Origin of the sequence: Priestia filamentosa, from assembly GCF_900177535.1 — a bacterium.
GTDB lineage: Bacteria > Bacillota > Bacilli > Bacillales > Bacillaceae_H > Bacillus_I > Bacillus_I filamentosa.
Genome location: NZ_FXAJ01000006.1, coordinates 171,735 through 229,405, shown reverse-complemented (window position 1 = coordinate 229,405; position 57,671 = coordinate 171,735). Strand labels below are relative to the sequence as shown.

The window sequence follows — 57,671 nt, the reverse complement described above, 5'->3', positions numbered from 1 at the left end:
CTGACTCATCAGATGAGAAACGTCCAGCAGTTCAAGTTGGCGATCCATTTATGGAAAAATTATTGCTTGAAGCTTGTATTGAGCTTGTTCAATGTGAAGCACTTGTTGGAATTCAAGATATGGGTGCTGCAGGTCTTACAAGTTCTTCAGCAGAAATGGCAAGTAAAGCAGGTATGGGACTTGAAATGAATCTTGACCTTGTACCACAACGTGAAACAGGAATGACAGCATATGAAATGATGCTTTCTGAATCTCAAGAACGCATGCTTGTTGTTGTGAAAAAAGGCCAAGAGCAAGAGATTATTGATCTTTTTACAAAGTATGGTCTTGAAGGTGTTGCAATTGGTAAAGTAACAGAAGACCAAAAGCTTCGTCTTCTTCATAAAGGGGAAATCGTGGCAGATGTACCTGTTGATGCACTTGCAGAAGATGCACCAGTATATCATAAGCCTTCTAAAAAACCAGAATATATTAAAGAGTTTGAAGAAATGGAAAATTACGTTCCACGTGTAACTGATTACAAAGCAACACTTCTTTCCCTTTTAAAGCAGCCGACAGTGGCAAGCAAAGAATGGGTTTATCGTCAATATGATTACATGGTACGTACAAACACAGTTGTTGCACCTGGGTCAGATGCTGCAGTTATACGTATTCGCGAAACAAACAAAGCCCTTGCAATGACAACGGACTGTAACTCTCGCTACCTTTATTTAAATCCTGAAGTCGGCGGACAAATTGCTGTAGCAGAGGCTGCACGTAATATCGTTTGCTCAGGTGGAGAGCCACTTGCAATTACAGATTGCTTAAACTTCGGTAACCCAGAGAAGCCTGAAATCTTCTGGCAAATCGAAAAAGCAGCAGACGGAATGAGTGAAGCATGTCGTACACTATCAACTCCTGTTATCGGCGGGAACGTTTCATTATATAACGAGACAAATGGTGAAGCAGTTTATCCAACACCAGTTGTTGGTATGGTTGGTTTGATTCATGAACTTGAACATATTACAACACAAAGTGCGAAAAAAGCAGGAGACTTTATCTATGTGCTTGGAGAAGCTGATGTAGAATTTGGTGGAAGTGAGCTTCAAAAACTTCTTGAAGGAAAAATCTTTGGAGCAGCACCTGCTTTAGATTTAGCGACAGAGAAAGAACGTCAAGCACAGCTTTTAAAAGCAATTCAAAGCGGTGTTGTAGAGTCTGCTCATGACATTGCTGAAGGTGGATTAGCAGTAGCTGTAGCAGAAAAATTAATGAACAGTGAGAAGCTTGGTGCTGAAATTACAGTTGGTGAAGGCGTGGTAGCTGAACTATTTAGTGAAACACAATCTCGCTTTGTTGTAACAGTAAGCCCTGAAAACCAAGAAGCATTCGAAAATATTGTGAATGCGAAGCAAATTGGTACTGTGACAGATAACCAACGTTTTGTTGTGAAGGATGAGCAAGGAAACGCAATTATTGATGAAACAACAGCACAATTACAAGAAGCTTGGAAAGGGGCTATCTCATGCTTGCTGAAATCAAAGGCTTAAACGAAGAATGCGGCGTGTTTGGGGTTTGGGGTCATGAAAAAGCAGCAGAGTTAACGTATTACGGGCTACACAGCTTACAGCATCGCGGTCAAGAAGGAGCGGGAATTGCAGTAAGCGACCAAGAAACAGTGAACATTCATAAAGACACAGGTCTTGTTGCTGAAGTATTTCAAAACGGTCAACTTAAGGATTTAAAAGGAACAGCTGCAATTGGGCATGTTCGCTATGCAACAGCAGGAGGTGGAGGCTACGAGAACGTTCAGCCTCTTCACTTCCGTTCTCAAACAGGCAGCATGGCACTTGCTCATAACGGAAACTTAGTAAATGCAACAGCGCTAAAACATCAGCTTGAAAACCAAGGAAGTATCTTTCAAACAACATCAGATACAGAAGTATTAGCACATCTTATTAAAAGAAGCGGTTTTTCAACATTAAAAGATCAGCTGAAAAATGCTCTTTCAATGGTAAAAGGAGCGTATGCTTTTCTTCTTTTAACAGAAGATTCTCTAATGGTTGCTCTTGATCCACACGGTCTTCGCCCGCTTTCTATTGGTCTTCTAGGTGATGCGTATGTGATTGCAAGTGAAACATGTGCTCTAGATATTGTTGGGGCAAAACATGAGCGAGATGTACAGCCTGGTGAACTTCTTGTAATCAACAATGATGGCATAACGTCAGAGCGCTTTGCTTATAACGCAAATCGTGCTATGTGCAGTATGGAATATATCTATTTCTCTCGTCCTGACAGCAACATTGATGGTATTAATGTTCACTCTGCACGTAAAAGCATGGGAAAACAGCTTGCATCAGAAGCTCCTATTGAAGCAGACGTTGTAACAGGTGTACCTGATTCAAGTATTTCAGCAGCTATCGGATATGCGGAACAGTCACAAATTCCATATGAGCTTGGTTTAATTAAGAACCGCTACGTTGGTAGAACATTTATCCAGCCTTCTCAAGAACTGCGTGAGCAAGGGGTTAAAATGAAACTTTCTGCTGTTCGAAAAATTGTAGAAGGTAAACGTGTTGTCATGGTTGATGACTCAATTGTTCGTGGAACAACAAGTCGTCGTATTGTAAACATGCTTCGGGAAGCAGGCGCGACAGAAGTTCATGTTCGTATTAGTGCGCCACCAATTAAAAATCCATGTTTCTATGGAATTGATACGTCAACAACAGAAGAGCTTATGGCATCTAAACATTCAATAGAAGAAATGCGTGAAATTATCGGTGCTGACTCACTTTACTTTATAAGTGAAGAAGGTCTTGTAAATGCAATTGGTAGACCTTTTGAAAACGGTGGGCAGTGTATGGCATGTTTCACAGGTAAATATCCAACAGAAATTTATCCAGATACAGCACATCCTCACGAAAAGGTGACGTGCTAAAGAAAGAGGAGGATTTATATGTCGAACACATATAAAGAAGCAGGGGTTGATATCCATGCTGGGTACGAAGCAGTTGAACGGATGAAAAAACATGTAAAACGTACTGAGCGTCGAGAAGTAATGGGTGGCATCGGATCATTTGGAGCGATGTTTGATTTATCTCAGCTCAATTTAAAAGAACCTGTTTTAGTATCTGGAACAGACGGAGTCGGAACAAAGCTAAAGCTTGCGTTTACAATGAATTATCATGAAACAATTGGTCAAGATGCTGTTGCAATGTGTGTAAATGACATTGTTACACAAGGAGCAGAACCTCTTTATTTCTTAGATTATATTGCGTGTGGAAAAAACGAGCCAGAAAAAATCGAAGCTATTGTAAAAGGAATTGCAGACGGCTGTGAGCAATCAGAGTGTGCCCTTATCGGAGGAGAAACAGCTGAAATGCCTGGTATGTATGATCCAGAAGAGTATGATCTCGCAGGATTTGCTGTTGGAGCTGTTGAAAAATCAAAGCTTATTACAGGTGAAAACATCAAAGCTGGCAATGTTTTAATTGGAATTTCATCAAGCGGAATTCATAGCAATGGTTATTCACTTGTTCGTCATATTGTAGATGAAGCTGGTCTTGATCTTCAAACAACATATGAGGAATTTGATAAGTCTCTTGGTATGGAACTTCTAACACCAACAAAGCTTTATGTAAAAGCAGTGAAAAAAGCAGCAGAGAATGTGAACATTCTTGGTATGGCCCATGTAACTGGCGGGGGATTTGTTGAGAATATTCCACGTATGCTTCCAGCAGGATGTGGAGCTGAAATCGACTATGGTTCATGGCCAATTCCGACTATTTTTGAGTTTTTAAAGGAAAAAGGTAACTTAGATCGTCGTGAAATGTTCGAAGTATTTAATATGGGAATTGGATTTGTATTAGTTGTTGCTGAAGAGGACCTTCATAAGACAATTGAAGCGGTTGAAGGCGAGAACGAGAAAGCATACATCATCGGACGTGTTACAAACAAAGAAGGCATTGAGTTCGGTGGAGGCGCTCTTTCATGATTAATATTGCTGTGTTTGCTTCTGGAAATGGCAGCAATTTTCAAGCGATTTATGAAGCTGTAAAACATCAGCGCTTGGATGCAAACATTTCTCTTGTTGTCTGTGATCGCCCTGGAGCACAAGTAATTGCTCGGGCAGAAAAAGTAGGAATTCCCGTTTTTTCATTTTCAGCAAAAGACTACGAATCAAAATCCGCATATGAAGAAGATCTTCTTATAAAGCTTCGTGAGCATCGCGTACAGCTTGTAGTCCTTGCAGGTTATATGCGAATTGTAGGAGAGACGCTTTTAGAAGCTTTTCCTGGTGGTATCGTGAACATTCATCCTTCACTTCTTCCTTCATTCCCTGGAAAAGATGCGGTTGAACAAGCTGTAGCAGCAGGGGTGAAAGTTACAGGAATTACTGTTCACTATGTTGATGAAGGTGTTGATACTGGGCCGATTATTGCTCAACAAAGCGTTTCAATTCGTGAGGGAGAAAGCATTGAAGCTGTTACAAAACGGATTCATGAAGTTGAGCATGCTATATACCCGAAAATCTTGCAAAAGGTTATTCATCGTCATCTGTCAATTTTGAATTAATAGAAAATTAGCGTATAATTCATTATAGAAACTTCATCAGGGGGAGAAACAATGGCAAAGAAACGTGCACTTATTAGTGTGTCAGATAAAAATAACGTTGTAGAACTAGCGCAAAATTTAGTAGGGCTTGATTTTGAAATTATCTCAACAGGTGGTACAAAACGTACGTTAGAAGAAAATGGCGTTAACGTTATGAGCGTATCGGATGTAACAGGGTTTCCAGAAATTTTAGATGGACGTGTAAAAACGTTAAATCCTTACGTTCATGGTGGTTTGCTTGCTCGTCGCAATGATGAAAATCACATTGCTCAATTAAAAGAGCATAACATTACTCCAATTGATCTTGTGGTTGTTAACTTATATCCTTTCCAAGAAACAATCGCAAAAGATAATGTAACTCTTCAAGATGCAATTGAAAATATTGATATCGGTGGACCAACAATGCTTCGTTCAGCAGCAAAAAACTATGAATCTATTTCTGTTCTTGTTGATCCTACTGACTATAGCAAAGTTGTAGAAGAGCTAAAAGAAAACGGCAACGTATCTCTTGAAACAAACGAATATCTTGCAGCAAAAGTGTTCCGTCATACAGCTTCATATGATGCTTTGATTGCTGAATACTTAACAAAGCGTACAGGTGAAGAAGCACCGGAGAAATTAACGGTAACATTTGAGAAAGTACAAGGGTTACGATACGGAGAAAACCCTCATCAAAAAGCAGCTTTCTATAAAAAACCACTAGCATCAAATGCTTCAATTGCAACAGCAACACAGCTTCATGGAAAAGAACTTTCTTATAACAATATCAATGATGCTAACGCTGCTTTTGAAATTGTTCAAGAATTCACAGAACCGGCTGTTGTAGCTGTTAAACATATGAACCCATGTGGTGTTGGCGTTGGCGAAAACATTGAAGTAGCATATGATCGTGCTTATGAAGCTGATTCAACATCAATCTTTGGCGGTATCATTGCAGCAAACCGCCCTGTTGACGTGCACACAGCACGTAAAATGAAAGAAATTTTCCTTGAAATCATTATTGCTCCTTCATTCGATGAGGACGCATTAGAAGTCTTAAAACAGAAGAAGAATCTTCGTTTACTAACAGTTGATTTCAATGCAAATGATGCAAAAGGCGTAAAGCTTACATCTGTAAAAGGTGGTTTACTTCTTCAAGATGAAGATTTACTTAGCCTTGATAATGTAGAAGTAAAAGTAGCTACTAAACGCGAGCCAACAGAAGATGAGTGGAAAAACTTGAAGCTTGCTTGGAAAGTTGTAAAACATGTTAAATCAAATGCTATCGTTCTAGCAAAAGATGAAATGACAGTTGGCGTTGGAGCAGGTCAAATGAATCGCGTTGGTTCTGCTAACATTGCGATTAACCAAGCTGGTGAGAAAGCAAAAGGTTCTGCACTTGGTTCAGATGCATTTTTCCCAATGGGAGATACGGTTGAAGCAGCAGCTAAAGCAGGAATTACGGCAATTATTCAACCAGGTGGCTCTGTACGTGATGAAGAGTCTATTCAAAAAGCAGATGAGTACGGAATTGCGATGGTCTTTACAGGCGTAAGACATTTCAAACATTAAAAAACGGAGAAACAACAGGGAGGAAAAGCTGTGAAGGTTTTAATCATTGGCCGTGGCGGTCGTGAACATGTTTTAGCATGGAAAGTTGCACAAAGTTCGAAGGTAGAAGAAGTATTTGTGGCACCAGGAAATGCTGGCATGAAAGATGTAGCAACGCTTATTTCAATTGAAGAGGGAAATCATGAGGAGCTTGCAGCATTCGCTAAGAGAGAAAATGTAGAGCTCACAATTGTAGGGCCTGAAGCACCTCTTACAGAAGGAATTGTCGATTACTTCAAAGCACAGGACCTCCTTGTTTTCGGTCCAAATCAGAAAGCGGCTCAAATTGAAGGAAGCAAACAGTTCGCAAAAGATTTAATGAAAAAGTACAGCATTCCAACAGCTGAGTATGAAGCATTTACAACACTTCAGGATGCAAAAGCATACGTAGAGAAGCAAGGAGCACCAATTGTTGTAAAAGCAGACGGATTAGCAGCTGGTAAAGGGGTTACTGTGGCGATGACGCTTCAAGAAGCAAATGAAGCCTTGGATTCATTATTCCAACAAGAAGGCGCAAGCGTTGTAATTGAAGAATATCTTGAGGGAGAAGAATTTTCACTATTAGCTTTTGTTAATGGGGAAAAAGTGTATCCGATGGTTATTGCTCAAGACCACAAACGTGCGTTTGACGGTGATAAAGGTCCAAACACAGGAGGAATGGGCGCCTATTCACCTGTTCCACAAATTCCAGCTGAAATTGTAGCTGAAACGGTAAAGACAGTTATGGAGCCAACTGCAAAAGCGATGGTTGAAGAAGGGTGCGCCTTTACTGGAGTATTGTACGGTGGCCTTATGACAACAGCTTCAGGGGTGAAAGTTATTGAGTTTAATGCTCGATTCGGTGATCCTGAAGCACAAGTTGTGTTACCACGCTTAAAGACAGATATTGTAGAAGTTATTATTGCTTTATTGAAAGACGAGCCAGTTGAACTTCAGTGGTCTGAAAAAGCAGCCGTTGGTGTTGTGATTGCTTCTGAAGGATATCCAGGTTCATATGAAAAAGGACATGCACTTCCTGGTTTTCATCATCTTGGAGACAACACTGTTTTTCATGCAGGAGTGACAGAAGAGGATGGGAAGTTTCTTTCAGATGGCGGACGTGTAAGTCTTGTGATGGCTCTTGGAGAAGATATAGAGGCAGCTCAGAAATCAGTCTATGAAAGTCTTGAAAAAGAAACGTTTAACGGACTTTTCTACCGTCGAGATATTGGTCACAAGGCGTTAAGTGCTAAAAAATAATAAAAAAGCGAGAACTCTTTATGAGCTCTCGCTTTTTTGTTAAAAAGTCTTACACCCTAGTAGAAAAAGAAGGAAAAGCAGGATAATGAAGATGAATGTTCCTTATTTAGAAATTTTTTCAGAAAATTTAAGCTTTTTCCTTCACATTCTCAATGTTTCGCGTTAAGATTGATTCAACCTTGTAAGCTCTTTCTTTTTATCTTCTGAACCTAAGTCATCATCTATATAGTTCCGCATAAGTAATGTAAGAGGACAAAAACGGGTAATACCTTGAGGGCACCCATCATTGTTATAAAGAGATAAGAGCTAGGATGTGGTCCATGAGAGTACAATTAGACCACATGCAATACGAATTAAAGTATTTACTAAACTAATATTAGGTTTCATATACTATTACCTTTCACGTTTTTGTACAAAATTCACAATTTCTTTACGTTTCTCGCACAGAAGGTATGATACGATGAAAGTAACGATGAATTGGAGGGATTTCCATGCTGGAACAGCGCTATCGATGGAAAAACAAGCAGTTGCGGGAACACGTTGCTGTTATTGATGGAGCAAAAGCACCGACTATGTTATTAAAAAATGCAACTTATTTAAATCAAACATTTCGCAAGTGGATGAAGGCTAATATATGGATTTATGGTGACCGCATTGTATATGTTGGTGAAGCCTTACCTTCCAATTTGAAAGAAACAGAAGTTGTGAACTGTGAAGACTACTTCCTTGTTCCAGGCTATATTGAGCCACATGTTCACCCTTTTCAGTTATATAATCCGCACAGCTTTGCAAAGTATGCGGGAGAACGTGGAACAACAACACTTGTAAATGACAATATGTTACTTGCTTTACAGCTTGATAAAAAGAAAGCGTTTTCTTTACTTCGAGAGATGCGAACGATTCCATCGACAATGTACTGGTGGTGTCGATTAGATCCACAAACAGAAATTATCAATGAAGAAGTTGCTTTTTCACATGGCAATGTAAAAGCATGGCTTGAACATGATGCAGTTTTACAAGCAGGAGAGCTCACAGGCTGGCCCAAGCTTCTTGATGGAGATGACTTAATGCTTCACTGGATTCAAGAAGCTAAACGAATGCGAAAACAAGTTGAAGGACATTTTCCTGGAGCTTCTCCAAAAACACTTGCAAAGCTTATGCTGCTTGGTGCAGATAGTGATCATGAATCAATGTCAGGGAGGGACGTATACGAACGTCTTCTTCATGGCTATACGGTGACGCTTCGCTATTCTTCAATAAGACCTGATTTGCCACGCATTGTTAGGGAATTAGCGGAAATGGACATTACTTGTTTTGATAAAATGATGATGACAACAGATGGTTCACCACCTGCCTTTTATGAAGATGGAGTAAGTGATAAATTAATTAAACTTGCGATTGAGAGCGGTGTCCCCCTTATTGATGCTTATAATATGGCGACTGTAAACGTTGCTCGCTTTTATAATATTGAATATCTTCACGGTAACATTATGACAGGTAGAGTAGCGAATATTAATTTCTTAAAAGCAAAAGATGAACCAACACCGGTTTCTGTTCTTGCTAAAGGAAAATGGATTTTAAGAGATGAAGAGCAAACATCAAACTTTAAAGATATTGAATGGTCAGACTATGGATTTCAGCCTCTCTCTCTTAATTGGAACCTTACAATGGATGATTTGCAATTTTCGATGCCGCTTGGTTTAAAACTTGAAAACGCCGTTATTATGAAGCCGTATTCTATTACGTTTGATGTATCACGTGATGAGATTTCAACAGAAAATGATGAAAGCTTTCTTATGCTTATGGATCATGAAGGAAAATGGCGAATCAATACAATTATAAAAGGATTCTCAACTCGTGTTTCCGGATTTGCAAGCTCATTTTCAAGTACTGGAGATATTGTACTTCTTGGTAAAAGTAAGCTTGATATGATTGCCGCATTTAACAGAATGAAAGAAATAGGTGGTGGAATTGTTCTTGCAGAAGATGGAGAGATTGTAACAGAAATTCCGCTTAAGCTGAATGGTCTTATGTCAGAGAAGCCTCTTAGTGCTTTACAAGAAGAGGAAAAAAAGATGAGAGAAGCTTTAGTAGAGCGCGGCTACGAACACTGTGATCCTATTTATACGCTTCTTTTCTTATCATCAACACATCTTCCATACATTCGTCTTACACCAAGAGGCCTTTATGATGTGATGAATAAAAATATTCTTTTTCCGACAGTTATGAGATAATATGAGCTGATAACGTTCTATAAGTTATCAGCTTCTTTTGTACAGATTTAGTATATGGGAATATTCTACTTTAACGCAGTAGGACATTGAAGCGTTTTGTGTGTATAATAATCAAAAGAGTAGCTTTACGATATATGGTAAAGAATTGATATTTAAGCTTAAAGGAGTGCTGTTGCAGTGCAAATTGATAAATTAAGAGGAAAAGAGCTTGATCAGCTTTGTGAAGCTGTTCTTTCACTACAAAATATTGAAGAATGTTATCAATTTTTTGATGACCTTTGCACAATTAATGAAATTCAATCATTAGCTCAACGTCTAGAGGTAGCTAGAATGCTTCGCAAAGGGTTTACCTATCATAAAATTGAAACTGAAACAGGAGCAAGTACAGCAACGATTTCACGTGTGAAGCGTTGTTTAAATTATGGAAGTGACGCTTATCAAATGGTGTTAGACAGAGTTGATAAAGAGGAAGAATAAAAAAGCTGGAGATGCAATGTCTCCAGCTTTTTTATATTAAAATTTAACTTTTTCAGCTAAGAATGATTTAAGTTCGCTAATTGGCATACGATGTTGCTCCATTGTATCACGGTCACGAACTGTTACTTGTTTGTCTTCTACAGAATCAAAGTCATATGTGATGCAGAATGGTGTACCAATTTCATCATGACGACGGTAACGTTTACCAATTGAACCTGCTTCATCATAGTCGACCATAAAGTCTTCAGCTAGATCTGCAAACACTTCTTGTGCTTCTTTAGAAAGCTTTTTAGAAAGTGGGAAAATTGCTGCTTTATATGGTGCAAGAGCAGGATGGAAACGCATCACTGTACGGCTTGATCCATCTTCAAGTTCTTCTTCTTGGTATGCATCAACTAAGAATGCAAGTGTTACACGATCAGCACCAAGAGATGGCTCAATGCAGTAAGGGATGTAGCGTTCATTTGTTTCTTGGTCAATATATTGGAAATCTTCACCAGAGTGCTCTGCATGTTGTTTTAAATCATAGTCTGTACGAGAAGCAACGCCCCATAGTTCGCCCCAGCCGAATGGGAATTTATATTCAAAGTCCGTTGTTGCATTACTATAGTGTGAAAGCTCATCGTCAGAGTGATCGCGAAGACGGATGTTTTCATCTGTTAAGTTTAGAGCTTTTAGCCATGTGTGACACTGTTCTTTCCAGTAGTCAAACCATTCTAATTCTTCACCAGGTTTGCAGAAGAATTCAAGTTCCATTTGTTCAAACTCACGCGTACGGAATGTGAAGTTTCCTGGTGTAATTTCATTACGGAAGCTTTTTCCGATTTGCGCAATTCCGAATGGAAGCTTTTTACGCATTGAACGTTGAACATTTTTAAAGTTTACGAAAATTCCTTGTGCTGTTTCAGGGCGAAGGTGAATTTCATTTGTTGATGATTCTGTCACACCTTGGTGTGTTTTGAACATTAAGTTGAACTGACGAATTTCTGTAAAGTTGCTTGAACCACAGTCAGGGCAAACGATGTTATGGTCTTTAATTAAACGTTCCATTTCAGAGAATGGAAGACCGTCTACAACCATTTCGTTTCCTTCTTCTTCAAGCTTTTGTTCGATAAGCTTATCAGCACGATGACGAGATTTACAATCTTTACAGTCAATCATAGGGTCGTTGAAGTTGCCAAGGTGGCCTGATGCTTCCCATGTTTTTGGGTTCATTAAGATAGCAGCATCAAGTCCAACATTGTACGGAGATTGTTGAACGAATTTTTTCCACCATGCACGTTTTACGTTGTTTTTAAGCTCAACACCTAATGGGCCATAATCCCAAGTGTTTGCAAGACCTCCGTAAATTTCAGATCCTTGAAAGATAAAGCCACGATGTTTACCGTGTGAAACGAGCTGATCCATAGTTACAGCCATGTTTGTTCCTCCTTATAATTAAGGTTCAATCCATAAAAAAACTCTCGTCCCTGAGCTTATATAAGCTCAGGGACGAGAGTTTGACTCCCGCGGTTCCACCCTGATTGATGCTAATGTTAGCATCCTCTTTGGAAAGATGTACTCCAGATTGCCGTTTCTCTTACTTCATTCACTAGGCTTTCACCATTCCTAGCTCGCTTGTGGAAGAGGAAGATAAGATACTATAAATCCTTCATCGTACTTTTATATGATTGAACATTTTTTAAAATATAGTAGTGTAAAACTGTTTTTATCTTAGCACATTCATACAGGCAAAACAAGATAAGGGCATGTTCCTTTTTTATATTTTTCCACTTTCGGTAGTTTGTATTCTCTATCAAAAATGAAGGCTTTTTCTGCTATAATGATTAGATGGAAAATAGACTGGAGGAACAGAAATATGTATGATATAAATGGGTGGAAACATGTGTTTAAACTTGACCCAAATAAAGACATTTCAGATGAACATTTAGAACAGGTTTGCGAATCTGGAACAGATGCGATTATTGTAGGCGGGACAGATGGCGTGACGCTTGATAATGTCCTTCAGCTTTTAGCTCGTATTCGCCGCTATACTGTTCCATGCGCACTGGAAGTTTCCTCAATTGATTCTGTAACGCCTGGGTTTGATTTTTATTTTATCCCAACGGTTTTGAACAGTTCCAATACAGATTTCATCACAGGACTTCATCATCAAGCAATGAAAGAGTTTGGCGAGATTATGGATTGGAATGAAATCTTTGTTGAAGGATATTGTATAGTAAACAGTGACTGTAAAGCGGCTCACGTAACAGAGGCGAAAACAGAATTAGACGAAGAGGATGTTATTGCGTATGCCCAAATGGCAGAACGCATGTTTCGTTTACCGATTTTTTATTTAGAATATAGCGGAGTTTATGGTGACGTTTCACTCGTTAAAAACGTAAAAAACGCACTGTCTACAACAAAGCTATTTTACGGTGGCGGCATTGCTTCCTCAGAGCAAGCAGTAGAGATGGCACATGCAGCTGATACAGTTGTGGTTGGCAACGTAATTTATGAAGACTTGAAAGCAGCTCTTCAAACGGTAGGTGCTGTAAAAGGTTAATTACAATAGGGCGGTGAAAGTGTGCAATACTTAAGTGAGAAATTACTAACAGGATTAAACCCGGAGCAAAAAAAAGCAGTCCAAACAACGGACGGAGCGCTTTTAATTATGGCAGGAGCGGGAAGTGGAAAGACGCGGGTTTTAACACACCGCATTGCGTATCTTATGGTTGAAAAAGAAGTAGCGCCATGGAACATTTTAGCGATTACGTTCACAAATAAAGCAGCGCGAGAGATGAAAGAGCGTATTATGAACATTTTAGGAGGATCTGGGGAAGATATCTGGATTTCAACCTTCCACTCCATGTGTGTGCGTATTTTGCGCCGTGATATTGATCGCATTGGCTATAACCGTAACTTTACGATTTTAGATTCAACAGATCAACTTTCAGTGATTAAGCAAATTTTAAAAGAGAAGAACTTAGATCCGAAAAAGTTTGATCCCCGTGGCTTGCTTGGCAAAATTAGCTCAGCGAAAAATGAGCTGTTAACACCAAAACAATATGCGGCAAAAGGCGGTTCTCTTCTAGAGGAAGTAGCGGCAGAAGTTTATACAGAATACCAAAAACGTTTGCGTAAAAACCAAGCACTTGATTTTGATGATCTAATCATGGTAACAATTCAGCTATTTCAGCAAGTGCCTGAAGTGCTTGAGTTTTATCAGCGAAAGTTTCAATACATCCACGTTGATGAGTACCAAGATACAAACCATGCGCAGTATATGCTCGTTAAACTACTTGGTGAACGTTTTAAAAATGTCTGTGTTGTAGGGGATTCTGATCAGTCGATTTATCGCTGGCGCGGAGCGGACATTACAAATATTCTTTCCTTTGAGCAAGATTATCCGAGTGCTAACGTTATTTTGCTTGAGCAAAACTATCGCTCAACAAAAAACATTTTAGAAGCGGCTAACAGAGTGATTCAGCATAATACAGGGCGCAAACCGAAAAATTTATGGACAGACAATAATGAAGGCCCGAAAGTCTCTCATTATCAAGCATCAAGTGAACATGAAGAAGCCCAGTTTGTTGCTGGTAAGATTCGTGAGCTTGTTAATGAAGGAAAGCGTAAGTATAGTGACTTTGCTATTCTTTATCGTACAAATGCTCAATCTCGTGTGATGGAGGAAGTGCTATTAAAGTCTAATATTAATTACAGTATCGTTGGCGGTATTAAGTTCTACGATCGCAAAGAAATTAAAGATTTGCTTGCTTATCTCCGTTTAATTGCGAATCCGGATGATGATATTAGTTTAACGCGTATTGTAAACGTACCAAAACGTGGCGTTGGAGCAACATCTGTTGATAAAATTGCAAACTATGCTGTTTCACAAGACATTTCTATGTTTAGAGCAATTGCTGAAGTAGAGCAAATTGGGGTAAGCGCCCGCGTGCAAAAAAGTTTGTTAGAATTCCGTGAGATGATCGATCATTTAACAAATATGCAAGACTATTTATCCATTACAGAACTTGTAGAAGAAATCTTAGATCGAAGCGGCTACCGTGATATGTTGAAAACAGAGAAAACGATTGAGTCCCAAAGCCGTCTTGAAAACATTGACGAGTTTTTATCTGTTACACAAGAATTCGAAAAAGGGAGCGAAGATAAAAGTCTTGTAGCCTTTTTAACTGACTTAGCTCTTGTAGCAGACATCGATCGTCTTGATGATGAAGAAGAAGATACAAACGATCAAGTTGTCCTTATGACGCTTCACTCAGCAAAAGGTCTTGAGTTTCCTGTTGTATTCTTAATTGGAATGGAAGAGGGCGTGTTCCCACATAGCCGTTCTCTTTTTGAAGATGATGAGATGGAAGAAGAGCGTCGTCTTGCATATGTTGGAATTACGAGAGCAGAAGAAGAGCTTTACCTACTGAATGCAATTATGCGTACGCTGTTTGGGAAAACAAATGTGAATCCTGCTTCACGATTCATTGGTGAAATTCCGAGTGAATTAATTGAAAGCATTGGGCAATCTAAAGAGAAAAGCCCATTCTCAAGACCAGGGCCACGCCGTCCATCTGTGAAACGAACAGTGCTTCAGAGTACAGGTGGAGGAGATATTGATTGGAACGTCGGAGATAAAGCTTCACATAAAAAATGGGGAGTTGGAACTGTTGTAAGCGTAAAAGGCGAAGGAGATAACAAAGAGCTTGATATTGCTTTCCCAAGCCCAATAGGAATTAAGCGATTGTTAGCCAAATTTGCGCCTGTAACGAAAGAATCATAAAAAGGAGCGAATGAGATGGAGTTTTCACAAGCGAAAGAACGCGTTAAAGAGCTTCATAATCTTTTACATCAATACAGCTATGAATATCATGTGTTAGACAAGCCGAGCGTTCCAGATAGCGAGTATGATCGTTTACTTCATGAACTCATTGGGCTTGAAGAAGAATATGAAGAGTTAAAAACACCGGATTCGCCAACTGTTCGCGTTGGCGGAGATCCGCTCTCTTCCTTTGAAAAAGTTGAGCACAAAACACCAATGTTAAGCTTAGGAAATGCTTTTAACGAAGAAGATTTGGCGGATTTCGACCGCCGTGTTCGCCAAGGTGTTGGAGATAATGTTTCATACGTTTGTGAATTAAAGATTGATGGACTTGCTGTTTCACTTCGTTATGAAGGCGGAGCATTTGCTCAAGGAGCAACGCGCGGGGACGGAACAATTGGAGAAGATATTAGCAATAACTTAAAAACGATTCGTTCCATCCCATTAAGAGCAAGTGAGCCTCTTTCAATGGAAGTACGTGGTGAGGCTTATATGCCGAAGAAGTCATTTGAGAAACTTAATGAAGAAAAGCTTGAGCGGGGTGAAGAGCCTTTTGCAAACCCAAGAAATGCAGCTGCAGGCTCTCTTCGTCAGCTTGATTCTAAATTAGCAGCGAAACGAAACCTCGATATATTCGTCTATTCTATAGCGGACGTTGGAAATACAGGTATAACGTCCCATAGTGAGGCGTTAGACAAGCTAGAACAATTGGGCTTTAAGACGAATCCAAATCGACAGAAATGTGATACGATAGAAGAAGTTTACAGCTATATTAAACATTGGACAGAACAACGGACAGAGCTTCCATATGATATCGATGGAATCGTCATAAAAGTGGACGAATTCTTTCAGCAAGAAGAGCTTGGCACAACAGCTAAAAGTCCACGCTGGGCTATTGCCTATAAGTTTCCGGCTGAGGAAGTTGTGACAAAGCTGCTCGATATCGAGCTAAATGTGGGGCGTACAGGAGTTATTACACCAACTGCGCTGTTAGAACCTGTTCAAGTAGCAGGGACAACGGTAAGCCGTGCTTCATTACATAACGAAGACTTAATTCGTGAGAAAGATATCCGAATTGGAGACAATGTTGTGGTGAAAAAAGCGGGAGATATTATCCCTGAAGTTGTAAACGTACTTGAAGAACGGCGTACAGGAGAGGAAAAAGAGTTTACAATGCCAACTCATTGTCCTGAATGTGAAAGTGAGCTTGTTCGTTTAGAAGGAGAAGTTGCGTTAAGATGCTTAAATCCGAAATGTCCTGCACAAATTCGTGAGGGGTTTATCCACTTTGTATCAAGAAATGCAATGAATATTGATGGTCTTGGAGAAAAAGTCGTAACACAGCTCTTTAAAGAGAAGCTTATTGAGGACGTAGCAGATTTATATCAGCTGCAAAAAGAACAGCTTCTAGAGCTTGAGCGTATGGGAGAGAGATCGGTCACAAAGCTTCTTCAAGCAATTGAAGCTTCAAAGGGAAATTCACTTGAGCGCCTCCTTTTTGGACTTGGTATTCGTCATGTTGGAGCCAAAGCTGCTAAAACATTAGCAAGCGTTTTTCATTCAATGGAAGGCTTACAAAAAGCAACAAAAGAGGAGCTACTGGCCATTGATGAAGTAGGAGAGAGAATGTCTGACGCCGTTATTACGTACTTTGAGCAGCCTGAAGTAGTCGAGCTTTTAGAAGAGCTGCGCTCGTACGGAGTGAATATGGAATACAAAGGACCAAAACTTGTACAAGCAGCTGATAGTGATTCAACTTTTGCAGCCAAAACGGTTGTGCTTACAGGAAAGCTTGAAATATTGTCACGCAATGAAGCAAAAGAAAAGCTTGAAGCACTTGGTGCAAAGGTAACAGGGAGCGTAAGTAAGAAAACGGACTTGCTTATAGCTGGAGAAGATGCAGGATCTAAGCTTACAAAAGCTGAAGATTTAGGCATCGAAGTATGGAGTGAACAACAGTTTATTGAAGAGCTCAAAAAGCAGTAAAGTTAGGAAAAAGAAAGAAGGATAGGCATTATGCTTATTCTTCTTTCCATGGATAAAAAGCGTACAGGATACGACTTGTGAGGTGTATAAGGTTTGAAGAAAATTGTTTTCCTTGCTCTTTCTGTCATGCTTGTGACAACAGCGTGTGCACCTGATTTTTCGAAAGAAGAAGAAGTGGTTCAGAAAACAGACGATAACAAACAAAAAGCGGTCATTTCGAAATATAGTATTTCAGATGACACATATCAAAGTGTTCTACCATTCAAAGAAAGTAAATCAAGAGGATTAACCGTATCGAACTTAAACACACGTCTTGATGTGAAAGAGTTCGAATCAGGTTTGACTCGTCTTTCTAAAGATGAGTTTTCAACAGATGATTACTATTATCAAGAAGGGCAGTATCTTGATGAAGATACAATCAGCTCTTGGCTTCGTCGTAAATGGACAGAAGAACAGTATAAAGATGTTCTGAAAGATTACGATAAAGAAGAGCGAGATAAAGTAAAAAATGTTGGTTTAAACCCAATTAATACGGGAGAAGGCAGCGCAGCGGAACAAAGTGAAAAAAGTCCAATCTACCTAGCTCATATTCTAGAGCAAGATTATCTAGTGAAAGATGGAGATGAATTAAAGCTTGGCGGCGTTTCAATTGGTCTTGCGATGAACTCTGTTTATTACTATACACAAGAGAAAGGCTATCCGCGCGAAAAGAAAATTAGCCGTGAGAAACTTCAGGAAGAAGGAGAAAAAATGGCGGCTGAGATTGTTCAGCGGATGAGAAAAATCAAAGGGTTAGAAAATGTTCCAATTACAGTTGGACTGTTTGAACAGGAAGAAAAATCCTCGCTTGTGCCTGGAAGCTACTTTGCGAAAGCAACAGCGAAAAAAGGCAGTAGTGAACTAGGCAGTTGGGATAAGATTGATGAAGGGTATTATCTTTTCCCATCAAATGCAGTAGCAGCAGATGAGCGAAGCGATAGCGACATGTTTGGAAACTTTAAAGCGGAAATCCAAGACTATTTCCCGAATTACACAAACATTATTGGAAGAGGATTCTACCAAAATGGCGAGCTTCAAGAAATGACAATTGATATTCCGATTCAATTTTTCGGTGAGCAAGAGATTACAGGTTTCACACAGTATATAGCAGGACTTGTTATGGAGCATTTCCCTTCATACTTGAAAGTAAATGTTAACATTAGTACTGTTCAAGGACCAGAAGCGCTTATTTCTCGCGAGCCAGATGAGAAGAAACCATTCGTGCATATTTACAAGTAATAGAGAAGCATCCACTGTGTGGATGCTTTTTTTGTATATTTAAAAGCTTTATATTTTGCCATCATGATGGAATAAAAGACGTTCTCTTAAAATAGAAAGAACTTGATGTTTTTTTACTCAAAACGAGAAATATCTCTTCCCTTTTGGTAAAATGGAAAATGGATTATAACGTTAGTTGCTTAAGAACAATAAAATCTGATATTATCAGTATATTGTTGCGGTTCGAATATGTGGAGGTGAAAGGTATGTCACGAATTTCAAAAGAACAAGTAGAGCACGTTGCACATCTTGCACGTTTAGCGATTACTGAAGAAGAAACAGAAATGTTTACAAAGCAATTGGATGCAATTATTACATATGCAGAACAGTTGAATGAGTTAGATACAACAGGTGTTAAACCAACAACACACGTTCTTGAAGTGAAGAATGTAATGCGTGAAGATAAACCAACAAAAGGGTTACCACGTGAAGAAGTGTTAAAAAATGCACCGGATCATCAAGATGGACAAGTTCGCGTTCCATCAATTTTAGAATAGGGAAGGAGGCTTTTTTATGTCATTGTTTGACCATAAAATGTCTGAATTACACGGCTTACTACATAAGAAAGAAGTTCGCGTTGAAGAGCTTGTTAATGAATCTTACAAGCGAATTGGCGAAGTAGATGAAAAAGTTGGGGCATTTCTAACATTAGATAAAGAAAAAGCACATGCATATGCAAAAGAATTAGATGAAGCAATTGGTACAAAAGACGAGTTTGGTCTTTTATTTGGTATGCCAATCGGAGTAAAAGATAATATCGTAACAAAAGGCTTACGTACAACTTGCGGAAGTAAAATGCTTGATAACTTTAATCCAATTTATGATGCAACAGTTGTGGAGCGTCTGCGCGCAGCTGAGTCTGTTACAATCGGTAAAATTAATATGGATGAGTTTGCAATGGGGTCTTCAAACGAAAACTCTGCATTAAAAGTTACGCGTAACCCTTGGGACTTAGATCGCGTACCTGGTGGATCAAGCGGTGGTTCAGCAGCAGCTGTTGCAGCTGGTGAAGTTCCATTTGCACTTGGTTCTGACACAGGTGGTTCTATCCGTCAACCAGCTGCATTTTGTGGTGTTGTAGGATTAAAACCAACATATGGTCGCGTTTCTCGTTATGGTCTTGTTGCGTTTGCATCATCTCTTGACCAAATTGGACCAATTACACGTAATGTAGAAGATAATGCCTTCCTTCTTCAAGCCATTTCTGGAGTTGATAAGATGGATGCAACATCTGCAAATGTTGAAGTACCAGATTTCCTTTCTTCTCTAACAGGAGATGTAAAAGGTCTTAAAATTGCGGTACCAAAAGAATACCTTGCAGAAGGTGTAAATGAAGAAGTACGTCAATCTGTACTTGATGCTCTAAAAGTATTAGAAGCACAAGGTGCAACATGGGAAGAAGTATCTCTTCCACATTCTAAATATGCTCTTGCAACATACTACCTGCTTTCGTCTTCTGAAGCGTCTGCAAACCTTGCACGCTTTGATGGGGTTCGTTATGGTCACCGTACAGACAATGCAGAGAACTTAATTGAAATGTACAAGCAAACGCGTAGCGAAGGCTTCGGAGATGAAGTGAAACGCCGTATTATGCTTGGAACGTTTGCCTTAAGCTCTGGTTACTATGATGCATATTACAAAAAAGCACAGCAAGTTCGTACATTAATTAAAAAAGACTTTGAAGATGTTTTTGAAAAGTACGATGTTATTGTTGGACCAACAACGCCAACACCAGCATTCAAAATTGGTGAAAACGTAAATGATCCATTAACAATGTACGCAAACGATATTTTAACAATTCCAGTGAACCTTGCAGGTGTACCAGGAATTTCTGTTCCATGCGGATTTTCTAATGGTCTTCCACTAGGATTACAAATTATCGGAAAACACTTTGATGAAAGCACTGTTTATCGTGTTGCTCATGCGTTTGAGCAAGCAACAGACCATCATAAACAAAAACCAACATTGTAAGGGGTGAAAAAGAGATGAATTTTGAAACGATTATCGGTCTTGAAGTACACGTTGAGTTAAAAACAGATTCTAAAATCTTTTCCGCAAGCCCGAATGCATTCGGCTCTGAGCCAAATGCAAATACGAGCGTAATTGATTTAGGATATCCAGGTGTTTTACCTGTTTTAAATAAAAGAGCGGTAGAATTTGCGATGAAAGCAGCAATGGCATTAAACTGTGAAATTGCTACTGACACAAAGTTTGATCGTAAAAACTACTTCTATCCAGATAACCCGAAAGCATACCAAATTTCACAATTTGATAAGCCAATCGGTGAGAACGGCTGGATTGATATTGAAGTAAAAGGTGAGAAGAAACGCATACGCATCAACCGTCTTCACCTTGAAGAAGATGCTGGTAAGTTAACTCACTCAGGCAACGGTTATTCTTTAGTTGACTTTAACCGTCAAGGTACACCACTTGTTGAAATCGTATCTGAAGCAGATATGCGTTCACCAGAAGAAGCATACGCATACCTTGAAAAGTTAAAATCAATCATCCAATATACAGGCGTTTCAGACTGTAAGATGGAAGAAGGTTCTCTTCGCTGTGATGCGAACATTTCACTTCGTCCATACGGTCAAGAGAAGTTCGGAACAAAGTCAGAGCTTAAAAACTTAAACTCTTTCACGTATGTTCAAAAAGGACTTGAACATGAAGAAAAGCGTCAAGCACAAGTACTTCTTTCAGGTGGCTTAATTGAACAGGAGACACGCCGCTATGATGAAGCAACAAAGAAAACAATTCTTATGCGTGTAAAAGAAGGATCTGACGACTATCGCTACTTCCCAGAGCCAGACCTTGTTGAGCTTTATATTGATGAGGAGTGGAAAGAGAGCGTTCGCGCAAGCATTCCAGAGCTTCCAGACGCACGCCAAAAGCGCTATGTCAAAGAGCTTGGTCTTCCATCATATGATGCTCACGTGTTAACTCTTACAAAAGAAATGTCTGATTTCTTTGAAGAGACAATTGCACAAGAAGCAGATGCAAAACAAGCCTCAAATTGGCTAATGGGTGAAGTATCAGCATACCTTAACAAAAACAATCAAGAGCTTGGTGAAACAGCTCTAACACCAAAGAATCTAGCTGGTATGATCAAACTTATTGAAGAAGGAACTATTTCTTCTAAAATTGCGAAAAAAGTATTCCAGCACATTATTAAAGACGGTGGCGATCCACACGAGTTTGTGAAAAAGCAAGGTCTTGTTCAAATTTCAGACGAAGAAACACTTCGTAAATTTGTAACAGACGCACTTGATAACAATCCGCAATCCATCGATGACTTCAAAAATGGGAAAGATCGTGCAATCGGCTTCCTTGTTGGTCAAATTATGAAAGCATCAAAAGGGCAAGCAAACCCTCCAATGGTTAACAAAATTTTACTTGAAGAAATCAAAAAACGTTAATCAAACGTTTGTTTAAATGAAAGCAACGGTCACGACCATCTCGTGGCCGTTGTGTTTCTTTTTTTGGGAAACATTCTATCCTTTACTATGTCTTGTGAGTTGAAGGGTTCAGTTTTTCGCGATATACTAACGTTTGGAAACTAAACAGGCGAGAATCCCCATCTTACTGCCGGTTGAGGCTTATATTGTAAGGTCAACGGGCAGTAAGAGCTTAAACTAAGCTTTTGGGGATTTAGGGCGCTTTTAGAAGAGAAGTTTTACTTACGATATATTGGAGACAATAGTAGTAACACAATCATAAACAGATCTCTTTGTATATAGAAGAACGAAAAATCTAATTAGTGGGATGATGTATGATGAAACGTGCAAGAATTATTTATAACCCAACATCTGGGCGTGAATTAATTAAAAAAAATCTAGCAGAAGTGCTTCAGCATTTTGAACAAGCTGGGTATGAGACCTCTTGTCATGCAACAACATGTGCAGGAGATGCAACTGTTGCAGCTGAGGTTGCAGTTGAACGCGGTTATGATCTCATCGTTGCAGCTGGTGGAGATGGAACAATTAATGAAGTTGTAAACGGTATGGCTGGAAAAGAGAACCGTCCAAACCTTGGCGTAATTCCTGTTGGCACAACAAATGACTTTGCTCGTGCTTTAAATATCCCAAGAACAATTATGGGCGCATGCCAAGCCATTACAGATGGCGAAGCAATGCCAATTGACCTTGGCTGTGTAACAAATGAAGGAAACACCCATTATTTTATTAACATTGCAGGCGGAGGTAAGCTAACAGAGCTAACATATGAAGTGCCAAGCAAAACAAAAACAATGCTTGGTCAGCTTGCTTATTATTTAAAAGGAATGGAGATGCTTCCATTCATCAAACCAACAAATGTAAGAATTGAATATGATGGACGTGTTTACGATGGAGAAGTTATGCTTTTTCTCGTATCCCTTACAAACTCTGTTGGTGGATTTGAAAAATTAGCACCAGATTCCTCTTTAAATGACGGCTTATTTGATTTGCTTATTTTAAAGAAAGCCAACTTAGCGGAGTTCATTCGCGTTGCGACCCTTGCACTACGAGGTGAGCATATGCATGATTCTCACGTGATTTATACAAAAGCGAACAGAGTAAAAATTAGTACAGAAGAGAAAATGCAACTTAACTTAGACGGCGAATTTGGCGGACTACTTCCAGGCGAGTTTGTGAATATGTATCGTCATATTAATGTGTATATGCCAAAAGAGAAAGCGCAGGAAATTCGAGATAAAGAAAAAGAACTGAACATGGAAAATGAACTGAAGGATGTTTAATAAATGGCTAAGCTAACACCCCCTGTTGAGAAGAACCAATATGTTACCGTTAAGTTTGAAGACTTAACACATGAAGGAGCAGGCGTCGCAAAAGTGGACGGCTTCCCTATTTTTGTTCAAAATGCGCTTCCAGAAGAAGAAGGAAACGTGAAGATTATCAAAGTGAAAAAAGGCTTTGCAATTGGCAGAATGATGGAAACAACAAAAGAAAGTCGCTTCCGTACAGAACCGCCTTGCCCAGTATACAAACAGTGTGGCGGCTGTCAGCTGCAGCATTTGAAATATGAAGCACAGCTTGACTACAAAACAAAGCAAGTAAAGGAAGTACTTGCTCGTCTTGGCAATATTAAAGACGTTACGGTACATCCAACACTTGGAATGGAAGATCCATGGAATTACCGAAATAAAGCACAAGTACCTGTAGGTGAAAGTGAAGGCGGACTTGTTGCAGGCTTTTACAAACAGCGCAGTCACGACATTATTGATATTGAACGATGTATGATTCAGCAAGAGCAAAATGATGACGTTGTTCAAGCTGTCCGTAAAATCTGCTCAAAGTACGGTATTCGTGCTTATGACGAAACAAAGCATAAAGGAACGCTTCGCCATGTTATGGTCCGCTATGGTGCGACTACTGGTGAACAAATGGTTGTGCTTGTGACTCGTACAAAAGAGCTTCCAAACAAAAATAAAGTTATCGAAGAACTAAGAGCGCGTCTGCCGCAGCTAAAATCAATTGTTCAAAACGTGAACTCCAAGAAAACAAACGTCATTATGGGTGACGAAACAACCGTGCTTTGGGGAGAAGAATATATTTACGACAACATTGGTGATGTTAAGTTCGCCATCTCAGCTCGTTCATTTTATCAAGTAAATCCAACGCAAACAAAAGTGCTTTATGACAAAGCATTAGAGTACGCTGACCTGCAAGGAGAAGAAGAAGTTATTGATGCTTACTGTGGTATTGGAACAATCTCTCTATTCCTTGCACAAAAAGCAAAGAAAGTGTATGGTGTTGAAATCGTTCCAGAAGCAATTGAAGATGCGAAGCGCAATGCTGAATTAAATGGCATTACAAATGCAGAATTTGAAGCAGGGAAAGCAGAAGAAGTTATTCCTGCATGGTATAAAAAAGGAATTAGCGCTGACACACTTGTTGTGGATCCACCGCGTAAAGGCTGTGATGAGGCGTTATTAAACACAATCATCGACATGAAGCCAAATCGCGTTGTCTATGTATCTTGTAACCCTGGAACACTTGCAAGAGACTTGCAGGTGCTAGAGGGAGGCGGCTATAAGACAGTTGAGGTTCAGCCTGTTGATATGTTCCCGCATACGACACATGTGGAGTGCTGTGCACTCCTTGTAAGGAAAGATTAGATTAAAGGATATAACAGTAAAGAGAGAGCCTTTCCTAAGTCGGAAGGCTCTTTTTAAATAGAGATTTTGTTCCCAGCTCCAAAGGCAACAGGACCCTAGATGATAAACCGAAAGGATAAAAATCCATCGAGCCGCATTGTCATATGCTTGTCGCGGAAAGACTAGCCCCTTGAGCTTTTCAATGTTAAGAGGGTCTTACTATAAATCTTAATAATAAGTCGACTTTTGGTATCTGATAATTTTCATCTCCCTGAATATTCACCGTCATTAGTCCGGAAAGAAGCGATAAATAGCATGATATCAGTTCACTAGGATTATCTTCTGCAATTTCCCCTTTCTTCTGTCCTTCAATGAATAGGGGTTCCAATATGTCGATGTAAGTCTTCATTGTATTTTCCTCAATAAGCTTTTTAGCAGTTATGGGTACTTCATCTGACGTACGAGCGTGATGCATCAACATGAAATAAAATTGGGAACCTTCATTGAGTATCTCAGCGGTTAAAGTTTTTATTTTATCTAATGGAGTTCCAGGTAGTTGATAGATACTCTTGATTCCAGCAATAGATTCGTCTATTGCTTGCTGAACGAGTGTAGTAAATAGTTCGTCTTTGGAATTAAAATAGCGGTAGAGAAGCCCAGCACTTATTCCAGCTTCACTAGCGATCATGCTCATTTTCGTGCCAATAATTCCTCGTCGAGCAAAGACCCTAAGGGCTGCTTCTATAATTTGTTCTTTTCTTTCATCACGAATTTGCTGCAACTGTTCTTCGTTTAAAGGTGCAATGATGTTTCACTCCTAGATTCTTTTCATTATTATTAAGCATTCAAATGTTCATAAGCTGTTGAGGGAAAGGGGGGGATAAGCTGAGACAATTGTTCATCAAGTGTCTGCCCACATGCCTTTGAGAGTGCCCAGAGCAATTCTTTACTTTCAGAAGATGTTTCTTCAGAAGCAAGAATGGCTGCTAGCATTTGCGAATTTATTATTTTATCTAGCGGTAAAAGCAAAGTATTCACCGCCCAATATAACCCATATAATTCAAAATTATGTTTGGTAGTGGCATGTTTAATATACAATTCAAAGTATTTTTGGGCAAATTCACTCCCCTTCAATGGTGTACCTACATATGATACTCCTTTCCATGGTAGATCAGCAACACAATTCAACCACCAGGCAGGTTCAACAATTTCATTCATTTTTTGAAGCATGTTACGTTCAAAATAAGGCGAGGGATAATTTCGTTGTTCACGCAAGCAGGATTCTAACATTTCTGCTTCTATTGCAGCCATTGTAATTCCTTGGCCGAAAATCGGATCAAAATTGCAGAAAGCATCTCCTAAAACCAACAATCCTGATGGCCATTGCTCCATTTTTTCAAAGTGATGACGAAATAACTCAGTAACTCTATAACCTCTAGGAACTGTAATTGGTTCAAGCTCTTGCAGCACTTCTGCTATTAATGGGTCAGCCAGCTTTGCAATCTCTTGTTCATACTCAGCAACATTCGTGGTTGGATAATGCCCGCCAGGACTATAAAGTACTGTTTCAGCTATGTTATTCTCAATTGTGGAAAATACTCCAGTTAAACTCCTGTTTGAAGGGTCTCCGGCAATTCGAATGACATCCCAATTTACTGACAAATGAGAGGGAATCTTGTAATGGCGAGTGCTGTAACCAAGTGAGACTTTGAGGATATCAGGGTTTGGTACATCAAATCCGAGGTGTTGTAGCCATTTTCCCAATTTAGAGGAACGGCCACTAGTATCAATTACTAGGTTAGCACCAAATGTTTTCTGCTGCCCTAGTTGTTCTCGCTCTCGTACATGGACACCTGTTACAACTGTTTGATCTGATGTCATTAGTAAGCCGATTACGTCAACCTTTGTAAGAAACTGAACATTTGAAATCTTTTTCACACGCTGACGACATACCCACTCAAGCAGAGCTCTGCTGAATGTGGCATCATTTTCTGTATTGGGCATTGCAAGGGATCCATATTGATTAGTCTGGTGAATCATTTTATTCTGTGTAGATGGAGCACCGCAAGCTAATAATTCATCATTAAATCCAGGGAAGAGTCGTTCTATTATCATTTTACCTCGAGGTGTAAATCGATGTGGGTGAAAAGCTTGAGGAGTACCTGCACGAATTTCCGGTTTCACAGGTAGATCATCTTTTTCTATGATAAGGACTTCTTCATAATAATCAGAAAGTACTCTTGCAGAGAGTAGTCCAGCCATTCCTCCACCAATTACAATTGCTTTTTCCAAATTGCCTTTTTTAAATGATACCTCTGTTTTGATCATCATTATAGCCTCCAATATACTCATTTGTAAAACTGTTCATAATAAATTAGCTTGTAATGAAAAAACAATTTTAGAATGAATGGTTCATTCAATAAAAGGATAAATTGTAATATATAGAATGTCAACAAAAACTTAATTAGATTGTGGTACTTCTCTTTTGTATAAGTATCTTTCAGTTCTAAATTAGATTAGTATAGGGGAATTAAACGTTTATTAAGGTGTCTGTTATCTTTTAATTTCTTATATACGTTTGTAGAAGGTATGTTCCAAGGGGGAATGTTAAGCGAAACATAAAGAGAGTATATGATTTTATGACAGTAGTAAAGGAGTTAAACATTTAAAATTTATATACTTCATCAGGAAACATCTATATCACAACAAAAAAGCATTGAGTTACACTCAATGCTTTTTATCTATTATTTTACTAAACTAAGTCCTCTCTCAACCTTCACAAAAGCAATAATTCCTTCACCTTCTGCAAACGTCACTTCTGTTTTTAACATATTGCGGTCAAAGTTATGTTTATCAACAAGGTTCAAGTGAATAGCTTCAATTAATTCTTTTGTATAAATTGTTTTTTCATATCCTTCAAATTCTACAAGAGCATAGAATTCTTCAAAGTCGTCTGTACATAATTCAACAGACACCTCGTAAGGGGAAACGTTTTTTTCATGATACGCTATATATTCGCAAACACTGTCGTGTACGTTTTGTTCGTTAAATTTAATTTCCATCATCTGACCTCTTTCTATGATGCCTTTCTTCTGGTGAAGATCTTTTTAATAAGCCATACGATAACAAGGATAATTATAATATCTAATAGCAGGCCGAACATTGAGAATCCAGTTCCTGCTCCGCCAAATGGATGGAACATGCTTCCTAATAAAGCACCGACCCCAAATGCACCGGCATAAGAGGCAATTTTCTTAGCTGTTGAAGGTTTTTTGTTGTTTGCTGTTGAGTTTGAATTTTTTTGAGTTGAGTTTGTAGATGTTTGTGAGTTGTCTTTCTTCGTAGAAGTTCCACCAGAATAGCTTCTATTAGAAGAGTAACCATTTGTACTCTTAGATGAATAGCTAGAACTTGGTGTGCTATAGGAATGGCTTCGCGCCCCACTGCTGTAACCTCTTGCTTCTGCTGCATGTGGAAGAATCATAGCCGCTACAATCATCATAAGCGTAAAGATTGATAAAAATTTTTTCAAAATTCTTTGCACCTCTTTGTTAGTAATATGTATATTTTACTACATGAAATAATAAAATGCTCGTCTTATGCTTTTTAAGGGAAAACTTATTTGTTACACAAATGAAACTTTTTAAAATTCAAAAAACGGGTACAACAAATAATAAGAGAGAAAATATCAAAACTGGAGGGAATAAATATGATGACGAAATCGAAGAAAAAGAAAGTGGTACTTGGTACACTTATTTCAACAGGTGGTGCTGCACTAGCAGTTGCTGCATATAAAAAGAAAAGAAAAGCATCTTTTAAAGTACGTCCAGATACAGATATGAGAAACAGTAAAAAAATCGACCAAGTAGAGAGTGTTGATGCGGACAAAGCAAGAGATGAAGAAGGACTTACTCAATATGATTCAGCTTTAAAATCAGATTGGGTAGCAAACGGGTTCCCGCAAACACATATGGAATTAGAAGAGCTAGAAAGTCAGAAAAAATAAAATAAAAAGACTAAAAAAAAGCAAGGTAGCATGTCTATCTTGCTTTTTTTGTTTGCACATAAAAATAAAAAAGAAACATATTATCAAAAAGTAACCATGATTTAATCATAAGATGCTATAATACTTTATATTATTTTATTGACTATTTTCTGGAAAAAGAGAGAAAAGAGAACATAAATGAAAACGTATTCAATACTATTCTTAACTAGGAGGGAGGTGGTTTTAAATTCTTGAAATTTTTATAAAACATAACAATAGTTAAGGGGAGAAGAAGATGCCGATTTTAATTGTAGCAATAGGAGTTCTTATTCTTTTATTTTTAATTATGAAAGTAAAGCTAAATACGTTTGTTTCGCTTGTTGTTGTTTCCTTTTTAGTTGCGATTGGTCTTGGAATGGAACTCGATAAGATTGTGCTTTCAATTGAAGAGGGAATTGGCGGACAACTAGGGCATTTAGCGTTAGTATTTGGGTTAGGGGCAATGCTTGGTAAGCTTGTGTCAGATGCAGGTGGCGGTTATCGTATTGCAATTACACTTATCAATACGTTTGGACGAAAGAAGATTCAGTTTGCAGTTGTAATCTCTTCTTTTATTATTGGAATTGCTCTATTTTTTGAAGTTGGTCTTGTTTTGTTGATTCCTATTATTTATGCGATTGCAAAAGAGCTAAAGGTTCCTTTCTTATACCTGGGGATTCCAATGGCGGCGGCATTGAACGTAACTCATGGATTCCTACCTCCACATCCAGCTCCAACAGCTATCTCACTTGCATATGGAGCAAACATAGGGCAAGTTCTTTTGTTAGGTATCATTATTGGTATCCCAACCACAATTGTAGCAGGCCCATTGTTTAATAAATTCGCAATGAAGGTATTTCCAAATGCTTATAAAAGAAGTGGAAATTTAACAGCATTAGGTCCGCGTAAAGAGTTTAATCTCGAGGAGACCCCTGGATTTGGCATTAGTGTTTTAACTTCTTTATTTCCTGTTATTTTTATGGCGATTGCGACCATTATATCTCTATTGTTTCGTGAAGAATCCAAAATAAAAGCGATTGTTGAATTTATTGGGATGCCTGGAACAGCCATGTTAATCTCTCTATTACTTGCGATTTATACAATGGGACATGCAAGGAAAATCCCTATGGCAGATATCGGAGATTCTTTATCAAAATCTATTTCTCAAATTGCGATGATGCTTCTTATTATCGGGGGAGGAGGGGCATTCAAGCAAGTTCTAGTAGACGGGGGAGTTGGAGACTATGTAGCTTCTTTATTTCAAGACACAAATCTGTCTCCGCTTTTAGTTGCTTGGATGATTGCAGCTCTTTTGAGGCTATGTTTAGGATCTGCAACAGTAGCAGCTTTAACAACAGCAGGATTAGTAGCTCCTCTTATGGCAGCAAGCGCGGTCAATCCTGCTTTAATTGTATTAGCAACAGGAGCGGGAAGCGTTATTTTTTGTCATGTAAACGATGCAGGATTTTGGATGGTAAAAGAGTACTTTGGTTTAAGTATGAAGGAGACATTTCAGACATGGAGTTTACTCACAACCGTTCTTTCTGTGACAGGTCTGGCCTGTGTTCTACTGCTTGAGATGTTTCTGTAAACAAAAAAGCTTGCTTTATCACTCGATAAAGCAAGCTTTTCTTATTAAACATCATTAACCAGTAACAACGGTCTCTTTTTTAACAGGTTTTTGTTTTTTACGATTAATTTTTCCAATCATATATTTACCGAACGGAAAACGATTTAGAATATTAATCGTGATAATACAGCTTATAAGAGCTGAAACGAACAAGACTGGAATTTGCATGTAACCAAGTTCCCATCCTTGTGAAGCAATAAAATCTCGAATAATTGTAAGATAAAACCAATGGGCAAGATAAATACCGAACGAATATTGGCTGACAATTGTTAATAACTTCGGTGTTTTCTGAAGGCTTTGGCATACAAGGAGCAGGAACAGAATCATCATAACGGTAAAGAAAATAATATCAATCCGCTTTGACCCTACTGGGAAATATTCATTCACATTATTATATATAAGCACACCTAATGAAACGATTAAGAAAAAGAAAATCAGCGCTTTAAATCTTTTTAAGCTTTCTACAAAAGTCATAAAGTTTTTTCCACAATAATATGACAAAGAGAAATAAAATAACCAAGCTACAAACGGGATATAGTATCCGCCGCTCCACAGATAACTTGTAAAAGGTGTGTGGGAAGTAGGTTGTATAAAGTTAAAGATAGCCAAATAAGCTACGTTAATAATTAATGAAACGCTTAAAACAAGCGCAGCTGGTAGTTTGTAAAAGAATTTTGTGAATAAATGATGTAAAACATAAAACTGAAAGATAACTAATACAAACCAACCGTGATATCCACCTGTGAGGTTATTCCAAATCAAGCTTGGAATTTGTTCAGGTACGGCACGTCCTGAGAATACAGCATAGAAGATTGCCATAAAAATGAATGGAAATAAAATTAATTTAATTCTTTTCCAATAGAATCCTTTCGGAAGCTTATTAGGATATGAATAAGCTAAAATTAATCCAGATATGAAAACGAAAGTGGGAGTACCAAAACAAAGTATTGTTGCTAATGTTGTAACAAGTATTCCTTCTTGCACATAATTGACTGTAAATGTTGTTGAATGGAGCATTACAATGCTTAGACATGCTAAGGCTCTTATAATCGTAATTTCATTTAAAACTTTCCTTTTCTTTTTAGGGCTTGGCTCTGCTTTTGATACTGATGTACTTGATGTTAGGGCTAAATCCCTATCATTTTTACTCATAGTGCCCTCCTCTTCGATTCTGTTATAAAACACTTAGAATTATAAACATTGTCTGATTTCTTCGCAATGGATATATATGGATAGGGTGTTGGAGAGAGTATGACTTATACTACTTGATTAAAATAAGCTTTAACTATGCTAGAAACTATAACAGAAAATAGAACAGCAGTATGTTATTACGATAACATAGCTCTCGAGAGAACAATATTCCTTCTACGGTAATTCAAATATTTGCTTTTTAATCCTTCTTCTTGAAAGGTACCCGTATAGTAAGAACTTTCTTTAGAAAAGGCGAATGAAGTAAAATAATACAAGAGGACTCAACTGTTAAAATAATCATTTGTCCTTCTTTATTAATTAGAAAGATAGAATTAAGTTTTTAAAAAAGATGGAAATTATGGAATAGAAAATATAATATAGGAAAAAGAGGAGGGATTAGAGTGTTAAAAGACGTATCAGTACAAGAGAGACCTCTATTTCAAAAGGTCTTATCTACATTTGTATTAACACTGCTCATTGCAACAGTTGGATTATACATAGGGCAATTCGTGCCTGCTGCATTAATGCTGCCGCTTGCAGTTGTTGAAGTTGTTATGCTTATTGCAGCTTTTTGGTTACGACGAAAAAGCCGTGTTGGCTATGCCTTTGTGTATGCTTTTGCAGCTATTTCAGGGATTACAACATATCCAATTGTAAGCTATTATGCATCAATGAGTGGAGCGAACGTTGTTTTGCAGGCGTTTGGTTCTACATTCGGTATTTTCTTAGTAATGGCTATAATTGGATCGAAAATGAAAAAAGATTTATCATTTTTATCTTCGTTCTTATTAGTTGCTGTTCTATCAATGATTTTTGTAAGTTTATTTGGTTTATTTACAGGAGGACTTACATCAGGCTCTTTAATGGCTTTATCTGTTATTGGAACAATTGTATTTTCTCTTTATGTTCTATATGATTTTAACCAAATGAAGAGAATGCAGATTACAGAAGCAGACGTGCCATTACTTGCTTTATCTCTATACTTAGATTTCATTAACTTGTTTATTAATTTACTTCGCTTCTTCGGTATTCTCGGTAGCGATGATTAAGAAAAAGAGCGAGACTGTTTGATCAGTCTCGCTCTTTTTCTTAATTTAAAATTAGAATTGTTTTCCTAACTCTTTTGCACGTTTAATGCCATCTGCTTTAATTTCTTCAGCTTTGCTTGGCTCTGCATTATGTCCTTCAATAAATAGACCGTCAAATGATGGAACGCCGAAGAAGTTCATCATAATGCTGATGTAACGATGACCCATTTCTAAGTCTGCTGCAGGACCTTCTGAATAGTAGCCGCCACGTGCTTGGATATGAAGGGCTTTTTTGTCTGTTAGCAATCCAACAGGACCTTGTTCTGTATATCTGAATGATTTCCCTGCAACAGCTACAGAATCTAAGTATGCTTTCATCACTGGTGGGAACGAGAAGTTCCATAGTGGTGTAACAAATACATATTTATCAGCTGAAATAAACTGTTCGTTCAGTTCTGCAAGACGACTTACTTTTTGTTGTTCTACTTCAGAAAGCTCAGTGAATTCACTTCCTGAACGAAGTTTGCCCCATCCGCTGAAAATATCAGCATCAATGTGTGGAATGTTTTCTTTATACAAATCAATATGAACAATTTCATCACTTGGGTTATTTTCTTTATAGCTCTCAAGAAATGCTTGACCTGCTGCCATGCTGTAAGATGTTTGCTCATCATGTGGATGTGCAGTAATATATAATACTTTTGTCATTATGAATCGACACCTTCCTGTTTTTAAAATATATACTCGCGAAAGTATTGTTAGTTTCAAAAAGTTAACTTTGTTACTAATAGTAACCTGTGCACTTATTTTAGTCAATCATTTTGATTTACACTAACATAATTCTATATATAGAAAGAAGAAGGAAGTTATGAAAGAAGATGAAAACTTTAATTTGTGAAACATTTCACTTTTTGTAAATAAGGAATAGTTTTGAAAGTGAAGTGAAAGAATGAAATTTTCTTAATGTTGCAATATATCTCATGATAACGCTATATTATCGAATTCTAAGCTCGTGAAATAAAAAAAATTCACACTAAAAATGACCATTTATACGTAATCGCTACCAATACTTATTTCTAAAGGTTTAAGGTGAAAAGAGAAAAAGAAAGAAAAGGTTTCCACACTAAGTTAATAATTAAGTAAGTTAAACAAAATGATTGACTCCTTTATTTAATTTAAGTTACTATTAGTAACGTGATGTTGCTTACAAAAGTTAAGCACTTAAATCTTTTTATTTAAGAAAGAAGGTTAGGATCAAATGGATATCCTCTTGGCTATTCTGCCAGCAATCTTTTGGGGGAGTATCGTCTTATTTAATGTTAAATTAGGCGGAGGTCCATATAGTCAGACACTAGGAACAACAATCGGTGCCCTTTTATTTTCCGTTGTTATCTATCTCGTTGTTCATCCAGTGTTGACCCCAACGATTTTCATAGTTGGAATCGTTTCAGGATTGTTTTGGGCACTTGGACAAAGCAACCAGTTGAAAACTATTGATTATATTGGTGTTTCAAAAACAATGCCAATTTCAACAGGTATGCAGCTTGTATCAACTGCTCTATTTGGTGTTATTGTATTTCACGAGTGGTCAACAACAACGACCGTTATTTTAGGTGTGTTAGCATTAATTTTCATCGTTATTGGGATTGTACTTACATCAGTAGAAGATAAGAAAGATGACAATCAAAATGCTCAGTTCAAAAAAGGGATTGTTACACTTATTATTTCTACCATCGGGTATTTAATTTATGTTGTTGTGGCACGTTTGTTTAATGTTGATGGATGGGTAGCTCTATTTCCACAAGCAATTGGAATGTTTATTGGTGGACTCATTTTAACGTATAAACATAAACCATTTAATAAATATGCGATTCGTAATATTATTCCAGGGCTCATTTGGGCTGCAGGAAATATGTTCTTATTTATTTCACAACCAAAAGTAGGAGTTGCTACAAGCTTCTCACTATCACAAATGGGAATTGTAATCTCAACACTAGGCGGTATTTTCCTCTTAGGAGAAAAGAAATCAAAACGTCAGCTTGTGTTTATTACAATCGGTATTATTCTTATTATTTTAGGTGGCGTATTCTTAGGAATGGCTAAGAGTTAACGTTAACGTGAAAGTTAAATATTGAATTTAGCATTTTCAAGGAGGAAGTATAATGTATACAGATTTAAAAGATAAAGTTGTCGTTATTACAGGTGGATCTACTGGTTTAGGACGAGCAATGGCTGTTCGTTTCGGAGAAGAAGAAGCTCGTGTTGTTATCAACTATTGGAATAATGAAGAAGAAGCGTTAGAAGCAAAAAAAGAAGTTGAAGAAGCAGGCGGAAAAGCAATCATTGTTCAAGGTGACGTAACAAAAGAAGAAGACGTTATTAATCTTGTTCAAACAGCTGTAAAAGAATTCGGTACACTTGATGTAATGATTAACAACGCGGGTGTTGAAAACCCTGTTCCATCTCATGAGCTTACATTAGATAACTGGAATAAAGTTATTGATACAAACTTAACAGGAGCATTCCTTGGTAGCCGTGAAGCTCTTAAATACTTTGTAGAAAACGATATTAAAGGAAATGTAATCAACATGTCTAGTGTTCATGAAATGATTCCTTGGCCACTATTTGTTCATTATGCAGCAAGTAAAGGCGGGATGAAGCTAATGACTGAAACCCTAGCACTTGAATATGCTCCAAAAGGCATTCGTGTTAACAACATTGGTCCAGGTGCAATGAACACACCAATTAATGCTGAGAAATTTGCAGATCCTGAGCAGCGTGCAGACGTTGAGAGCATGATTCCAATGGGATACATTGGAGACCCTAAAGAAGTAGCAAATGTTGCAGCATTCTTAGCTTCTTCTCAAGCAAGCTATGTAACAGGAATTACGCTATTTGCTGACGGTGGTATGACAAAATATCCTTCTTTCCAAGCTGGTAGAGGTTAATAAATCAAAAAATCCCCTTTAGGTGAAATGCCTAAAGGGGATTTTTTGATTTAAAAGTGATGTGCTAAATCTTTAGCTTGACCAATAGCTTTTGTTTTTATCTCATCTGTTTTTTCAGGGTGGATCATTTGTCCTTCAATTGCAATTGTTTCAAACGACTCAATTCCAAAGAAATCCATCATTACTTCAAGATAGCGATGTCCCATCTCCTTATGAACATCAGGACCTTCAGAATAGAGGCCTCCGCGTGCTTGAATATGTACAGCTTTCTTTCCCTTTAGAAGCCCTTTAGCTCCGTCTCGTGTATATTTAAATGTTTTCCCTGAAACGGCAATCGCATCAATATATGTTTTCATAATTGCTGGAATAGAGAAGTTCCACATGGGTGTTACAAACACGTATTTATCTGCTAATAGAAACTGTCCGCCTAACTCAGCTAGTCTTCCAACCTTTAATCTTTCATTTGTCTCTAGTTTCTCAAACGAGTTACCAGCCCGAAGCTTTTCCCAACCGCTAAAAACATCAGCATCTAAATATGGAATATCCGCTTTATATAAATCTAAATGAACCACTTCATCACATGGATTTTCTTTCTTATATGTTTCAATAAATTCTTGGCCAACCGCCATGCTAAGTGATGCATCTGCTTGTAATGGATGTGCTGTAATATATAAAACATTTGCCATACATTTTTCCTACCTTTCCTTGCGACCAAACGCAATGATGTTCAACCTGGCTCGTGGGGGATTTCCTTCCGCGAACAGAGAATGTTTTCTATTTCTTCTTTTTTTAATCTTTAACCCAGCTCTCAGCCCATTGACTAATAGGACCAAGAATTTTTCCTAATTCAGTTCCTTTTTGAGTTAGGGAATACTCTGAACGAATAGGGCGATCTGGAATCACGTTGCGAACAACAATTCCATGCTCTTCAAGCTCTTTAATTCGCTCTGTTAACATACGTCGACTTAAGTCTGGAATCGTTTCGCTTAATTCACTAAATCTTTTAGGACCGCTCATTAGAACATAAATAATAAGCCCTGTCCATCTTTTCCCAATTAATTCAAAGCTCTTCTCTACCTTTGGATGCAATTCTCTATTCTCTGTCACTCGTTTAGCCTCCTTACCTGAATTCGACAAAGGATTACTTATGTACTTATTGTAACAAAAAACCGAATGAAATAGATTTTTTTAGTATGAGGTAATTAGTAAAGTTTCATAACAGTAAGTACGATTAGAAAGAAATGAAAAATAATCCGTTCAAATCTCATTTTAAAGTTTTCATAGATGTTCCAAAGCAGAATGAAACTTTTGGTTAATAAGTACAATGACGTTCTCTTTCCCCTATATTACAATGTTAATTAATATAACATGATATGTAACTTAAAGTAATTTATCGGAATATTCAATTATCTATAATGTAAGGGAAGGGGAAATATAATGAGGGAAACGAAAAAAGAGATAAAAAAAGAACCTTTTTATAAAGGGATCTTTTTTCAAATTGTTGTTGCTATTATTTTAGGAACAGTTGTTGGGTATCTGTGGCCAAGCGTTGGGAGTGCTCTTCAACCAGTTGGAGAGGGATTTATTAAGCTTATTAAAATGATTATTGCACCACTCATTTTTGGGGTAGTTGTTGTCGGGATTGCTAAAGTAGGCAACATCAAAACAGTTGGAAGAATCGGAGGGAAGACACTTCTCTACTTTGAAGTTGTTACAACGTTTGCTTTAATTATTGGGGTTGTTGTAGCAAACATGATGAATCCAGGTTCAACAATGAATGTAGATCCATCAACATTAAGTACAGCAACTGTTGAAGAGAAAACAAACGGTTCAGATCTTCCGAGTGAAGGTGAGTTTTTTCTGAATATGATTCCAGATAGTGCTGTTGGAGCTTTCGCGAATAACTCTATGCTTCAGGTTCTATTAATTTCATGTTTGTTTGGAATCGCTCTTGTCCATATTGGGGGGAAAACGTCGGAAGTTTTGCTTGATGTACTAGAAAAAGTAAACAATGTTCTCTTCAAAATTATGAGTTATATTATTAAACTAACAGCACTAGCAACCTTTAGTGCAATGGCATTTGCAGTAAGTCAATATGGGATTGGGACACTTGCTTCATTCGGCAAACTGTTTGTTGCGATGACAGTTGCTTGTCTCTTATTTATTCTAGTATTAGCTGTTATTGTTCGGATAATGATTGGACTCAGTTTGTGGAAAATCATTGTATATATAAAAGAAGAGATTTTACTTGCTTTTGCGACAGGATCAACAGAAGCCGTTATGCCACAATTGATGGATAAATTTGAACAAGCAGGATGCAATAAAGCTGTAGTTGGCTTAGTTGTCCCAACAGGTTACTCTTTTAATTTGGATGGGGCTTCAATTTACCTATCTATCGCCCTGGTCTTTTTAGCTCAAGCAACAGGAGTCGACTTAAGTCTTGGAGAGCAGCTACTTATGTTAGGGATCTTACTTTTAACTTCTAAAGGAATGGCTGGAATTCCGGGATCCGCTTTTGTTGCCCTTTCTGCAACGGCCGCTGCGATGGGATCTATCCCAGTTGCCGCTGTTGCCCTGATGCTAGCGCCAGATCGTTTTATGGGAAACTATCGGACAACAGTTAATATTATTGGTTATGCTGCAGCTACGTTTATTATCTCAAGCTGGGAGAAGTTGCTTGATAAAGAGCAGGCACGAGCAATGCTTGAAGGTGAACTTGTGTACGAACCAAAAAATGTGGAGATAGAAGAGGATTTTGATGAAGTCACAACATCTAGCAAAACTGTATCATAAATAACGAAAAAAGGTGCCTCTAAACAAGGCATCTTTTGTATTTTGGATAAATTTGGTGAGTATACAGAGGCATATTTTATTTTTTCAAGGGTATAGGAAAGGTACCAACTTAAACCTAGAAAAATGAAGGAGGACCATAATGATGAGCAAACAAACAATTCTAAATAAAGAATTGCCAAAAGGGGTCGGGCCAAATGTAAGTCCAGAAGCTTTTACAAATGATAAACGAAAAGTCTTTCTCTTTGGTTCTCCAAGTTATACAAATATAGGAGACCAAGCGATTGCTTATGCAGAAGAGAAATTTATAAGAAATCACTATCCTTACTATGAGTATATTGAAATTATGGACTATGCAACAGATGAAGGAATCCAAATTGTAAAAGAAATTATTAGTGAAGATGATATTGTTTGTTTTACAGGCGGTGGAAATCTTGGGAACTTGTATCTCGATATTGAGGAAGATCGAAGAAAAGTAATTTCAACTTTCAAAGATTACAAGACGCTCTCCTTTGCTCAATCTGTTTACTTTGAAGAAACAGAGGAAGGGGATAAGGAGAAAAAGAAAACCAAAGATGCTTATCATCAAAACCGTCATTTAACAATTGGAACGAGAGAACAGCAGACGCTTGAATATGTGAAAGATACATTTGATTCTGAAGTGATGTATACACCTGATATGGTATTATCGTTAGATATTGAGCCTCAAGAGCTTGAGAGAGAAGGAGTTCTCTTTATTCTAAGAGAAGATAAAGAAAAGGTAACAGAGGAGAAGTTTATTTCTGAGTTAAGAGAGTGGATAGAACAGGAAAAAGGGAAACGTACTGGGCGTACAGATACAGTGCTACACGATATTGATGTTATTGATTACAAGGACCGAGAAGATCAATTTATGAAGATGCTAAATCGCATCGGATCCAGCGAGTTAATTGTTACAGATCGTCTGCATGCAATGATCTTCTCCATTATTACAAAAACACCTTGCGTGGTATTTGGTAACAGCTATGGAAAGGCGAAACACTCTTATCGAGACTGGCTTGAAGCATTGAACTTTATTGAGTATACAGATCAAAAAGATATTAATAAACTCGAAGAAATGATTGATCGTCTCCTCCAAGCAGAGCCAAATGACATTGACTTAAAAGAAGATTTTAGACCTTTACGCACCTATTTTAAAAAATAAAAAGCTCCATAAAAAAGCGTGAGGAAAGAACTCCTCACGCTTTTTTAATTTACTCAAAAATAGTACCTTTTTTGAATTTAGAATTTTTAAAGGTGAATTTCATAAGAAGAAGGTATGAAACGCCTCCGACAACAACACCGATAATCCATCCAAGATCAACTTCTAAGAAGGCTGCCGAAGCGCCTGCTAGCATTGCAATTAAAGCACATGGATTAACACCTGAGAAGGGTCCGTCTTTTTTATATAAATCATCAACATTTACTTTTTGTTTTCTTAATATATAATACTCCACTAAAAGAATAGAAACGATAGGGCCCAGGAATGCTGAGTAGATGAGAACAAACAGATTGAGTCCGTTTGCAGAAGAATCTTGAACAAGAACCCATGGAAATGAACAAAGTGCAAGCAATCCAGTTACAATAACAGCTGCTTTGTACTTCATTTTCGTTAACAAAGTAATTACGTATGTTGGCGGAACAATATTTGCAACCATATTAACTGCTACAGCTCCTATCACAATAAAAGCAGATACCCCAACAGTAATATAAGGATTGTCTACAACAACAGCAAAAGCTTTGACTGGATTTGAAATACCAGTTGCTGAAGCGAGCATAACGCCAATTGTCAGCACAAAACCATAAGCAATAGTAATAGGAGAGAAATATAATAAACCACGTTTCTTATTGCTTATACCTGTTTTTAACTCTCGAGAGTAGTCGCCAGCGCTTAAGAAAATTGCCGCGTAGTTACCGAGGAAAACCATAATAAAAGCGAAAAAGGGAAGTCCCCATGTTCCTTCTGTATGAACCCACTTTTCTGTAATCACATCTTTATAAGAAGTGAGGAGGATACTAAATACATAGAGGAGTGCAAGCATAATGACAATAGAGGCGAGTGTTTCAACCCATTTAATGGCATGAAATCCGTAAAGAGAGAGAACAATTTGTAGAAGTTGTAGAGCAATAAAACATACTACAACATTATCAACAGATCCTCCTGTCAGGGCTTTTGCAATTTCATTGAGTGCAGTACCACCAATCCAGCTTTGAAATCCGTACCAAATAATAGCTGGAATGCCTCTCAAGAGAGAAGAAATGATGGAACCTTTTACTCCAAATGACATTCGAAGCTGCATGACATAAGGAATGCCTGTTTTATAGCCGAATCGATCGTTCAAAGCGAAAAAGGTGGAGATAATCCCAATTGCAATAGCTGCTGCCACAAACGTTTGGAAGATGTTGAGCGTTGCCGTTCCCGCTACAACTAAGCTTGCACCAAGCGTCATATTACCAAGATTCACTCCATCACCAATCCACATGAACATGTAAGATAGAGGACTAACAGGTCGTTCCTTTTTTGGAAGAAGTGACTCATCAATCTTCAGGGTGTCTTTTGTACTTTGTTCTTCTACGACTGGATTTGCTAAATTTGTAGACACTATTATTCAGCTCCTTTTCATAAAGTTCTCTATATAGTTAATTGTTTTAACTTTAGACGTTAAGAAAATTGACATGTATAAAGTTTATAAGATGAAAAAAGAGATGTCATTGACATATTTGTGAATTTTCTGAAAATTTTTTGTGCAATATGACAAATTATTTTAGTAGAAAAGAAAGCGTGAAAAAGCCAAACACCTCTTACTAGAATGTTTGGCTGTATATATTATAGTGTCTATACATGAATGCTTTCTCCTTGACCTTGAATCAATGCTTTAATTCGAAAGGCGAGACGCAAACGGAGTGTTTCGTCAGGTTCCTTCAAACTTCTTCCTATAAGATCTTCACATTTTTCAAGGCGATAAATTACAGTATTTCTGTGTACATATAAACGCTTTGCTGTTTCAGAAAGTTGACAATGAGTTTCCAAATAAACAGAAAGGGTGTGGAGTAAGACGTCATGATCTTTTTTTGCTCCATCAAAAAAAGGCTGAAATGTATCACTGTAGAATTTTTTTAATTGCTCGTATGGAACCATGCGTAAAATTTCAGGAACTTCTTTCGGTTGATATGTCTCAATAAAGCCTTCTTGTCCTGATAGCTGTCCATAATATAGTGTGTCATTTGCTTCTTTGTAAGAAATAGGAACATGTAATAGCTGTTGAGCATAGTTGCTAAGGCCAAAACAAAGGTCTTTTTTGAAACGGCTTGAGACCTTAACTTGAAGCTTTCTCAGCAAATCGAGAATAAACTGATCCATCTGAACCTGTTTGCTCTTTAAAGGAAAAAGTAAAACATAAGCTCTATTTACTGTGAAAAAATGAACGGTCTGAGAAAAGCGCTGTAATTCAGCTTCGATTGTGTCGTAAATAAGCTCATAATCTTGTCTGTGTTGTGAAAATGAAGTTTCTTTATGACGTTCAATTGTTTTTCCTACCGCACAAACATAGCGTTGCTCATTTTCTAATCCAAATTCTTTTCCTCGGCTAAGGATTTCTTGTGATGTTGTAAAGCTTCCATTAATAAAATTGTTAAAAAACTCGTTGTGAAGGCGGCGTTCGTTTTGTTTTAAGGCATTTTCTTTCATTAGCTCAAAAGCTATAACATTAATAGCTTGTTCAATTGTAAGAACAGTAGAACGATCTGTTGGATGGATCTCCCCAAAAACACATAAGTAGCTGTACTGCTTGTGTGTATGGACAGGGAAAAGAGTTAGCGTAATTTTATCTGGACTAAGAAGTGAAAAAGTGAAAGGCGTTTGTTGAAAAATATCGTTCTCAACTAAAATAGTTTCTAATTTTTCATAGATAGAATAATCATGGCTTGAATTTGTAATAGGTTGTAAATGGTGATTTAGTAAAACAACTTGAAAATGAATGAGTGATGATAAACTTTGTAAAATTTTATGTACGTTTTGTCCATTCATAATTTGATTTGTAAACTGCTGGTGCGTCATCATTGCATTTCGAAGTTCAGTTGTACGAATGTCGAGTATATAATTTAGAGACTTATGAACAATATCCCCTAGTGAAGTATGCATAGGAAGTTCTAAAAGCGGAAAATTGAGCTGTTGAGCTAATTCAATGGCTTGCAGTGGGATTTCTTGTAAGAAACGCTTTGTTTTAATTCCTAAGCCTGAGCAACCTTTCTTTTTCATCTCTTCAATAAGTGTAATAAGAGAGTGAAGGTCATCCTTAAAATGAAAAGCAGTTGTAATAAGAAGTTCATCTTTTTTGAGAAAATGGATAATATCAGGGGCATCCATCATGTTAACAGTGTTTACCTCATAATCTATATTCTTCTCTCCAGCTCGTATAATTGTGCCTTTAAATACTGATAAATCTAATAATTCGCTTAATTTCATAAAACTCAGTTCTCCTTTTGTAGGATATTTAAAAGTTTAGGACAAGAAAGATAAGGTTTTGGTTAATATGCATAAAGAAATGACTGAATATTCTACAATTATGTCAATGATTTTAGCAGGTATCTATTTTAAAATCAATATATATTACAAACAATGTTAGGAAAAGTAACGAATGGAATATAAGCAAGACTTTTTGTGAGAGAGGAGGGATATGCTTGGTAATGGAGGAAAAGAAAAAGCTCACACTAGCACAGCAAACAGCTGAGATGGTGGAATGGTTAGCTTCATTTGGAGGAAGTGAAAGCGGTGGAGTGACACGACTTCTTTATTCTGAGAGTTGGAAACTTGCTCAAGAGGCGCTCAAAGCACGAATGGAGGAGGCTTCTTTACATGCTTACTATGATGATGCTGGAAACCTCTTTGGAAGGTTAGAAGGTAGCGAAAAAGAAGGTCGTGCAATTCTTACAGGCTCTCATATTGATACGGTCGTAAATGGAGGGAAATATGACGGAGCATACGGAATTATTGCAGGATTTCTTGCGCTCAAATATTTATCTGAGCATTACGGTCGTCCCAAAAAAACAATTGAAGTTGTTTCACTATGTGAGGAAGAAGGAAGTCGATTTCCAATGACCTACTGGGGGTCAGGAAGTATTACAGGACTAAGATCACTTGATGACGTTTATGTATTAAAAGATCAAGAAGGTACTTCATTTATAGAAGCAATGGAAAAGTCAGGATTTGGGAAGGGAAAGTATCAGCTTCCAGGAAGTGCTCATTTCGATTGTTTTATCGAATTGCATATTGAGCAAGGGGAAGTGCTGGAACGAGAAAACAAATCCATTGGCGTTGTGTCTCATATTGTTGGACAGCGCCGATACAATGTAACGGTCAACGGTGAAAGTAACCATGCTGGAACAACCCCAATGAAGTGGCGAAAGGATGCAATGAACACGGCTTCAGCACTTATTCAAGTACTAATGGAGAAGTCGAAAAGAATGCCTGCTGATCTTGTTGTAACAGTGGGTCAAATGATTGTTGAGCCAAATATACCAAATGTTATCCCAAATAAGGTAACATTCAGTATTGATATTCGTCATAGTGACAGTGATATTATTCAATCATTCTGTCAGGAGGCATTTGAAAGCTTTGAAGGTCTAGCGAGAGAAAGGGGCACATCATTAGACATTCACAAGTGGATGGATGAGCATCCTATTAAAATGTGTGAAAACCTTAACGAACTTTCAACAACAATCCTTCAAACAGAAGGCACTTCATTTAAAGAAATGACTAGTGGAGCTGGACATGATTCGCAGGTTTTCGGACAATTCATCCCTACCTCGCTTTTGTTCGTTCCAAGTCATAAAGGAATAAGTCATTCACCGCACGAATTTACTAAAACAGAAGATTTAGAAAAGGGAATAAATCTTTTAATTAAAATATTGCACAAGTTAGCTTATTAAGGAGGAAAAAGGATGGTAAGTTTCCAAGAAATAAATTCACCTTTACGAACAATTATGACACCAGGTCCTGTAGAAGTTGATCCAAGAGTTCTACGTGCAATGAGCAACCCAATCCTTGGGCAATTTGATCCTGCATTTACAACGATGATGAACGAAACAATGGAAATGCTTCGAGGAGTATTCCAAACGAAAAATAAGTGGGCATTTCCAATTGATGGAACATCCAGATCAGGTCTGGAAGCTGTGTTATGCAGTGTTTTAGAGCCCGGTGATAAAGTTTTAATTCCTATTTTTGGTAGATTTGGTCATCTTTTAACAGAAATTGCTGAGCGCAACGGAGCAGACATTCATTTGATGGAATGTGAGTGGGGCACAGTATTTGATCAAGAAGAGATCATTAATGAAGTAAAACGAGTGAAACCAAAAGTACTTGCTGTTGTTCATGGTGAAACGTCAACAGGATGTATGCAGCCGTTAGATAAAGTTGGTCCTGCTTGTCGAGAGCTTGGCGTGTTAACAATTGTAGATGCTGTTGCAACAATTGGTGGAACAGAAGTTAAAGTTGATGAGTGGCAACTTGATGCTGTTATTGGCGGAACTCAAAAGTGTCTTTCTGTACCGTCTGGAATGGCTCCTATTACTTACAATGAGCGAGTTGAAGAAATTCTTGCTCGTCGTAAAAAGGTTGAAAAAGGTGTTGCAACAGATCAGGATCGCGTTAACGTTCAGCATCCGATTCGGAGCAATTATTTTGACTTAAGCCAGCTTCAAGACTACTGGGGACCACGTCGTCTTAATCATCATACAGAAGCAACATCGATGCTATATGCTTTGCGTGAGGGAGTGCGCATTGTTCTTCAAGAGGGCTTAAAAGAAAGGTTCTCACGTCACCGTTTTCATGAGAGAGCACTTATTGAAGGAATTAAAGCAATGGGCTTAACGTTATTTAATGAAGGACCTCAAAAATTACCGATGGTAACATGCGTAGATATCCCAGAAGGTGTTGATGGAGAAAAAGTTAGAACAATGCTTCTTGAACAATTCGGAATTGAAATTGCTAGTTCGTTTGGACCGCTACACGGCAAGATTTGGAGAATTGGAGCGATGGGCTACAGCTGCCGCAAAGAAAATATTTTATTTGTTTTATCAGCTCTCGAAGCATCCCTTATTCGTAATGGAGCAAAAATTCAAGTTGGCAGAGGACTTCAAGCAGCGCTAGATGTGTATGAAGCAGGTAGCCTTCAAGAAAAAGAGAATGGAAAAGAGAGCACAGTAATAAAGTAAAGAAGATGCTGATGTGATTTTTAGAAAAAGATTCCGGAGGCTCCGGAATCTTTTTGCGCACTGTAGCCGATACAGATAAAGAGAAAAGTAGATAAATAGATCCCATTCCTTACACATATAGAAGGTGAATTTATGAGAGAGTTTCTTAGTATAAAAGGGTGGCTTGCAGGTTTGCAATGGCTCTTTTTTATTTTTACCAACACAGTTGTTATTCCGATTACAGTTGGAGCAGCTTTTCAACTTTCCCATGAAACGCTTGTTTCATTAGTTCAATGTTCCTTTTTGTTTACGGGTCTAGCTTGTGTTTTACAAGCTTTCTTAGGCCATAAGCGTTCGATTATGGAAGGGCAATCAGGGTTATGGTGGGGAGTTATTTTAAGTCTTTGTTATGGAGCTGCTGAGAGCGGTATGTCTCTAGCAACTATTGGAGGAAGTTTAAGTGTTGGAATCATCATTTCAGGAATTATTACAATTGTTATTGGGGTGAGCGGCCTATCAGGTTATTTATCCCGTTTATTTAACAATGGTGTTATGGCTGTTTTTTTGTTTTTATTAGCTTGCCGCCTCAATACAATGTTCCTTCAAGGAATGCTAGGTATTCCATTTGGCAAAGGTGATGAAGAAGCACATATCGATGTACCAGTTCTTTTATTGTCAGTAGCTGTTGTTGCTTTTGTGATTATCTTCAGTATAAAGGCTCGCCCTTCCTTTGCTAAATATTCCTTACTTATTGGCATTATTGTTGGGTGGATTTCGTTTAATCTTTTGTTTGGGGAGAAAGCGGCTGTAGAGGTTTCAGAAGGAGTAAGTATAAAACTTTTTCCACTTGGTTCCCCTAGTTTTGATATCGGCATTATTTTAACAGCTGTTATTGCAGGTCTCATCAATACATCCAACACATTCGGAGCTCTAAAAGGAACCGATGAAATTTATAAAAAAGAGGCGACAAAGGGAGAGTATAGGGGCTCATTTACAATTAGCGGCGTGTTAGGCATTTGTTCTGGATTATTTGGCTTAGTTCCGTTCGCACCATATGTCTCTTCTATTGGGTTCCTTCAGCAAACAAAAATTGTTGAACGACTTCCTTTTCTGATTGGAGGAGCACTCTTTACTTTGATGGGGGCTGTTCCATACGTAGGAAATATGATGGCTAAGCTTCCCCTTAGTGTAGGTAGTGCCGTTTTGCTTGTGACATATTTACGGTTGCTTCATTCTTCTTTTAACTATTTTATTACAATTACATTTACGCCGGAAAATGTGTATCGATTAAGCATTCCTTTGTTTATTGGTATAGGTTTAATGACGTTTCCTGCTTCTTATTTTGAAACAGTGCCAAGTATTTTAAGACCGCTTGCTAGCAATGGTTTACTCATGGGAATTTTACTATCTCTTTTATTAGAAAATATAAAACTTTCAAAACGGAATATAAAAAAAGGAGCTTCAGTAGAAGAAGAGAGAAGATATAAAGGAAAATGAGGAGGAGCTTATGATAAAAGATCAATGGAATGCTTTTTTTAATCAGAATGTAGCAATTGCCCCAACAGGGAAAGGCAGCTTGGATGGTTTGGTTTTTTCTGTGAAAGATGTCTTTGCCATTCAACATTATCAAAGCAGTGCAGGAAATCCTACATGGCTTCGTACACATGAGGAATCTAAAAGAAATGCAGTGGCAATTGACATGTTGCTTAATCAAGGTGCAAAGCTGCATGGAACCACTCATACCGATGAATTGATGTACAGTTTAAACGGTGAGAATTTCCATTATGGTACACCTATTAATCCGAAAGCTCCAGATCGCATTCCTGGAGGTTCTTCAAGTGGATCAGCTGTTTCTGTTGCGGGTCAAACAGTTGATTTTTCTCTAGGAACCGACACTGGAGGCTCGGTCCGCATTCCGTCTTCTTATTGTGGTATTTATGGGTTTAGGCCAACACATGGAGCTGTGCCGATAGAAGGGGTTATTCCACTTGCTAAAAGCTATGACACAGTAGGGTGGATGGCAAATAGCATTGATTTATTACTTAAGATTGGGCGTGTTCTGCTTCCTCAATTTAAAGAAGACGGAGATTTTATAAACGTTGAGTTTGCAGAAGATGCATGGGAACTTCTTGAGGGAGAAACAAAAGCTGCTTTTCTTCCCTTCTTAAAACTATTAGAAGAGGAAAGCGAAAATAGCAAGTGGCAAAGGATTTCACGTGAAGGTTTATCAGAGTGGTCAAGTGTCTTTAGAACAATTCAAGGAATCGAAATTTGGAAAGAGCATGAGCAATGGATCAAGAAAGAAAACCCAATCTTTGGATCAGGAATTTCTGAACGATTCGACTGGACAAGTACGTTGAAAAAAGAACAGAATGAAGCCGCTTATAAGCTAAGGGAGAAAATAACAAACGAGCTTACACATTTGCTTGGAGAAGATGGAATACTTGTAATCCCAACAGCCCCTGGTGGAGCACCTTTACTTAATCTCCAAGGAGAAACGGCTGAAAAGTATAGAGCGAAAACAATGAGCTTATCATGTATTGCGGGTTTAGCTCGTCTTCCACAAGTGACGCTTCCAGTTGTTGAAGTGAATGGAATACCTGTTGGGTTATCTCTTATTGCAAATAGAAATCAAGACTTGAAACTATTACGCTGGTCTCAGCGCTTTTTAAGAAAAATAGACCAAAGCTTTATAACAAGTAAAAGAGGTGAAAATGTATGAAATTAGCTGCTTTAAGTATAGAAGGAAAAGAAACGATAGCCCTCACTCATGATAATCGTTTTATTTCTATTGAAACTATTAATGAAATGGAAGGCATGTGCTTCGAAGAAGACTTCGTCTCTTTACTAAGAGAAGGACAATTCAGCGAGCTTTGCACATGGTATAAAACAGAAGGAAAACAAAAGCTAAGCGTTTTTCCTTCTATAAAAGAGGAAGCTGTTGAAATCGCCCTTTGTAAAAATCCTAGTACTGTTTTAGGTGTCGGAATGAACTATGTAGAAAAAGCAATTGAGCTTTCTGGTAAGCTTCCAGAAGAAGAGCCCGTAATGTTCACAAAACCAAGCTCTACCCTTGTTGGTCCAAATCAACCTATTTTACTTCCTGTTCAATCAAAGGAAGTGACAGCAGAAGGAGAGCTTGCCATTGTAATAGGAAAACAATGTAAAAATGTAAAACAGGAAGATGCAAAGGAGTTTATTGCGGGTTTTACAACAGCACTAGATGTTACAGCAAAAGATATTCATGGGAAAAACCCTCGCTATCTACAGCGTTCTAAAAGCTTTGATACATTTTGTAGCATTGGGAGTTCCTTTGTGACTTTAGATGAGTTTTCTTCTCTTAATAAAATTAAAGTAGAGACAGTGCTAAATGGAGAAGTTAAGCACAGTAATACAGTCTCAAATATGATGTACGACCCACTTTGGCTCCTCGAGTTTTTTTCAAGTATTATGACGCTTAATCCTGGCGATATAATTTTGACAGGAACACCAGGCTCCGTCCTTATTAATGAGAAAGACGTTGTTGAATGTCGGGTGACAGAATTAGCATCGTTAAAAAATGATGTACGAGTGGGTTTGTTACTTGCAAAATAAATAAGAAGCTAGAGAAGGAGAGACTTTTATGAGCTTGTATGATGTTGTAATTCGAAATGGAAACGTTGTTCTCCCAACAGGTGTCGTTAAGACAGATATCGGGGTTAAAGACGGGAAAGTTGCTGCAATTGAGAAAGATCTCCAAGATCAAGGAGAACAGGAATGGGATGCAGAACATCAATATGTTTTTCCAGGGATGATTGATGTTCATGTACATTTCAGTGAGCCTGGAAGAGAGCATTGGGAAGGATTTCATACAGGTTCCATGATGATGGCTGCTGGGGGATGCACAACTTATTTTGATATGCCTTTAAATGGTATTCCCTCTACTGTAAATAAAGAAGCATTAGACGAAAAGGCGAGGATAGGAAATGAGAAGTCTGTTGTAGATTTTGGTCTGTGGGGTGGACTTGTTCCTGGAAATGAGGAAGATTTAAAGCCTCTTGCAGAATCAGGTGTAATTGGGTTTAAAGCCTTTCTTTCTACAACAGGCAACAAAGAGTTTGAAGCCGTTGATGATATTACATTGCTAGACGGAATGAAACAGATTGCTCGCCTCGGAAAAGTACTTGCTCTCCATTCTGAGAGTGCAAGTATGACAAACTGGTTGAAAAAAGAAAAAGAGAACGAAGGAAAGTATAGTGCTGATGACTATTTAGAAACTCGCCCAATTGCAGCGGAAGTCGAGGCAGTGGAACGCGCTATCTATTATGCAGAGCTTACAAATTGTCCTCTTCATTTTGTTCATATTAGTTCAGCAAAAGCAATGGAAAAGATCCAAGAAGCAAAAGAAAGAGGAATGAACATTACTGTTGAAACGTGTCCCCACTATTTATTATTTCATCATGGACACTTAAGAGAGCTTGGAGCTGTTGCAAAATGTGCACCGCCTTTAAGAGAAGACCATGAAAGACAAAAGCTTATCGAACTTTTGAAGAATGATCAATTTGATATGATTTCATCTGATCATTCACCGTGTCCATATGACTTAAAAGATCCTAATGTTCATAACCTTTTTGAAGCATGGGGCGGAATTAGTGGTGGGCAGTTTTCTCTTCTTGCTTCTATTGAGCTTTCTTTAGCGCACAATATTCCATTTGAAAAAGTAGCAAAGTGGACTGCTTCAAATCCTGCTGAACGGTTTGGAATCTCTGATCGAAAAGGGCACATTGCCAAAGGAGCAGATGCAGATTTTGCTTTTGTTACATTAGACGAATCATATACTGTTACGGCAGAAAATTATTATGCTAAGCATAAAGAAAGCTTATATATAGGTCACACGTTCCCGTGTAAAGTAGTGGGGACTATGAATAGAGGAAAGCTTGTGTTTAAAGATGGGGAAATAGATAAACAAGCGGACCGTAAGTGGCTGAAACCCGAAAACAGTCTCTATGTTTAATAGTCTTTTAAAACTCCTATGCTTTTAGTAGCATATGGAGTTTTTTTCTTTAATTCGAATTTTTTATAGTTCCTAACTAAGAAGCAGAGTGAGATAAAGTAAGTTACCTAAAAGCATTAAGACTAATTTATCTTGAATAGATTCATCTAAGTTGTTCCCGAGTATATGGGCTATCATTTTGTTGAAAAGTAATAGAAGAAAAATGTAAAGCATATATTCGTATAAAAGGGATTCTTAAAAAGAGTCCCTTTTTACTATCTCAAAAAGTTACATGTAATATTATAGGAGGCAGAATTCTTTAGGTTTCCTTACGATAAAAAATGGAACTTATTTGAAATTAAAAAGTGTTTGTTATTTGTTTACCATGATAAAATGTGAGTAAATTCAGAGCAGAAGAACGGATGGTGAGAGATGTTTAATAGGAAGACGTTAACCGTTTCACAGAAGATATTTTCAAAATATAAAACAATTGGAGAAGCACTAAAAAATGCTGAACATGGAGCGAAAATCTTAGTAGAGCCTGGAATGTACCGTGAGAGTTTAATTATTGATCGAAATGTAGAGATTATTGGAAAAGGAGCACCACAAGAAGTGTTGATTTACAGTGAGCATGAATCACCGATTATTGTACAAACAGAGCTTGCTACTATTAAAGGGCTAACAATCCATCAAAGAGGAAAATACGATAATCTTAATGACTATTATGCAATCGAAATTCCAACAGGATCGATTCATATTAAAGATTGTATTGTGCGTTCTGACGTTGGAGGAGGTATACGAATTTATAATAAGCATACAGCGCCCATTATTAATAACTGTTTGATACATGATGTCCAAGGGATTGGCATGTTTGTTACAGAAGAGGCAACTCCCATTATCATTCGAGGAAAAATCTATGCGAATAAAGAAAACGGACTCTTAATAGATAAGAAAGCATCGGGCATTATCGAAGACTGTGAGATCTATCATAATGATTTTGCAAATGTGTGGATTGGGAGTGAGGGAGATCCTTTAATAAAAAGCTGCAAAATCTATGACGGAAAAGAAAGTGGTATATGGATTACAGAAAGAGGAAAGGGAATTATTGACGACTGTGTCATATACGGAAACACCTATTCAAACGTTTGTATAGTTCACGAAGGGAATCCAATTGTTCGGAAATGTCATATTTACGAAAGCAGTCAAAATGGGGTTTGGGTAACGGAGGGTGGAAAAGGAACATTGCAGGACTGTGAGATTTATCGCAATAAATACCCAAACGTAGGCGTGACAAATAGCGGAAATCCAATGATAATGAGCTGCAAAATCTATGATGGTGAAAGCTGTGGCGTGTGGGTCTCTAAAAAAGGAGAAGGATCTTTTTCAAATAGTGAAATTTATAATAATAAAGCTTCTAACATCGACATTTCACATGAAGGAGATCCATCTATTGAAGGCTGTACTATTTATAGAAGTATGCAAAGCGGTATATGGGTCTCATTAAAAGGTTACGGGACGATAGAAAACTGTAAAATTTATAGTAATACATATTCTAACGTTGGTATTACTCATGAAGGAAGTCCTATTATACGAGCTTCTCACATATACGATGGAGCTCAAAACGGTATATGGATCAAAGAGAAAGGGAGAGGTGTAATCGAAAAAAGTTATATTTACAATAATATCTTTGCAAATGTAAAGATTGTGACAGAAGGAGATCCTGTTATAAGAAGCTGCCATATTTATAATGGGAAGGAAAGTGGAGTATGGGTTGAAGAAAGAGGGCTCGGAATTATTGAAGGCTGTCATATTTATGGACATATGTATACCAATGCAGGTGCTGCTCAAGGTGCAAACCCTATTTTTAAAAACTGCAGAATTTATGAAGGCAAGCAGCATGGAGTATGGGTAACAGAAAGTGGACTCGGAATTTTCATAGATTGTGAAATTTACCGTCATCGTTTCTCAAATGTTGCTATTGCAGACAAAGCAAATCCTGTTATCGAAGGTTGTCATCTTTATGAAGCTGAACAGAACGGTGTATGGGTAAAAGAAGGCGGCTTAGGGTTAATTGAAAACTGTCAGATTCACCATAACGGTTATCAGAATGTCAAGATTATGAGTGAGGGAAATCCTCTTATTCGGAGCTGTGATGTTCATCATGCTAAAAACTGGGGAATATGGGCAACGGAGAAAGGAAGCGGAACAATTGAGAATTGTCGGCTTTATTCAAACGAAAAGGATAACATTATTATCTCAGAAGATAGCAAGACAAAAATCATAGGTGAGAAAAGTGAGATAATATCTCTTAAATTTGAAAAGTTTTTAAATGAGCTGGATAATTTAATTGGTATGAATAATGTAAAAGAACAAATTAAAAGAATGATTCATTATATCCAGAAGTTCGGGCCAGACACTAAATTAAAGGCTGAGCATACTGTTTTTTATGGAAATTCTGGGACAGGAAAAAATACGATAGCAGGGCTGCTTGGGAACCTCTATAAAACAATGGGTGTATTAGAAAAGGGCCACATCGTAAAAGTGAGCAGAGAAGAGCTTGGCAGCTTATCTATTGATACAACAGCTGAAAAAATGAAGCAGAAAATGAATGAGGCAATGGGCGGTATTCTTCTCATTGACGAAATATCTTCCTTTGAACATAAAGAAACACCAAACAATATTGAACTTGAAGCTCTTAACGTTCTTTTAAGAGAATTAAAAGATAAGGAAAGCAAATTTATTGTGATTATTGCGGGATCTGAAGAAGAAATCAAGAAATTTTTCTTTCTAAATCCCCGTTGGAATAGTCTCTTTTCTAGGCATTTTCACTTTCAAGAATATACTCCTTTTGAGCTTATGGAGATTAGTGAGAGATTGCTATATAAAAAAGGATATACCATTGATGCGAGTGCTTATAACTTTCTGCTTTCTTATTACATTCAAAAATATGAGAATCGTAATTCCCACTTTGAAAATGCAGCTTTTGCTCGGTATATTGGAGAACAAGCTATGAAAAGTGTAGATTGTCGTCTAGCAAAATCATTGAGTACTGAACATGTATCACCAATTGAAAAAGTAGTAACCTTTCTTGATCTTCAATCAGTATGTAGGGAAGAAGAGTGATTTTGGGGATAATTAACTTAAATGTAGAGGATTATTCTAAATAGAGAAAAAATATAAGTATTCTACTTGAAAAAAACAGGATTATATAAAACAAAATGCAAATTATCTGATAGTATATTAGTGTATAAAGGTGAACTTAATAGAAGACCACAAAACAGGAGGCAATCAGCTTGAGTAACTTTAATAGTTTAGCAGTTTCTGAATTAGAAGCATTACAAACAGAATTGAAAGAAAAATATGAAGAGTACAAAAGCCAAAATCTAAATCTAGATATGTCTAGAGGAAAGCCTTGTACTGAACAGCTTGATCTTTCTTTGGAAATGCTTGATACTGTAACATCTAATAGCAACTTGAAAACAGCAGATGGAGTCGATACACGTAACTACGGAGGTCTTGAGGGAATTCCTGAGGCAAAAGAATTTTTTGCAAGCATTCTTGAAGTGAATCCTAAAAATGTGATCATTGGTGGAAATTCAAGTCTAACAATGATGCATGATACAGTTTCAAGAGCAATGTTTCACGGCGTATATGGAAGTGAAGTTCCGTGGATTAAATTCCCGACTGTAAAATTCCTATGCCCAAGTCCAGGATATGACCGTCATTTTGCTATTTGTGAGCTATTCAATATCGAAATGATTGTAATCGATATGCTAGAAGATGGACCAGACATGGACCAAGTTGAAAAGCTTGTCGGAGAAGATGAAACGATTAAAGGCATGTGGTGCGTGCCAAAGTATAGTAACCCTGATGGTATTACGTACTCAAATGAAGTTGTAGAAAGACTTGCAAACATGAAAACAAAAGCAAGAGACTTTAGACTTTTCTGGGATAATGCATATGCAATTCATCATCTAACAGATACTCCAGATGAACTTAAAAATATTTTCACAGCTTGTGAAGAAGCAGGAAACCCTGACCGTGTGATTATATTTAGTTCAACATCAAAAGTGACATTCCCAGGTTCTGGTGTTGCTATGATGGCAGCAAGTGAAAATAACTTGGATTTCTTCCGCACACAAATGTTTGTTCAAACAATTGGTCCTGATAAAATTAATCAGCTTCGTCATGTAAAGTTCTTTAAGAATACAGACAATCTAAAAGCACACATGGAGAAACATGCAAGCATTATTAAACCAAAGTTTGATAGAGTGCTCCAACTGTTAAGTGAGGAACTTGGTGATAAAGGCATTGCTTCATGGAAAAAGCCTAATGGTGGTTATTTTATTAGCTTGAATACATTAGAAGGATGCGCTAAGAAAACTGTTCAACTAGCTGGTGAAGCAGGTGTGAAATTAACAGGAGCTGGTGCAACATATCCGTATGGCAAAGATCCAAAAGACCGCAATATTCGTCTTGCTCCAACATTCCCATCTCTTGAAGAGCTATCAAAAGCAATTGAAATCTTCTGCCTTTGCGTTCAAATCGTGAGCGTTGAGAAGCTTTTAGCAGAAAAATAAAAATATATTCTAAACTAGAGTCCTTTTTCTAAATAAAGAGAAAGGGCTTTTTCTTAATTAAGTGGTTCAATAATCTTGGGAAACATCCTACTCTTTTGTAAAAAATAAATAACTATATATAGGTATAGATAAAAGGGGACGTTTATGAATTCATAAACGTCTTTTTTATTTCGAGAATAATCGTTTAAGAGCAAGAGTTAACGTCTTATGACTAAATAAACAAAGAATAAGGAGATGCTTGTATAGTTTAGATATAGAACGACACGTTCTAAAAAAATAACGAGGTGAATGAAATGGAAAAAAACAATTCATATGCGGGTCCAAGTTTTGAAGAGTTAACAGTAAAAGAAATGGAAACAATCCAAGGAAGCGGAGATGTTCAAGCTGAAACAACTCCCGTATGTTTCACAATTGGTTTAGGTGTAGGAGCGTTAGTTTCAGCGGCAGGTTGCTAACGAGAACTAAAATATAAAAACTAAAAAATAAAAAAGAAGAGGAGAATTAAAATGAATAAAAAGATGAATACAGCAGGTCCAAGTTTTGAGGAATTAACAGTAGAAGAAATGGAAATGATTCAAGGAAGCGGAGACGTTCAAGCTGAAACAACTCCAGTTTGTGCAATAGCAGCAACAGCGGCAGCAAGTTCAGCAGCATGCGGCTATGTTGGTGGAGGAATCTTTACAGGTGTAACAGTTGTAGTCTCACTAAAAAGTTGTTAATTAAAATAAAAAGAGAAGAGGAGAATTAAAATGAATAAAAATATGAATACAGCAGGCCCAAGTTTTGAAGAATTAACAGTAGAAGAAATGGAAATGATTCAAGGAAGCGGAGACGTTCAAGCTGAAACAACACCAGTTTGCGCAATAGCAGCAACAGCAGCAGCAAGCTCAGCAGCATGCGGTTATGTTGGTGGAGGAATCTTTACAGGCGTAACAGTGGTAGTGACATTAAAAAGTTGCTAATTAACCCTAAAATACAAAAACAAACAGATTAGAAGTATACAAATAAAAAGTATACTTCTAATCTATCAATGAGAGGTATCTATATATGTTAAAAACTGTGGAAAAAGTAGATGATAAGAACCTAGTATTAGGATTAACAATAGAAGAACGTGCGAATTTAATTGAATTTCATAATGATGAAAATGATCGACTAGAAGCTTGGTTAAATAGAAAAACTCTTTTAAAAAATAGTGATTTAGAAGAGTTGATGAGCAAGCAATATAACGGAATAGATACATTCCAAAGAGGCATTAAAGTAATAACAGAGCAGGATAGAGACGTTCTATACGAATATTTAAAGGAAACAGAATGGTATAAAACTTATCATAGTATATTTGATTCCTATGAAGAAGAACACATTGAGGAGTTAGGATATGATTTTACATATGCCATTCGCTACTTTATTCAATATGTAAAGAAAAACATCTTCAAAGTGTTAGATAATCACAGATCTTATTCTTTTACAACAGAAGCTGTAATTGCTCTTCTACAAGGGTATTGTGATGAAGTAACGAGTATTATGAGTAAAACTCTTGCAATTGATATTCAGTCATTTAAGCAAGAAAACGAGGTTATGGGAGATACTCCTGAAGAAAGATTTCAATCTTATTTAGCTAAAAGATTTAGCAATGTAGAAAATACAAAGAGCTTCTATATTGAGTATCCTGCTTTATTAAGATTAGTAACTGAGCGAACAATTTTCTTTATCGATAACATGAGCATGTTTATCAAAAATTTAGAAAAAGAGAAAACAGAAATTCAAAAAATATTTAAAATCAAATCTACGCAAGTAGCAAAAATCCATTTATCAGCTGGAGATTCTCATAATAAAGGAAAAACAGTCCTATTGGTGCAATTCAGTGACGATAAAAATTTAGTATATAAGCCAAAGAATCTTTTATATGCTAGAGAGATTAATACGATTTTCTCTTACTTTAATGAAAAATATGGAAGTTCTCTTTATACACTAAAGCGCATTCTAAGAGATGATTACACGTTTGAAGAGTTTGTAGATCAATCTTCTTGTCGAACTGAAGATGAAATCCGTACTTTCTATAAGAATTATGGTCAACTTATTGCTGTTGCTTATATATTGAAAGGAACCGATTTCCATTACGAAAACTTGATTGCATCAGGGGTGAATCCGGTCTTAATAGATATTGAAACATTCTTTCAGCAAACGCCACCTATCCATATGGGAATGAATGCAAATGTACTAGCTAAATTAGAACAGATGGACTCTGTTGCAGTTACTGGGTTAGTTCCGTTTGAGATTTTAAAGGATAGATCTGAGAATGGTGAAAAAGGCATTAATATTAGTGCCTTAAGTGGAGGTGTACAAAAGGCTCCATTTAAAGTATTAAAGTCAACAAACCTAATGACAGATGAGATGCGTTTTGAGTATCAGGATCACTATATTAAGGGCTCTAAAAACTTACCTTTATTAAACGGAAAAGAAGTAGCTTACAATAACTATACAAATGAGATTATTGATGGTTTTAAAACGTTTTTGAATATGTGTGTTATGGATAAAGAAAATTTAAGTACAGTAGTAGAACACTTATTTAACGGTGCCTTAGTAAGGAACGTAGTTCGCCCTACGCAACGTTATACAGATTTACTTCAGTTTTCTTATCACCCTACGTGTATGGTAGATATGACTGAGCGAGAGAAAGTTCTTCAAAATTTATGGGCCTATCCATATACAAATAAAGAGATTGCTAAAATTGAATATGAAGAGATGCTTGTTGGTGACATTCCTCAATTCTTTAATATCACAACAGAGCAGCATCTTGTAACAAATGAATCCGAGAAGCTAGAAGGTATTTATGAAGGTAATGTACTTAATAAAGTTCTCCAAAAGATTAACAACCTGAATGATAAGAGAGTTGATCAACAGGTGGCTTACATTTCAACAGCAATGGGGACGTATGACCGTTATCTTCACTTGAAAGAAA

At 37.5% G+C, this 57,671-nt stretch carries 47 protein-coding genes (2 of these 47 cut by a window edge); 36 read left to right on the top strand and 11 right to left on the bottom strand.

Annotated features, from left to right (window positions below):
- The 8 genes from purL to B9N79_RS20290 form a co-directional block, all read left to right on the top strand.
- Positions 1-1,529 carry the 3' portion of a phosphoribosylformylglycinamidine synthase subunit PurL gene (gene purL / locus B9N79_RS20325; protein ID WP_040060855.1) on the top strand. Its footprint begins 700 nt before the window's first position, so the window shows 1,529 of its 2,229 coding nt (coding positions 701-2,229); the start codon falls outside the window, past its left edge; it ends in the stop codon at positions 1,527-1,529.
- A complete protein-coding gene (gene purF / locus B9N79_RS20320) occupies positions 1,505-2,917 on the top strand; it encodes an amidophosphoribosyltransferase (protein ID WP_040060852.1) in 1,413 nt (470 codons plus the stop codon). Before purL ends, purF begins: the two co-directional genes overlap by 25 nt.
- Before the next feature lie 18 nt (positions 2,918-2,935).
- Positions 2,936-3,973, top strand: a complete 1,038-nt coding sequence (gene purM / locus B9N79_RS20315) for a phosphoribosylformylglycinamidine cyclo-ligase (RefSeq protein ID WP_019395159.1) — start codon at positions 2,936-2,938, stop codon at positions 3,971-3,973.
- On the top strand, positions 3,970-4,554 hold the full coding sequence (purN, locus tag B9N79_RS20310; protein WP_085118841.1) for a phosphoribosylglycinamide formyltransferase: 585 nt from the start codon (positions 3,970-3,972) through the stop codon (positions 4,552-4,554). The genes purM and purN overlap by 4 nt, the downstream gene beginning before the upstream one ends.
- Positions 4,555-4,605: 51 nt before the next feature.
- Positions 4,606-6,144: a bifunctional phosphoribosylaminoimidazolecarboxamide formyltransferase/IMP cyclohydrolase gene (gene purH, locus B9N79_RS20305; RefSeq protein WP_040060848.1), complete on the top strand. Its 1,539-nt coding sequence runs from the start codon at positions 4,606-4,608 to the stop codon at positions 6,142-6,144.
- Positions 6,145-6,174: 30 nt separating this feature from the next.
- A complete protein-coding gene (gene purD, locus B9N79_RS20300) occupies positions 6,175-7,422 on the top strand; it encodes a phosphoribosylamine--glycine ligase (protein ID WP_040060846.1) in 1,248 nt (415 codons plus the stop codon).
- Between the two features lie 491 nt (positions 7,423-7,913).
- Complete coding sequence (locus B9N79_RS20295) at positions 7,914-9,656, top strand: adenine deaminase C-terminal domain-containing protein (RefSeq protein WP_040060844.1); 1,743 nt, start codon at positions 7,914-7,916, stop codon at positions 9,654-9,656.
- Positions 9,657-9,833: 177 nt separating this feature from the next.
- Positions 9,834-10,133, top strand: a complete 300-nt coding sequence (locus tag B9N79_RS20290; RefSeq protein WP_019395164.1) for a YerC/YecD family TrpR-related protein — start codon at positions 9,834-9,836, stop codon at positions 10,131-10,133.
- Positions 10,134-10,169: 36 nt separating this feature from the next.
- Here the strand turns inward: B9N79_RS20290 and B9N79_RS20285 are convergent, their stop codons facing one another.
- Positions 10,170-11,552 (bottom strand): glycine--tRNA ligase, encoded by a 1,383-nt coding sequence (locus B9N79_RS20285; protein WP_019395165.1) that lies wholly within the window; start codon positions 11,550-11,552, stop codon positions 10,170-10,172.
- A 439-nt stretch (positions 11,553-11,991) separates the two neighbouring features.
- Between B9N79_RS20285 and pcrB the strand changes: the two genes are divergently transcribed.
- The 9 genes from pcrB (at position 11,992) to rlmD (ending at position 24,361) form a co-directional block, all read left to right on the top strand.
- Positions 11,992-12,678: a heptaprenylglyceryl phosphate synthase gene (pcrB, locus tag B9N79_RS20280; protein WP_040060841.1), complete on the top strand. Its 687-nt coding sequence runs from the start codon at positions 11,992-11,994 to the stop codon at positions 12,676-12,678.
- 21 nt (positions 12,679-12,699) lie between these two features.
- Positions 12,700-14,904 carry a DNA helicase PcrA gene (gene pcrA / locus B9N79_RS20275; RefSeq protein WP_019395167.1) on the top strand — a complete coding sequence of 735 codons (2,205 nt, stop codon included), beginning with the start codon at positions 12,700-12,702 and terminating at the stop codon, positions 14,902-14,904.
- 15 nt (positions 14,905-14,919) lie between these two features.
- Positions 14,920-16,929 carry an NAD-dependent DNA ligase LigA gene (gene ligA, locus B9N79_RS20270; protein ID WP_040060838.1) on the top strand — a complete coding sequence of 670 codons (2,010 nt, stop codon included), beginning with the start codon at positions 14,920-14,922 and terminating at the stop codon, positions 16,927-16,929.
- Positions 16,930-17,022: 93 nt separating this feature from the next.
- On the top strand, positions 17,023-18,207 hold the full coding sequence (locus B9N79_RS20265; protein WP_019395169.1) for a CamS family sex pheromone protein: 1,185 nt from the start codon (positions 17,023-17,025) through the stop codon (positions 18,205-18,207).
- Positions 18,208-18,452: 245 nt separating this feature from the next.
- A complete protein-coding gene (gene gatC, locus B9N79_RS20260; RefSeq protein ID WP_040060835.1) occupies positions 18,453-18,743 on the top strand; it encodes an Asp-tRNA(Asn)/Glu-tRNA(Gln) amidotransferase subunit GatC in 291 nt (96 codons plus the stop codon).
- Between the two features lie 16 nt (positions 18,744-18,759).
- Positions 18,760-20,217 (top strand): Asp-tRNA(Asn)/Glu-tRNA(Gln) amidotransferase subunit GatA, encoded by a 1,458-nt coding sequence (gene gatA / locus B9N79_RS20255; protein ID WP_040060833.1) that lies wholly within the window; start codon positions 18,760-18,762, stop codon positions 20,215-20,217.
- Positions 20,218-20,231: 14 nt separating this feature from the next.
- Entirely contained in the window at positions 20,232-21,662 is a 1,431-nt protein-coding gene (gene gatB, locus B9N79_RS20250; protein ID WP_040060832.1) for an Asp-tRNA(Asn)/Glu-tRNA(Gln) amidotransferase subunit GatB, read from the top strand.
- Positions 21,663-22,018: 356 nt separating this feature from the next.
- Positions 22,019-22,981 (top strand): diacylglycerol kinase, encoded by a 963-nt coding sequence (locus B9N79_RS20245; RefSeq protein ID WP_019395173.1) that lies wholly within the window; start codon positions 22,019-22,021, stop codon positions 22,979-22,981.
- Between the two features lie 3 nt (positions 22,982-22,984).
- Positions 22,985-24,361 (top strand): 23S rRNA (uracil(1939)-C(5))-methyltransferase RlmD, encoded by a 1,377-nt coding sequence (gene rlmD, locus B9N79_RS20240; protein ID WP_019395174.1) that lies wholly within the window; start codon positions 22,985-22,987, stop codon positions 24,359-24,361.
- A gap of 184 nt (positions 24,362-24,545) precedes the next feature.
- Here the strand turns inward: rlmD and B9N79_RS20235 are convergent, their stop codons facing one another.
- The 4 genes from B9N79_RS20235 to B9N79_RS20220 form a co-directional block, all read right to left on the bottom strand.
- A complete protein-coding gene (locus B9N79_RS20235) occupies positions 24,546-25,145 on the bottom strand; it encodes a TetR/AcrR family transcriptional regulator (protein ID WP_040060830.1) in 600 nt (199 codons plus the stop codon).
- Positions 25,146-25,177: 32 nt separating this feature from the next.
- Positions 25,178-26,668 (bottom strand): FAD-dependent oxidoreductase, encoded by a 1,491-nt coding sequence (locus B9N79_RS20230; protein ID WP_046218086.1) that lies wholly within the window; start codon positions 26,666-26,668, stop codon positions 25,178-25,180.
- A 416-nt stretch (positions 26,669-27,084) separates the two neighbouring features.
- Positions 27,085-27,402, bottom strand: a complete 318-nt coding sequence (locus B9N79_RS20225) for a DUF2653 family protein (RefSeq protein WP_040060826.1) — start codon at positions 27,400-27,402, stop codon at positions 27,085-27,087.
- A 14-nt stretch (positions 27,403-27,416) separates the two neighbouring features.
- Positions 27,417-27,872 (bottom strand): DUF1517 domain-containing protein, encoded by a 456-nt coding sequence (locus B9N79_RS20220; RefSeq protein ID WP_040060824.1) that lies wholly within the window; start codon positions 27,870-27,872, stop codon positions 27,417-27,419.
- A gap of 177 nt (positions 27,873-28,049) precedes the next feature.
- On the opposite strand from B9N79_RS20220, the gene B9N79_RS20215 reads away from it, so the two are divergent.
- Both B9N79_RS20215 and B9N79_RS20210 read left to right on the top strand, forming a co-directional pair.
- On the top strand, positions 28,050-28,346 hold the full coding sequence (locus B9N79_RS20215) for a hypothetical protein (RefSeq protein ID WP_019395179.1): 297 nt from the start codon (positions 28,050-28,052) through the stop codon (positions 28,344-28,346).
- A gap of 274 nt (positions 28,347-28,620) precedes the next feature.
- On the top strand, positions 28,621-29,955 hold the full coding sequence (locus tag B9N79_RS20210) for a gluconate:H+ symporter (protein ID WP_046218087.1): 1,335 nt from the start codon (positions 28,621-28,623) through the stop codon (positions 29,953-29,955).
- Between the two features lie 54 nt (positions 29,956-30,009).
- Here B9N79_RS20210 and B9N79_RS20205 read toward each other — a convergent pair whose 3' ends face one another.
- Positions 30,010-31,146 (bottom strand): acyltransferase family protein, encoded by a 1,137-nt coding sequence (locus B9N79_RS20205; RefSeq protein ID WP_046218088.1) that lies wholly within the window; start codon positions 31,144-31,146, stop codon positions 30,010-30,012.
- Positions 31,147-31,586: 440 nt separating this feature from the next.
- On the opposite strand from B9N79_RS20205, the gene B9N79_RS20200 reads away from it, so the two are divergent.
- Entirely contained in the window at positions 31,587-32,234 is a 648-nt protein-coding gene (locus tag B9N79_RS20200; RefSeq protein ID WP_040060821.1) for a Bax inhibitor-1/YccA family protein, read from the top strand.
- Between the two features lie 51 nt (positions 32,235-32,285).
- Here the strand turns inward: B9N79_RS20200 and B9N79_RS20195 are convergent, their stop codons facing one another.
- Positions 32,286-32,921 carry an FMN-dependent NADH-azoreductase gene (locus tag B9N79_RS20195; protein ID WP_040060820.1) on the bottom strand — a complete coding sequence of 212 codons (636 nt, stop codon included), beginning with the start codon at positions 32,919-32,921 and terminating at the stop codon, positions 32,286-32,288.
- Between the two features lie 550 nt (positions 32,922-33,471).
- Here B9N79_RS20195 and B9N79_RS20190 point away from each other — a divergent pair.
- Together B9N79_RS20190 and gdh are read left to right on the top strand one after the other, a co-directional pair.
- The gene (locus B9N79_RS20190; RefSeq protein ID WP_019390783.1) at positions 33,472-34,323 is read left to right on the top strand and encodes a GRP family sugar transporter; all 852 of its coding nucleotides are present in this window, start codon (positions 33,472-33,474) and stop codon (positions 34,321-34,323) included.
- Between the two features lie 52 nt (positions 34,324-34,375).
- The gene (gene gdh / locus B9N79_RS20185; protein WP_040060818.1) at positions 34,376-35,161 is read left to right on the top strand and encodes a glucose 1-dehydrogenase; all 786 of its coding nucleotides are present in this window, start codon (positions 34,376-34,378) and stop codon (positions 35,159-35,161) included.
- 50 nt (positions 35,162-35,211) lie between these two features.
- Here the strand turns inward: gdh and B9N79_RS20180 are convergent, their stop codons facing one another.
- Both B9N79_RS20180 and B9N79_RS20175 read right to left on the bottom strand, forming a co-directional pair.
- Positions 35,212-35,847 carry an FMN-dependent NADH-azoreductase gene (locus B9N79_RS20180; RefSeq protein WP_019390785.1) on the bottom strand — a complete coding sequence of 212 codons (636 nt, stop codon included), beginning with the start codon at positions 35,845-35,847 and terminating at the stop codon, positions 35,212-35,214.
- A 103-nt stretch (positions 35,848-35,950) separates the two neighbouring features.
- Complete coding sequence (locus B9N79_RS20175) at positions 35,951-36,268, bottom strand: winged helix-turn-helix transcriptional regulator (RefSeq protein WP_019390786.1); 318 nt, start codon at positions 36,266-36,268, stop codon at positions 35,951-35,953.
- Positions 36,269-36,598: 330 nt separating this feature from the next.
- Here B9N79_RS20175 and B9N79_RS20170 point away from each other — a divergent pair, with 330 nt between their 5' ends.
- Together B9N79_RS20170 and B9N79_RS20165 are read left to right on the top strand one after the other, a co-directional pair.
- Positions 36,599-37,954: a cation:dicarboxylate symporter family transporter gene (locus B9N79_RS20170; protein ID WP_040060816.1), complete on the top strand. Its 1,356-nt coding sequence runs from the start codon at positions 36,599-36,601 to the stop codon at positions 37,952-37,954.
- Positions 37,955-38,096: 142 nt separating this feature from the next.
- Positions 38,097-39,134 (top strand): polysaccharide pyruvyl transferase family protein, encoded by a 1,038-nt coding sequence (locus B9N79_RS20165; RefSeq protein WP_040060896.1) that lies wholly within the window; start codon positions 38,097-38,099, stop codon positions 39,132-39,134.
- A 49-nt stretch (positions 39,135-39,183) separates the two neighbouring features.
- On the opposite strand, the gene B9N79_RS20160 is transcribed toward B9N79_RS20165, so the two are convergent.
- Positions 39,184-40,572: an NCS1 family transporter gene (locus B9N79_RS20160; protein WP_019390790.1), complete on the bottom strand. Its 1,389-nt coding sequence runs from the start codon at positions 40,570-40,572 to the stop codon at positions 39,184-39,186.
- Between the two features lie 233 nt (positions 40,573-40,805).
- The gene (locus B9N79_RS20155; RefSeq protein ID WP_046218089.1) at positions 40,806-42,434 is read right to left on the bottom strand and encodes a PucR family transcriptional regulator; all 1,629 of its coding nucleotides are present in this window, start codon (positions 42,432-42,434) and stop codon (positions 40,806-40,808) included.
- Positions 42,435-42,655: 221 nt separating this feature from the next.
- On the opposite strand from B9N79_RS20155, the gene allC reads away from it, so the two are divergent.
- The 12 genes from allC to B9N79_RS20095 all read left to right on the top strand — a co-directional run.
- Positions 42,656-43,897, top strand: coding sequence for an allantoate deiminase (gene allC / locus B9N79_RS20150; protein ID WP_040060894.1), 1,242 nt, complete (start codon positions 42,656-42,658; stop codon positions 43,895-43,897).
- Between the two features lie 12 nt (positions 43,898-43,909).
- Positions 43,910-45,181 carry a pyridoxal-phosphate-dependent aminotransferase family protein gene (locus B9N79_RS20145; protein ID WP_040060812.1) on the top strand — a complete coding sequence of 424 codons (1,272 nt, stop codon included), beginning with the start codon at positions 43,910-43,912 and terminating at the stop codon, positions 45,179-45,181.
- Between the two features lie 132 nt (positions 45,182-45,313).
- Entirely contained in the window at positions 45,314-46,657 is a 1,344-nt protein-coding gene (locus B9N79_RS20140) for a uracil/xanthine transporter (protein WP_040060810.1), read from the top strand.
- 10 nt (positions 46,658-46,667) lie between these two features.
- On the top strand, positions 46,668-47,882 hold the full coding sequence (locus B9N79_RS20135; RefSeq protein ID WP_046218090.1) for an amidase: 1,215 nt from the start codon (positions 46,668-46,670) through the stop codon (positions 47,880-47,882).
- Positions 47,879-48,754 (top strand): fumarylacetoacetate hydrolase family protein, encoded by an 876-nt coding sequence (locus tag B9N79_RS20130; RefSeq protein WP_046218091.1) that lies wholly within the window; start codon positions 47,879-47,881, stop codon positions 48,752-48,754. Before B9N79_RS20135 ends, B9N79_RS20130 begins: the two co-directional genes overlap by 4 nt.
- A gap of 28 nt (positions 48,755-48,782) precedes the next feature.
- Positions 48,783-50,153: an allantoinase gene (locus tag B9N79_RS20125; protein WP_040060804.1), complete on the top strand. Its 1,371-nt coding sequence runs from the start codon at positions 48,783-48,785 to the stop codon at positions 50,151-50,153.
- 411 nt (positions 50,154-50,564) lie between these two features.
- On the top strand, positions 50,565-53,255 hold the full coding sequence (locus B9N79_RS20120; protein WP_046218093.1) for a right-handed parallel beta-helix repeat-containing protein: 2,691 nt from the start codon (positions 50,565-50,567) through the stop codon (positions 53,253-53,255).
- 170 nt (positions 53,256-53,425) lie between these two features.
- The gene (locus tag B9N79_RS20115; RefSeq protein WP_040060801.1) at positions 53,426-54,712 is read left to right on the top strand and encodes an aspartate aminotransferase type Ic; all 1,287 of its coding nucleotides are present in this window, start codon (positions 53,426-53,428) and stop codon (positions 54,710-54,712) included.
- Positions 54,713-55,005: 293 nt separating this feature from the next.
- Positions 55,006-55,167, top strand: a complete 162-nt coding sequence (locus tag B9N79_RS20110; protein ID WP_040060799.1) for a mersacidin family lantibiotic — start codon at positions 55,006-55,008, stop codon at positions 55,165-55,167.
- A 63-nt stretch (positions 55,168-55,230) separates the two neighbouring features.
- Complete coding sequence (locus tag B9N79_RS20105; RefSeq protein ID WP_094041302.1) at positions 55,231-55,431, top strand: lichenicidin A2 family type 2 lantibiotic; 201 nt, start codon at positions 55,231-55,233, stop codon at positions 55,429-55,431.
- A gap of 42 nt (positions 55,432-55,473) precedes the next feature.
- Positions 55,474-55,674, top strand: a complete 201-nt coding sequence (locus tag B9N79_RS20100; RefSeq protein WP_094041300.1) for a lichenicidin A2 family type 2 lantibiotic — start codon at positions 55,474-55,476, stop codon at positions 55,672-55,674.
- Between the two features lie 85 nt (positions 55,675-55,759).
- Positions 55,760-57,671: the 5' portion of a type 2 lanthipeptide synthetase LanM family protein gene (locus B9N79_RS20095; RefSeq protein ID WP_040060793.1), read on the top strand. Its footprint extends 1,154 nt past the window's final position; the window shows 1,912 of its 3,066 coding nt (coding positions 1-1,912); its start codon is at positions 55,760-55,762; its stop codon lies beyond the right edge, outside the window.

Excerpts from the sequence above, each read along its gene's own strand:
- B9N79_RS20140 (WP_040060810.1), top strand. The coding sequence starts at position 45,314 with ATGAGAGAGTTTCTTAGTATAAAAGGGTGGCTTGCAGGTTTGCAATGG.
- B9N79_RS20295 (WP_040060844.1), top strand. The coding sequence starts at position 7,914 with ATGCTGGAACAGCGCTATCGATGGAAAAACAAGCAGTTGCGGGAACAC.
- B9N79_RS20285 (WP_019395165.1), bottom strand. The coding sequence starts at position 11,552 with ATGGCTGTAACTATGGATCAGCTCGTTTCACACGGTAAACATCGTGGC.
- gatA (WP_040060833.1), top strand. The coding sequence starts at position 18,760 with ATGTCATTGTTTGACCATAAAATGTCTGAATTACACGGCTTACTACAT.
- B9N79_RS20215 (WP_019395179.1), top strand. The coding sequence starts at position 28,050 with ATGATGACGAAATCGAAGAAAAAGAAAGTGGTACTTGGTACACTTATT.
- B9N79_RS20110 (WP_040060799.1), top strand. The coding sequence starts at position 55,006 with ATGGAAAAAAACAATTCATATGCGGGTCCAAGTTTTGAAGAGTTAACA.
- B9N79_RS20100 (WP_094041300.1), top strand. The coding sequence starts at position 55,474 with ATGAATACAGCAGGCCCAAGTTTTGAAGAATTAACAGTAGAAGAAATG.
- purM (WP_019395159.1), top strand. The coding sequence starts at position 2,936 with ATGTCGAACACATATAAAGAAGCAGGGGTTGATATCCATGCTGGGTAC.
- gatB (WP_040060832.1), top strand. The coding sequence starts at position 20,232 with ATGAATTTTGAAACGATTATCGGTCTTGAAGTACACGTTGAGTTAAAA.
- B9N79_RS20120 (WP_046218093.1), top strand. The coding sequence starts at position 50,565 with ATGTTTAATAGGAAGACGTTAACCGTTTCACAGAAGATATTTTCAAAA.
- purN (WP_085118841.1), top strand. The coding sequence starts at position 3,970 with ATGATTAATATTGCTGTGTTTGCTTCTGGAAATGGCAGCAATTTTCAA.
- B9N79_RS20230 (WP_046218086.1), bottom strand. The coding sequence starts at position 26,668 with ATGATCAAAACAGAGGTATCATTTAAAAAAGGCAATTTGGAAAAAGCA.
- B9N79_RS20195 (WP_040060820.1), bottom strand. The coding sequence starts at position 32,921 with ATGACAAAAGTATTATATATTACTGCACATCCACATGATGAGCAAACA.
- B9N79_RS20190 (WP_019390783.1), top strand. The coding sequence starts at position 33,472 with ATGGATATCCTCTTGGCTATTCTGCCAGCAATCTTTTGGGGGAGTATC.
- rlmD (WP_019395174.1), top strand. The coding sequence starts at position 22,985 with ATGGCTAAGCTAACACCCCCTGTTGAGAAGAACCAATATGTTACCGTT.
- gdh (WP_040060818.1), top strand. The coding sequence starts at position 34,376 with ATGTATACAGATTTAAAAGATAAAGTTGTCGTTATTACAGGTGGATCT.
- gatC (WP_040060835.1), top strand. The coding sequence starts at position 18,453 with ATGTCACGAATTTCAAAAGAACAAGTAGAGCACGTTGCACATCTTGCA.
- allC (WP_040060894.1), top strand. The coding sequence starts at position 42,656 with ATGGAGGAAAAGAAAAAGCTCACACTAGCACAGCAAACAGCTGAGATG.
- B9N79_RS20155 (WP_046218089.1), bottom strand. The coding sequence starts at position 42,434 with ATGAAATTAAGCGAATTATTAGATTTATCAGTATTTAAAGGCACAATT.
- B9N79_RS20205 (WP_046218088.1), bottom strand. The coding sequence starts at position 31,146 with ATGAGTAAAAATGATAGGGATTTAGCCCTAACATCAAGTACATCAGTA.
- B9N79_RS20125 (WP_040060804.1), top strand. The coding sequence starts at position 48,783 with ATGAGCTTGTATGATGTTGTAATTCGAAATGGAAACGTTGTTCTCCCA.
- B9N79_RS20180 (WP_019390785.1), bottom strand. The coding sequence starts at position 35,847 with ATGGCAAATGTTTTATATATTACAGCACATCCATTACAAGCAGATGCA.
- B9N79_RS20135 (WP_046218090.1), top strand. The coding sequence starts at position 46,668 with ATGATAAAAGATCAATGGAATGCTTTTTTTAATCAGAATGTAGCAATT.
- purH (WP_040060848.1), top strand. The coding sequence starts at position 4,606 with ATGGCAAAGAAACGTGCACTTATTAGTGTGTCAGATAAAAATAACGTT.
- B9N79_RS20130 (WP_046218091.1), top strand. The coding sequence starts at position 47,879 with ATGAAATTAGCTGCTTTAAGTATAGAAGGAAAAGAAACGATAGCCCTC.
- B9N79_RS20165 (WP_040060896.1), top strand. The coding sequence starts at position 38,097 with ATGAGCAAACAAACAATTCTAAATAAAGAATTGCCAAAAGGGGTCGGG.
- B9N79_RS20245 (WP_019395173.1), top strand. The coding sequence starts at position 22,019 with ATGAAACGTGCAAGAATTATTTATAACCCAACATCTGGGCGTGAATTA.
- B9N79_RS20225 (WP_040060826.1), bottom strand. The coding sequence starts at position 27,402 with ATGGAAATTAAATTTAACGAACAAAACGTACACGACAGTGTTTGCGAA.
- pcrB (WP_040060841.1), top strand. The coding sequence starts at position 11,992 with ATGTATGATATAAATGGGTGGAAACATGTGTTTAAACTTGACCCAAAT.
- purF (WP_040060852.1), top strand. The coding sequence starts at position 1,505 with ATGCTTGCTGAAATCAAAGGCTTAAACGAAGAATGCGGCGTGTTTGGG.
- B9N79_RS20170 (WP_040060816.1), top strand. The coding sequence starts at position 36,599 with ATGAGGGAAACGAAAAAAGAGATAAAAAAAGAACCTTTTTATAAAGGG.
- ligA (WP_040060838.1), top strand. The coding sequence starts at position 14,920 with ATGGAGTTTTCACAAGCGAAAGAACGCGTTAAAGAGCTTCATAATCTT.
- B9N79_RS20145 (WP_040060812.1), top strand. The coding sequence starts at position 43,910 with ATGGTAAGTTTCCAAGAAATAAATTCACCTTTACGAACAATTATGACA.
- B9N79_RS20105 (WP_094041302.1), top strand. The coding sequence starts at position 55,231 with ATGAATACAGCAGGTCCAAGTTTTGAGGAATTAACAGTAGAAGAAATG.
- B9N79_RS20210 (WP_046218087.1), top strand. The coding sequence starts at position 28,621 with ATGCCGATTTTAATTGTAGCAATAGGAGTTCTTATTCTTTTATTTTTA.